53 protein-coding genes and 1 tRNA gene (1 of these 54 cut by a window edge) are annotated in these 56,725 nt (G+C 66.8%); 30 read left to right on the plus strand and 24 right to left on the minus strand.

Translation table 11 applies throughout. The features are described 5' to 3' along the window. Positions 1 to 282: 282 nt before the first annotated feature. The 6 genes from phaP to VL15_RS16800 all read right to left on the minus strand — a co-directional run bounded on the left by phaP (position 283) and on the right by VL15_RS16800 (position 5,359). Positions 283 to 867 carry a TIGR01841 family phasin gene (gene phaP, locus VL15_RS16775; protein WP_048246935.1) on the minus strand — a complete coding sequence of 195 codons (585 nt, stop codon included), beginning with the start codon at positions 865 to 867 and terminating at the stop codon, positions 283 to 285. 501 nt (positions 868 to 1,368) lie between these two features. Continuing rightward, entirely contained in the window at positions 1,369 to 2,133 is a 765-nt protein-coding gene (locus VL15_RS16780) for a ParA family protein (protein WP_048246937.1), read from the minus strand. Positions 2,134 to 2,235: 102 nt separating this feature from the next. Next, positions 2,236 to 2,859, minus strand: a complete 624-nt coding sequence (locus tag VL15_RS16785; RefSeq protein ID WP_048246939.1) for a DNA-3-methyladenine glycosylase — start codon at positions 2,857 to 2,859, stop codon at positions 2,236 to 2,238. After that, positions 2,846 to 3,394 (minus strand): G/U mismatch-specific DNA glycosylase, encoded by a 549-nt coding sequence (gene mug, locus VL15_RS16790; protein ID WP_048246940.1) that lies wholly within the window; start codon positions 3,392 to 3,394, stop codon positions 2,846 to 2,848. The genes VL15_RS16785 and mug overlap by 14 nt, the downstream gene beginning before the upstream one ends. Positions 3,395 to 3,513: 119 nt before the next feature. Beyond that, entirely contained in the window at positions 3,514 to 4,071 is a 558-nt protein-coding gene (locus tag VL15_RS16795; RefSeq protein ID WP_021162583.1) for a single-stranded DNA-binding protein, read from the minus strand. Between the two features lie 100 nt (positions 4,072 to 4,171). Next, complete coding sequence (locus VL15_RS16800; protein WP_048246943.1) at positions 4,172 to 5,359, minus strand: MFS transporter; 1,188 nt, start codon at positions 5,357 to 5,359, stop codon at positions 4,172 to 4,174. A gap of 265 nt (positions 5,360 to 5,624) precedes the next feature. Here VL15_RS16800 and uvrA point away from each other — a divergent pair, with 265 nt between their 5' ends. Both uvrA and VL15_RS16810 read left to right on the plus strand, forming a co-directional pair. Continuing rightward, positions 5,625 to 8,510, plus strand: a complete 2,886-nt coding sequence (uvrA, locus tag VL15_RS16805; protein ID WP_048246945.1) for an excinuclease ABC subunit UvrA — start codon at positions 5,625 to 5,627, stop codon at positions 8,508 to 8,510. A 247-nt stretch (positions 8,511 to 8,757) separates the two neighbouring features. Further along, positions 8,758 to 9,843, plus strand: coding sequence for an AI-2E family transporter (locus VL15_RS16810; protein ID WP_048246947.1), 1,086 nt, complete (start codon positions 8,758 to 8,760; stop codon positions 9,841 to 9,843). 75 nt (positions 9,844 to 9,918) lie between these two features. On the opposite strand, the gene purU is transcribed toward VL15_RS16810, so the two are convergent. The 5 genes from purU to VL15_RS16835 all read right to left on the minus strand — a co-directional run bounded on the left by purU (position 9,919) and on the right by VL15_RS16835 (position 15,041). Next, the gene (gene purU / locus VL15_RS16815; RefSeq protein WP_048246948.1) at positions 9,919 to 10,803 is read right to left on the minus strand and encodes a formyltetrahydrofolate deformylase; all 885 of its coding nucleotides are present in this window, start codon (positions 10,801 to 10,803) and stop codon (positions 9,919 to 9,921) included. Positions 10,804 to 10,877: 74 nt separating this feature from the next. Continuing rightward, positions 10,878 to 11,744, minus strand: a complete 867-nt coding sequence (locus tag VL15_RS16820) for an NUDIX hydrolase (protein ID WP_048246951.1) — start codon at positions 11,742 to 11,744, stop codon at positions 10,878 to 10,880. Between the two features lie 5 nt (positions 11,745 to 11,749). Next, entirely contained in the window at positions 11,750 to 12,364 is a 615-nt protein-coding gene (locus VL15_RS16825; RefSeq protein WP_048246952.1) for a LysE family translocator, read from the minus strand. Positions 12,365 to 12,389: 25 nt separating this feature from the next. Continuing rightward, positions 12,390 to 12,956 carry an adenine phosphoribosyltransferase gene (locus VL15_RS16830; protein ID WP_011353218.1) on the minus strand — a complete coding sequence of 189 codons (567 nt, stop codon included), beginning with the start codon at positions 12,954 to 12,956 and terminating at the stop codon, positions 12,390 to 12,392. Between the two features lie 78 nt (positions 12,957 to 13,034). Continuing rightward, complete coding sequence (locus VL15_RS16835; protein WP_048247155.1) at positions 13,035 to 15,041, minus strand: monovalent cation:proton antiporter family protein; 2,007 nt, start codon at positions 15,039 to 15,041, stop codon at positions 13,035 to 13,037. Between the two features lie 126 nt (positions 15,042 to 15,167). On the opposite strand from VL15_RS16835, the gene kdsD reads away from it, so the two are divergent. The 11 genes from kdsD to VL15_RS16890 all read left to right on the plus strand — a co-directional run bounded on the left by kdsD (position 15,168) and on the right by VL15_RS16890 (position 24,403). Further along, positions 15,168 to 16,151 (plus strand): arabinose 5-phosphate isomerase KdsD, encoded by a 984-nt coding sequence (kdsD, locus tag VL15_RS16840; protein WP_048246954.1) that lies wholly within the window; start codon positions 15,168 to 15,170, stop codon positions 16,149 to 16,151. Further along, positions 16,151 to 16,687, plus strand: coding sequence for a KdsC family phosphatase (locus VL15_RS16845; RefSeq protein WP_048246956.1), 537 nt, complete (start codon positions 16,151 to 16,153; stop codon positions 16,685 to 16,687). Before kdsD ends, VL15_RS16845 begins: the two co-directional genes overlap by 1 nt. 3 nt (positions 16,688 to 16,690) lie before the next feature. After that, positions 16,691 to 17,305, plus strand: coding sequence for an LPS export ABC transporter periplasmic protein LptC (gene lptC / locus VL15_RS16850; protein WP_048246958.1), 615 nt, complete (start codon positions 16,691 to 16,693; stop codon positions 17,303 to 17,305). Between the two features lie 20 nt (positions 17,306 to 17,325). Continuing rightward, positions 17,326 to 17,991 (plus strand): lipopolysaccharide transport periplasmic protein LptA, encoded by a 666-nt coding sequence (gene lptA, locus VL15_RS16855; protein WP_048246959.1) that lies wholly within the window; start codon positions 17,326 to 17,328, stop codon positions 17,989 to 17,991. Next, on the plus strand, positions 17,988 to 18,764 hold the full coding sequence (gene lptB / locus VL15_RS16860; RefSeq protein WP_048246961.1) for an LPS export ABC transporter ATP-binding protein: 777 nt from the start codon (positions 17,988 to 17,990) through the stop codon (positions 18,762 to 18,764). Before lptA ends, lptB begins: the two co-directional genes overlap by 4 nt. Before the next feature lie 160 nt (positions 18,765 to 18,924). Beyond that, positions 18,925 to 20,430 (plus strand): RNA polymerase factor sigma-54, encoded by a 1,506-nt coding sequence (locus VL15_RS16865; RefSeq protein WP_048246963.1) that lies wholly within the window; start codon positions 18,925 to 18,927, stop codon positions 20,428 to 20,430. Positions 20,431 to 20,588: 158 nt separating this feature from the next. After that, positions 20,589 to 20,948 carry a ribosome hibernation-promoting factor, HPF/YfiA family gene (gene hpf, locus VL15_RS16870; protein ID WP_006477786.1) on the plus strand — a complete coding sequence of 120 codons (360 nt, stop codon included), beginning with the start codon at positions 20,589 to 20,591 and terminating at the stop codon, positions 20,946 to 20,948. Between the two features lie 197 nt (positions 20,949 to 21,145). Continuing rightward, complete coding sequence (locus VL15_RS16875; protein WP_048246965.1) at positions 21,146 to 21,658, plus strand: PTS sugar transporter subunit IIA; 513 nt, start codon at positions 21,146 to 21,148, stop codon at positions 21,656 to 21,658. Between the two features lie 129 nt (positions 21,659 to 21,787). After that, positions 21,788 to 22,756 carry an HPr(Ser) kinase/phosphatase gene (hprK, locus tag VL15_RS16880; RefSeq protein ID WP_011353227.1) on the plus strand — a complete coding sequence of 323 codons (969 nt, stop codon included), beginning with the start codon at positions 21,788 to 21,790 and terminating at the stop codon, positions 22,754 to 22,756. A gap of 75 nt (positions 22,757 to 22,831) precedes the next feature. After that, positions 22,832 to 23,740 (plus strand): RNase adapter RapZ, encoded by a 909-nt coding sequence (gene rapZ, locus VL15_RS16885; RefSeq protein ID WP_048246967.1) that lies wholly within the window; start codon positions 22,832 to 22,834, stop codon positions 23,738 to 23,740. A 27-nt stretch (positions 23,741 to 23,767) separates the two neighbouring features. After that, a complete protein-coding gene (locus VL15_RS16890; RefSeq protein ID WP_048246968.1) occupies positions 23,768 to 24,403 on the plus strand; it encodes an LON peptidase substrate-binding domain-containing protein in 636 nt (211 codons plus the stop codon). Between the two features lie 120 nt (positions 24,404 to 24,523). Here VL15_RS16890 and mutY read toward each other — a convergent pair whose 3' ends face one another. Next, positions 24,524 to 25,630: an A/G-specific adenine glycosylase gene (mutY, locus tag VL15_RS16895; protein WP_048246969.1), complete on the minus strand. Its 1,107-nt coding sequence runs from the start codon at positions 25,628 to 25,630 to the stop codon at positions 24,524 to 24,526. 24 nt (positions 25,631 to 25,654) lie between these two features. After that, a complete protein-coding gene (gene mutM / locus VL15_RS16900) occupies positions 25,655 to 26,482 on the minus strand; it encodes a bifunctional DNA-formamidopyrimidine glycosylase/DNA-(apurinic or apyrimidinic site) lyase (protein ID WP_048246970.1) in 828 nt (275 codons plus the stop codon). Between the two features lie 335 nt (positions 26,483 to 26,817). Between mutM and VL15_RS16905 the strand changes: the two genes are divergently transcribed. The 8 genes from VL15_RS16905 to hisC all read left to right on the plus strand — a co-directional run bounded on the left by VL15_RS16905 (position 26,818) and on the right by hisC (position 33,957). Beyond that, positions 26,818 to 28,641 carry a tetratricopeptide repeat protein gene (locus VL15_RS16905; protein WP_048246971.1) on the plus strand — a complete coding sequence of 608 codons (1,824 nt, stop codon included), beginning with the start codon at positions 26,818 to 26,820 and terminating at the stop codon, positions 28,639 to 28,641. Next, positions 28,641 to 29,261: a lipoprotein insertase outer membrane protein LolB gene (gene lolB, locus VL15_RS16910; RefSeq protein ID WP_048246972.1), complete on the plus strand. Its 621-nt coding sequence runs from the start codon at positions 28,641 to 28,643 to the stop codon at positions 29,259 to 29,261. The genes VL15_RS16905 and lolB overlap by 1 nt, the downstream gene beginning before the upstream one ends. Before the next feature lie 23 nt (positions 29,262 to 29,284). Beyond that, a complete protein-coding gene (gene ispE, locus VL15_RS16915) occupies positions 29,285 to 30,166 on the plus strand; it encodes a 4-(cytidine 5'-diphospho)-2-C-methyl-D-erythritol kinase (RefSeq protein ID WP_048246974.1) in 882 nt (293 codons plus the stop codon). Between the two features lie 55 nt (positions 30,167 to 30,221). Continuing rightward, positions 30,222 to 30,298: transfer RNA gene (locus VL15_RS16920), tRNA-Gln, on the plus strand. Positions 30,299 to 30,342: 44 nt separating this feature from the next. Continuing rightward, complete coding sequence (locus VL15_RS16925) at positions 30,343 to 31,299, plus strand: ribose-phosphate pyrophosphokinase (protein ID WP_048246975.1); 957 nt, start codon at positions 30,343 to 30,345, stop codon at positions 31,297 to 31,299. Between the two features lie 161 nt (positions 31,300 to 31,460). Continuing rightward, a complete protein-coding gene (locus VL15_RS16930) occupies positions 31,461 to 32,063 on the plus strand; it encodes a 50S ribosomal protein L25/general stress protein Ctc (RefSeq protein ID WP_048246977.1) in 603 nt (200 codons plus the stop codon). Between the two features lie 108 nt (positions 32,064 to 32,171). Next, positions 32,172 to 32,771, plus strand: a complete 600-nt coding sequence (gene pth / locus VL15_RS16935; protein WP_048246979.1) for an aminoacyl-tRNA hydrolase — start codon at positions 32,172 to 32,174, stop codon at positions 32,769 to 32,771. 118 nt (positions 32,772 to 32,889) lie between these two features. Further along, on the plus strand, positions 32,890 to 33,957 hold the full coding sequence (gene hisC, locus VL15_RS16940; RefSeq protein WP_048246981.1) for a histidinol-phosphate transaminase: 1,068 nt from the start codon (positions 32,890 to 32,892) through the stop codon (positions 33,955 to 33,957). A gap of 82 nt (positions 33,958 to 34,039) precedes the next feature. Here the strand turns inward: hisC and VL15_RS16945 are convergent, their stop codons facing one another. The 3 genes from VL15_RS16945 to rsmD form a co-directional block, all read right to left on the minus strand. Then, positions 34,040 to 34,306 carry a YfhL family 4Fe-4S dicluster ferredoxin gene (locus tag VL15_RS16945; RefSeq protein WP_048246983.1) on the minus strand — a complete coding sequence of 89 codons (267 nt, stop codon included), beginning with the start codon at positions 34,304 to 34,306 and terminating at the stop codon, positions 34,040 to 34,042. A gap of 59 nt (positions 34,307 to 34,365) precedes the next feature. Beyond that, entirely contained in the window at positions 34,366 to 34,863 is a 498-nt protein-coding gene (coaD, locus tag VL15_RS16950; RefSeq protein ID WP_021163047.1) for a pantetheine-phosphate adenylyltransferase, read from the minus strand. 111 nt (positions 34,864 to 34,974) lie between these two features. Continuing rightward, on the minus strand, positions 34,975 to 35,589 hold the full coding sequence (rsmD, locus tag VL15_RS16955) for a 16S rRNA (guanine(966)-N(2))-methyltransferase RsmD (RefSeq protein WP_048246985.1): 615 nt from the start codon (positions 35,587 to 35,589) through the stop codon (positions 34,975 to 34,977). Positions 35,590 to 35,805: 216 nt separating this feature from the next. On the opposite strand from rsmD, the gene ftsY reads away from it, so the two are divergent. Next, positions 35,806 to 36,963, plus strand: coding sequence for a signal recognition particle-docking protein FtsY (ftsY, locus tag VL15_RS16960; RefSeq protein ID WP_048246987.1), 1,158 nt, complete (start codon positions 35,806 to 35,808; stop codon positions 36,961 to 36,963). Positions 36,964 to 37,039: 76 nt separating this feature from the next. Here ftsY and maiA read toward each other — a convergent pair whose 3' ends face one another. After that, positions 37,040 to 37,684, minus strand: coding sequence for a maleylacetoacetate isomerase (gene maiA / locus VL15_RS16965; RefSeq protein WP_048246989.1), 645 nt, complete (start codon positions 37,682 to 37,684; stop codon positions 37,040 to 37,042). Between the two features lie 192 nt (positions 37,685 to 37,876). Between maiA and ybiB the strand changes: the two genes are divergently transcribed. Then, the gene (ybiB, locus tag VL15_RS16970; protein ID WP_048246991.1) at positions 37,877 to 38,851 is read left to right on the plus strand and encodes a DNA-binding protein YbiB; all 975 of its coding nucleotides are present in this window, start codon (positions 37,877 to 37,879) and stop codon (positions 38,849 to 38,851) included. A 380-nt stretch (positions 38,852 to 39,231) separates the two neighbouring features. Next, entirely contained in the window at positions 39,232 to 40,878 is a 1,647-nt protein-coding gene (gene leuA, locus VL15_RS16975) for a 2-isopropylmalate synthase (RefSeq protein WP_048246993.1), read from the plus strand. A gap of 143 nt (positions 40,879 to 41,021) precedes the next feature. On the opposite strand, the gene VL15_RS16980 is transcribed toward leuA, so the two are convergent. Both VL15_RS16980 and VL15_RS16985 read right to left on the minus strand, forming a co-directional pair. Continuing rightward, positions 41,022 to 41,405, minus strand: a complete 384-nt coding sequence (locus VL15_RS16980) for a nuclear transport factor 2 family protein (protein ID WP_048246995.1) — start codon at positions 41,403 to 41,405, stop codon at positions 41,022 to 41,024. Positions 41,406 to 41,450: 45 nt separating this feature from the next. Then, positions 41,451 to 42,020, minus strand: a complete 570-nt coding sequence (locus VL15_RS16985) for an acyloxyacyl hydrolase (RefSeq protein WP_048246997.1) — start codon at positions 42,018 to 42,020, stop codon at positions 41,451 to 41,453. 360 nt (positions 42,021 to 42,380) lie between these two features. Between VL15_RS16985 and rpoH the strand changes: the two genes are divergently transcribed. The 6 genes from rpoH (at position 42,381) to VL15_RS17015 (ending at position 49,897) form a co-directional block, all read left to right on the plus strand. Continuing rightward, on the plus strand, positions 42,381 to 43,316 hold the full coding sequence (gene rpoH / locus VL15_RS16990; RefSeq protein WP_048246998.1) for an RNA polymerase sigma factor RpoH: 936 nt from the start codon (positions 42,381 to 42,383) through the stop codon (positions 43,314 to 43,316). Positions 43,317 to 43,673: 357 nt separating this feature from the next. Beyond that, on the plus strand, positions 43,674 to 43,952 hold the full coding sequence (cydP, locus tag VL15_RS16995) for a cytochrome oxidase putative small subunit CydP (protein ID WP_048246999.1): 279 nt from the start codon (positions 43,674 to 43,676) through the stop codon (positions 43,950 to 43,952). After that, positions 43,942 to 45,522 carry a cytochrome ubiquinol oxidase subunit I gene (locus VL15_RS17000; RefSeq protein ID WP_048247001.1) on the plus strand — a complete coding sequence of 527 codons (1,581 nt, stop codon included), beginning with the start codon at positions 43,942 to 43,944 and terminating at the stop codon, positions 45,520 to 45,522. Before cydP ends, VL15_RS17000 begins: the two co-directional genes overlap by 11 nt. Before the next feature lie 31 nt (positions 45,523 to 45,553). Beyond that, positions 45,554 to 46,690: a cytochrome d ubiquinol oxidase subunit II gene (gene cydB / locus VL15_RS17005; RefSeq protein ID WP_048247003.1), complete on the plus strand. Its 1,137-nt coding sequence runs from the start codon at positions 45,554 to 45,556 to the stop codon at positions 46,688 to 46,690. A gap of 54 nt (positions 46,691 to 46,744) precedes the next feature. Further along, the gene (cydX, locus tag VL15_RS39255) at positions 46,745 to 46,867 is read left to right on the plus strand and encodes a cytochrome bd-I oxidase subunit CydX (RefSeq protein WP_006477761.1); all 123 of its coding nucleotides are present in this window, start codon (positions 46,745 to 46,747) and stop codon (positions 46,865 to 46,867) included. Positions 46,868 to 47,416: 549 nt separating this feature from the next. Continuing rightward, entirely contained in the window at positions 47,417 to 49,897 is a 2,481-nt protein-coding gene (locus VL15_RS17015; protein WP_048247004.1) for a family 20 glycosylhydrolase, read from the plus strand. Between the two features lie 158 nt (positions 49,898 to 50,055). Here VL15_RS17015 and nagE read toward each other — a convergent pair whose 3' ends face one another. The 5 genes from nagE to VL15_RS17040 all read right to left on the minus strand — a co-directional run. Then, on the minus strand, positions 50,056 to 51,819 hold the full coding sequence (nagE, locus tag VL15_RS17020) for an N-acetylglucosamine-specific PTS transporter subunit IIBC (RefSeq protein WP_048247005.1): 1,764 nt from the start codon (positions 51,817 to 51,819) through the stop codon (positions 50,056 to 50,058). Positions 51,820 to 51,908: 89 nt separating this feature from the next. Then, positions 51,909 to 54,491 carry a phosphoenolpyruvate--protein phosphotransferase gene (gene ptsP / locus VL15_RS17025; RefSeq protein ID WP_048247007.1) on the minus strand — a complete coding sequence of 861 codons (2,583 nt, stop codon included), beginning with the start codon at positions 54,489 to 54,491 and terminating at the stop codon, positions 51,909 to 51,911. 15 nt (positions 54,492 to 54,506) lie between these two features. Continuing rightward, a complete protein-coding gene (locus VL15_RS17030) occupies positions 54,507 to 55,514 on the minus strand; it encodes an SIS domain-containing protein (RefSeq protein WP_048247009.1) in 1,008 nt (335 codons plus the stop codon). Next, positions 55,507 to 56,610, minus strand: coding sequence for an N-acetylglucosamine-6-phosphate deacetylase (nagA, locus tag VL15_RS17035; RefSeq protein ID WP_048247011.1), 1,104 nt, complete (start codon positions 56,608 to 56,610; stop codon positions 55,507 to 55,509). The genes VL15_RS17030 and nagA overlap by 8 nt, the downstream gene beginning before the upstream one ends. A 98-nt stretch (positions 56,611 to 56,708) precedes the next feature. Continuing rightward, positions 56,709 to 56,725, minus strand: the 3' end of a protein-coding gene (locus tag VL15_RS17040; RefSeq protein WP_048247013.1) for a GntR family transcriptional regulator. 718 nt of this gene lie beyond the right edge of the window; only the last 17 of its 735 coding nucleotides appear in the window; its start codon lies off the right edge, out of view; the stop codon is at positions 56,709 to 56,711.

A 56,725-nucleotide genomic window follows, 5' to 3' on the forward strand; every position in this document is an offset into this window, starting at 1 on the left:
GCGCGGCCGATACGATCACTACATCCGTCATGTTCAATTCCTGCATCGAAATCAGTTCGTCGTTCTGACGCCGGCAAGGGCCGGCTGCAACTGGCGATCGCACACCGCCGCGCCGCGAGCCACGCGCGGTCGCGCCGGCGGCACACCGGCACGGGCCGCCCGGGCACCGGCGCGTTGCGGCAAACCGGAGGGTCGCCGGACACCGCGTGGCACACACGGCGTCCGGCGCCATCCGGCACCGTTCAATCGTGCCGCGCATTCGCGCGGCACGCCCTCACGTCGTTACGCGGCCGATTCGCGCGCGGCCGCTGCATCCTTGCGTGCGGCGGCAGCCGTCTGCTTGCCGCCACGCGTGGCCGTTTCGCTGACCGCATCGAAGCCGCTCTGCGCGGCTTCGATCGCCTGCCCCGTCGCTGCGCGCACGGAGTCGGCCGCGGCGGTCGCCGCGGACAGCGCCGAATTCAGCGCGGCCACCACGGACTCCGAGCCGGCCGGCGCATGCTTCGACAGCTCGCCGATCACGTCCTTCAGGCGCTTGTCGTTCTGTTCGTATTGCGCCTGCGCGACCTTCGCCCATTCGGATTGCGTCGACACGGCGATGTCGAACAGATGGCGGCCGTACGACACGACCTTGCCTGCCGCTTCCTGCGGCGCGGCCACTTGCTGCGCGAAGCCCACGGCCGGATTGCTGCTGTTGAATGCGTTCTTCAGCTTGTCCTCGTACTCCGCGAGCGCCGTCCGGGCCGCTTGCAGGTTGAGTTCGACGACAGCCTCGAAACCGTGGATCGCCGGACGGGCGATCGCAAACCACGCGGCGATTCCGGATTGATAATCGGCGGTCAGTTTTTCGGGGACAAATACGGACATCGGGCACGCTCCTGTTAGCAATGCGAGAGACGACGTAAAGAAAAATGGAAGCCAGATCGACAACCGCTTCCTTATTGGCAACCCGTCACCCATTTGGATGCGGGAAGTTGAAGGAGGCCATTCTAGATCGATTAATTGTCAATTAAATGGCATTAATACTAGGTGTAAACCCTTATTTTCCCGTCGAGCGGCCGCTGAAGCCCGCGGCGCGTCGACATCGCAGATGGGAACCCCACAGCATCTTGCCCTGGAACGATTTTTACCTTTTTACAGCATAGCGCACCATGACTTTTCGCAACATTTACCCATGCATTATTCCGGCTATTAGAAAACAGGTGCGCATTGAAAATGAAGCGGTCGCTTATGTAATCGTTTTTGCAAATTTATTCTGAAATCGTTTACGGGATTATTAATGACAAAATCAATGATCGGATGAATTGCGGGGCGCAATGAAAAAGCGGCCGTATGAAACGGCCGCGGTCGGCACCAACATAGGGGGGATCAGCCGGCCAGTTCGCGATGCAGCGCGCGGAATTCCTGCGCGAGCTTGTGCCCGGGCTCGAGGTGGATCACCGGCTTGGACTGCTGATGCGACTCGCGGATCTTCACCGACGCGGACAACCTCGACGCCAGCACCGGCAGCCCTTCGTCTACAAGCTCGTCGACCAGCTGTTGCGGCAGGCTCGCGCGCGGCTGGAACTGGTTGATGACGATCCCCTCCACCTCGAGTGCCGCGTTGTGGTCCTGCTGGATTTCCTTCACGTTCTCGAGCAGCGTGTACAGCGCGCGGCGCGAGAAGTCGTCGCAGTCGAACGGGATCAGGCAGCGCTCGACCGCGATCAGCGCCGAGCGCGTATAGAAATTCAGCGCGGGCGGCGTGTCGATGTACACGGCGTCGTAGGTGTCGAGCTCGTTCAGCGCGTCGCGCAGCTTGTAGATCTTGTAGCGCGATTCGAGCTTGCCGTGCAGCGTGTCGAGATCCGGATGCGCCGGCATCACATCGAGCCCTTCGAACGGGGTCGGATGGATGAACGATGCGACGTCGACCGGACGGAAGTTGAAGGTCAGCGCGGTTTCGAAGAAACCGGCGACGCCCGGTTGCGCGTCGGCCGCGGCGTCGCCGAGCAGATAGCGCGTGGAGTTCGCCTGCGCATCGAGGTCGATGACGAGCGTGCGCAACCCTTCGCTCGCGCTGATCGCCGCCAGGTTGCAGACGATCGTCGATTTGCCCACGCCGCCCTTCTGGTTGAATACGACCCGCCGCATGGTGTCCCCTCGATCGAAACGTCGAAAAAACCAGCTTAGCCGGTCAATCATGGCGCCCGCGTGACGCAGGTCGAATTACGCGCGACTTGTGTGCGGCGCGCATCAGGTGCGCGGCAGCGTTCCCGATACATACCGGTTGCCGGGCACGCTCCACCGCCACGGGAAATCCGTGCCGACGCGAATGCCGATGCGCGGCCCGCCCGCCAGATCCGTGGGCGGCGCCATGCCGTCGTCCACGATCGCGAACCCTTCGTGCGCGCCGACCAGGTCGACGCCGTCCTGGGCGCCGCCGATCCCCATTGCCTGGGTCAGCCGGGCCGGCCCGCGGCACAGGTCGCGATCGCGCGTCTGCGGCGGCCGTGCCGTGCGCATGTGAGCGAGCCCCTGCAGCGGTTCCAGCGCACGGATCAGCACGCCCGTTCCCGTGCCATCCGGTCCGCACACGCAGTTGCAGCACCAGTGCATGCCGTACGTGAAATAGACGTACAGGTGCCCCGGCGGCCCGAACATCGTCGCATTGCGCGGCGTCTTGCCGCGATAGGTATGCGCCGCCGGGTCGATCGCACCGGCATAGGCTTCCACTTCGACGATGCGGCCGGCCCGGCCGTCCGCTGCCGCGAGGATCTTGTTGAGCAGTTGCGGGGCGACGTCGGTGGCCATGCGGTCGAAGAACGCGCGCGGCAATACGGTGCCCGGCCACACGCGCGCAGTTTTATTGCCCCGCATCCTGCCCCTCCGGTTGGCGCCCGGAAACGGTCTGCGCCTGCAGATGGAGCTGACGGTACGCGTCGACCAGATCATCGAGGCCGAACGCAAGATTTCTCCCGCTGGGATTGGGCAGCACCCACACGCTCGCGCGCTGCATGCGGGCCGGCTGCAATCCCCACGCGACTTCGCGCTGACCGGAAAGCGCCGAATACGCCGCCTTGCCGAGAAACGCGACGAAGCGCGGCCCATAACGCGCCACCTTCTGCTCGAACGCCGCGGCCGCGGCGATGAATTCCGCGCGCGAAAGCTGATCGGCGCTCGCCGTCGGCCGCTTCACCACCGCCGTCAAGCCGCAGCCGTACTGGAGTATCGCGTGATCCTCCTGCGGCGAAATTTCCATCGGCGTGAAGCCGGCGAGATGGATCACGCGCCAGAAGCGGTTGCTTCTCCCAGCGAAGTGATGCCCTGTCGCGGCCGCGGTCAGGCCGGGATTGATCCCGCAGAACAGCACGTCGAGATGCGGAGCGATGAGGTCGGGAAGTTCGTCAGCCACGTGTCGCCTGGTGTGCAAGGTTCATCGACGTAAACGCAGAAAGGCCCGAAGACCCGGCCAAGCGCCTGGCTTGACTCGGACATTCGGGCCCATCGTGCTGCAGGATGCCGACTTGCCGATCAGAACGGAATATCGTCGTCCATCTCGTCGAAGCCGCCACCTGCCGGTGCGCTCGGACGGCTCTGCGCGCCGCCGCCAGCACCGCCACGCGCCGCGCCGCCGGCACGACCGCCGCCGCCACCGCCGCGTTCCATCTGCTCGCCGCGACCGCCGCCGCCGCCACCACCGTAGCCGCCGCCGTAACCGCCTTCGTCACCACCACCGCCGCCACCGCCCGCACCGCCACGGCCGCCGAGCATCTGCATCTGGTCCGCGACGATTTCGGTCGAGTAACGATCCTGACCGTCCTGACCCTGCCACTTGCGCGTGCGGATGCGGCCTTCGATATAGACCGACGAACCCTTCTTCAGGTATTCGCTGACGATTTCCGCCAGACGGCCGAAGAACGCGACGCGATGCCACTCGGTCATTTCCTTGAAATCGCCGCTTGCCTTGTCCTTGTAGCGGTCGGTCGTCGCGAGACGAATGTTCGCAACCGCGTCGCCGCTCGGCAGGTAACGGACTTCAGGATCGGCGCCGAGATTGCCGACGAGGATGACCTTGTTGACGGATGCCATGTGTTTCTCCAGTAAATTCGATGCCGGGCCGCCCGCGCGTGCGTCGGAGCAGCCCGCCGGACAAGCCGGCGACGCCGCCGGTGCCTGCCCGACAATAGGTTCAGGCCTTGCGCGGCGGCGCTTTCATGCTGGCCGCGATTATAAGCCACGCTGCAACGAGCCCAGAACACGCGTAGAACACCGTGTTCGCACCGCCGTGCTTCAGCAGCCAGCCGCCCGCGATGCCGCCGAGCGCGAGCCCGATCGACTGCGTGGTGTTGTAGACGCCCGTGGCCGCGCCCTTGCGCGAACCCGGCGCGAGCTTCGACACGAGCGACGGCTGCGACGCTTCCAGGATGTTGAACCCCAGGAAGTACACGAACAGGATCGCCGCCACAATCATGATGGTATGCGGCGCGCTGCCCAGCAGCAATTGGCCGATCAGGATAGCCAGAATGCCGCCCAGCAGCACCGGCTTCATCTTGCCCCGTTTCTCCGCGACGATGATCGCCGGGACCATCATCACGAACGCGAGCCCCATCACCGGCAGGTAGACCTTCCAGTGCGCGGCGACCGGCAGCCCGCCGTCGACGAGCAGGCGCGGCACCACGAGGAACAGCGCCGTCTGCGTCGCGTGCAGCACCAGCACGCCGAAGTTCAGGCGCAGCAGCTCGACGTTGTGCAGCACCTCGGCGAACGGCGCGGGCACGTGCACGGGCTTGGCCGCGTCGGGCACGATCCACAGCACGACGCCGATCGCGAGGATCGACAGCACGCCGACGATCGCGAACAGCCCGCTCATCCCGACCCAGTGGAACACGATCGGCGCGCCGACGATCGCAACCGCGAACGACACGCCGATCGACCCGCCGACCATCGCCATCGCCTTCGTGCGGTTCTGCTCGGAGGTCAGGTCGGCGATGAACGCCAGCACCGCGGACGACACGGCACCCATCCCCTGGATCACGCGACCGACGATGATCCACGTGATGTCGTGCGCGGACGCGGCGACGAAGCTGCCGAGCGCGAAGATCACGAGGCCCGTGGCGATCACCGGCTTGCGGCCGAACTTGTCGGACGCCCAGCCGTAGAAGATGTAGAACAGCGACTGCGTGACGCCGTAGGCCCCGAGCGCGATACCGACGAGCAGCACGTTGTCGCCGCCCGGAATGGTTTTCGCGTAGACCGAGAATACCGGCATGATCATGAACAGGCCGAGCATGCGCAGCGCGAAGATCGCCGCGAGCGACGTGGTCGCGCGCAATTCGGGCGCAGTCATGCGGGAAGACGTGGCAGACGGATTGGACATCGGGAATGAATTTCGAATGATCGGAATGTCCGCCCGACACCGGGCGGCGGAAGATCAGGACCAGCGGCCCGGGAGGCCTGACGGGCGACACGTCGGGGCAGGATGCCGGCGGCCTGCGGGCCGCCCTGAACCGCGCGGCGCGACCGCTTTCCCCGGCGCAGGCGCCGCCTTGCTGCCACCTGCTGTAAAGGCTGGGGGCCCCAAACGACGGTCTCGAAAAGCCGTTATAGTAGCAGGTTTGGTTCCCTCCATTTTCGCCAGGTTCATGGAACAGATCCGTATCCGTGGGGCACGTACCCACAACCTGAAAAACGTCAATCTCGACCTGCCGCGCCACAAGCTGATCGTGATTACCGGGTTGTCCGGGTCGGGCAAGTCGTCGCTCGCGTTCGACACCCTTTATGCCGAGGGCCAGCGCCGCTACGTCGAAAGCCTGTCCGCGTATGCCCGCCAGTTCCTGCAGTTGATGGAGAAACCCGACGTCGACCTGATCGAGGGTCTGTCGCCCGCGATCTCGATCGAGCAGAAGGCGACGTCCCACAACCCGCGTTCGACCGTCGGCACGGTCACCGAAATCCACGACTACCTGCGACTTTTGTACGCACGTGTCGGCACGCCGTACTGCCCCGATCACGAGATCCCGCTCGAGGCGCAGAGCGTGTCGCAGATGGTCGACGCGGCGCTCGCGCTGCCCGAGGAAACCAAGCTGATGATCCTCGCGCCCGTCGTCGCGAACCGCAAGGGCGAGCACGCCGAGCTGTTCGAGGACATGCAGGCGCAGGGCTTCGTGCGTTTTCGCGTGCGCTCGGGCGGCGGCACCGCGAACGAAGGCGTCGCGAAGATCTACGAGGTCGAGTCGCTGCCGAAGCTCAAGAAGAACGACAAGCACACGATCGACGTCGTCGTCGATCGTCTGAAGGTCCGCCCGGACATGAAGCAGCGCCTCGCCGAATCGTTCGAGACGGCGCTGCGCCTCGCCGACGGCCGCGCGATCGCGCTCGAGATGGACACCGACCACGAGCACCTGTTCAGCTCGAAGTTCGCGTGCCCGATCTGCTCGTACTCGCTGCAGGAGCTCGAGCCGCGCCTGTTCTCGTTCAACAACCCGATGGGCGCGTGCCCGGAATGCGACGGCCTCGGCCAGATCACGTTCTTCGACCCGAAGCGGGTCGTCGCGCACCCGTCGCTGTCGCTCGCCGCGGGCGCCGTGAAGGGCTGGGACCGCCGCAACCAGTTCTACTTCCAGATGCTGCAGAGCCTCGCGGCGTTCTACGAATTCGACATCGACGCCGCCTTCGAGGATCTCCCGGAAAAAATCCGGAAGGTGCTGCTGTTCGGCTCGGGCAAGCAGACGATCCCGTTCTCGTACATCAACGAGCGCGGCCGCACGACGATCCGCGAGCACGTGTTCGAAGGGATCATCCCGAACCTCGAACGCCGCTACCGCGAGACCGATTCGGTCGCGGTCCGCGAAGAACTGTCGAAATACCAGAACAACCAGCCGTGCCCGTCGTGCGAAGGCACGCGCCTGCGCCGCGAGGCGCGCCACGTGCGGATCGGCACGGGCGACTACGCGCGCGGCATCTATGAAATCAGCGGCTGGCCGCTGCGCGACGCGCTCGGCTACTTCGACGGCCTGACGCTCGAAGGCGCGAAGCGCGAGATCGCCGACAAGGTGATCAAGGAAATCGTCGCGCGCCTGACGTTCCTGAACAACGTCGGCCTCGACTACCTGTCGCTCGAGCGCAGCGCCGAAACGCTGTCGGGCGGCGAAGCGCAGCGCATCCGGCTCGCGTCGCAGATCGGCTCGGGCCTGACGGGCGTGATGTACGTGCTCGACGAGCCGTCGATCGGCCTGCACCAGCGCGACAACGACCGCCTGATCTCGACGCTCAAGCACCTGCGCGACCTCGGCAACTCGGTGATCGTCGTCGAGCACGACGAGGACATGATCCGCACGGCCGACTACGTCGTCGACATGGGCCCCGGCGCGGGCGAACACGGCGGCGTGGTGGTGGCCGAAGGCACGCCGAAGCAGGTGCAGTCGAACCCGCAGTCGCTGACGGGCCAGTACCTGCTCGGCAAGCGCACGATCGAATATCCGGACGAGCGGCTCGCGCCCGATCCCGAGCGGATGCTGCGCATCGTCGACGCGTACGGCAACAACCTGAAGCACGTCGATCTCGAACTGCCGGTCGGCCTGCTGACCTGCATCACCGGCGTATCGGGTTCCGGCAAGTCGACGCTGATCAACGACACGCTGTATCACGCGGTCGCGCGCCACCTGTACGGTTCGTCGGCCGAGCCGGCGCCGCACGAGGCGATCGAGGGCCTCGAGCACTTCGACAAGGTGATCAACGTCGACCAGTCGCCGATCGGCCGCACGCCGCGCTCGAACCCGGCCACGTATACCGGCCTGTTCACGCCGATCCGCGAGCTGTTCTCGGGCGTGCCGACCTCGAAGGAACGCGGCTACGATCCGGGCCGCTTCTCGTTCAACGTGAAGGGCGGCCGCTGCGAATCGTGCCAGGGCGACGGCGTGCTGAAGGTCGAGATGCACTTCCTGCCGGACGTCTACGTGCCGTGCGACGTGTGCCACGGCAAGCGCTACAACCGCGAAACGCTCGAAGTGCAGTACAAGGGCAAGAACATCAGCGAAGTGCTCGACATGACGGTCGAGCATGCGTACGAGTTCTTCAGCGCGGTGCCGGTCATCGCGCGCAAGCTGAAGACGCTGCTCGACGTCGGCCTCGGCTACATCCGCCTCGGCCAGTCGGCCACGACGCTGTCGGGCGGCGAGGCGCAGCGCGTGAAGCTGTCGCTCGAACTCTCCAAGCGCGACACGGGCCGCACGCTGTACATCCTCGACGAGCCGACCACCGGCCTGCACTTCCACGACATCGCGCTGCTGCTCGAGGTGATCCACCGGCTGCGCGACCAGGGCAACACGGTCGTGATCATCGAGCACAACCTCGACGTGATCAAGACGGCCGACTGGGTGATCGACCTCGGCCCCGAAGGCGGCGCCGGCGGTGGCCAGATCATCGCGCAGGGCACGCCCGAGCAGGTCGCGAAGACCAAGGCGAGCTTCACCGGCAAGTACCTCGCGCCGCTGCTCAAGCGTCCGACCCGCAAGGCCGCGGTCGGCTGACGCGCGTTGCCCCCTTCCCGCGCGCGGCCGCCCGGCCGCGCGCGTCCTTGCGCGCCGCGCCGCCCGCCTCCCCTCGTTTTCCCTTCTGCGTTTACACCATGCGCCAAACGGCCCGGTTGCGGACCATAATGGCGGCTATACTTTACGGTCGTAAGGTTCGCCGTACGCACCAATCCGGTGCAATCCCGGGCGAGCACCGCTCTGCCACGCATTCCGCGGCATGACACACGAACGACAGGAATCCACGATGGAGAAGCAACCAGACTCGTCGCGCGATGCGCAGAACCGCGAGCCGCACCTGCGCAGCGTGCGGCTGACGAGCGACTTCAGCCTGCCGAATCTGTCGGCACTCGAAATCGGCAGCTATCTCTTCACGATCCTTGCAATGTGGCTCGTGATCGAGCTCAAGCTGCTCGGCGGGCTGCTGGCCGGCCTGCTCGTCTATCAGCTCATCCACACGATCGCGCCCGTGATCGAACGCCACACCACGAGCATGCGCGCGCGTTGGGTCGCCGTCGTGCTGCTGTCGATCGTGATCGTCGGCGGGCTCACGGGCCTGACGATCGGCATCATCGAACACTTCGAGCGCACGGTGCCGAACCTGCAGAGCCTCCTCGACCAGCTGATGCAGATCGTCGAGCAAACCCGCGCACGCACCCCTGCCTGGATCGCGAACCTGCTGCCCGTCGACGTCGAACAGATGAAGACCAAGGCCGCCGTGCTGATGCACTCGCACATGGACCAGCTCCAGCAGAGCGGCAAGAGCGTCGCGCGCGGCTTCGGCCACGTGCTGTTCGGGATGATCATCGGCGCGATGATCGCGATCGGCGTCGAGCACGGCAAGGTGCGCCGGCCGCTGTCGACCGCGCTCGTCACGCGCGTGTCGCGCTTCTCCGACGCGTTCCGCCGCATCGTGTTCGCGCAGATCAAGATCTCGGCGATCAACGCGGTGTTCACCGGCATCTACCTGCTCGTCGCGCTGCCGCTCTTCCACGAACGGCTGCCGCTGTCGAAAACGCTCGTGCTCGTCACGTTCATCGTCGGCCTGCTGCCCGTGATCGGCAACCTGATCTCGAACACGCTGATCGTCGCCGTGTCGCTGTCGGTCAGCATGGGCACCGCGATCGCGTCGCTCGCGTTCCTCGTGGTCATCCACAAGCTCGAATATTTCCTGAACGCGAAGATCATCGGCGGCCAGATCGAGTCGCGCGCGTGGGAGCTGCTGCTCGCGATGCTGATCATGGAAGCCGCGTTCGGGCTGCCGGGCGTGATCGCCGCGCCGATATTCTATGCGTACCTGAAGCGCGAGCTGTACCTGCTGCGGCTGATCTGAAGCCCGCACATCAGACGATAAAAAACGCCGCGCCCCGTGAAGGGCGCGGCGTTTTCATTTGTGCCGGCTGGCCGATCAGCGGAACACGACCGTCTTCGTCCCGTTCAGCACAACCCGGTGCTCGACGTGCCACTTCACCGCGCGCGCGAGCGTCACGCACTCGACGTCGCGGCCGATCGCGGTCAGCTGGTCGGGCGTCATGCTGTGGTCGACGCGCTCGACTTCCTGCTCGATGATCGGGCCTTCGTCGAGATCGGTCGTCACGTAGTGCGCGGTCGCGCCGATCAGCTTCACACCGCGGTCGAACGCCTGGTAATACGGCTTCGCGCCCTTGAAGCTCGGCAGGAACGAATGGTGGATGTTGATCGCGCGCCCGGCGAGCTGCTGGCACATGTTCGGCGACAGGATCTGCATGTAGCGCGCGAGCACGACGAGATCGGCCTGGTGCTCGTCGATCACTTCCAGCACACGCGCTTCCTGCGCGGCCTTCGCGGCATCGGACGAACCGCCGATCAGCGGGAAGTGATGGAACGGGATGTTGTAACTCGCGGCGAGCTGGTAGAACTCCTTGTGGTTCGACACGATCGCCGGGATCTCGATCGGCAGCTGGCCGGTGCGATAGCGGAACAGCAGGTCGTTCAGGCAATGGCCGATCTTCGACACCATGATCACGACGCGCGGCTTCACGGCCGCGTCGTGCAGCTCCCAGCGCATCGAGAACCGCTCCGCGAGCGGCGCGAATTCCTTGCGAAGCGTGTCGAGCGCCGACGCGGCATCCGCGCCGCCGCCGTCCTGCTCGAAGTGCACGCGCATGAAGAATTCGCTGGTGCGGCTGTCGCCGAACTGCGCCGAATCGAGGATGTTGTTGCTGCGCTCGAACAGGAAGCCCGAGACCGCGTGGACGATGCCGTGCCGGTCGGGGCACGACAGTTTCAAGATAAAGCTGTGATCGGTCGGCATGACCGCTACTCCCTTCGTTTCCGTATTCGTCAAATTGCCCGTTCGCGCCGCCGGACCGCCAGTCGCGGCGCGCGTCACGCGGCCGGCGCGAACAGCGCGTTGATGCCCGCCGCGTCGGCCGCCGCGAGCCAGCGATGGCGCAGCAGCGTATCGAGCGTCGCGAGGCTCGCATCCATCGTCGCGCGGCCTTCGCGCAACCAGCCGATCACCTCGGGCACGCCGGCCAGCAGGTGCTCGGCCACTTCGCCGTCCTGGTTGCGCGGCGCGAAGTCGTGCGGCAGTGGCAGGTCGTACACGAAGATCAGTTCGGACTGCGTGCCTTCCGGCAGCGAGCACAGCACCTGCACCGCGCGGCCCGCGATCGCGCGCAACGCCAGTTCGGCCGGAATACCGGCTTCCTCCCAGCACTCCTTCGCGAGCGTCTCGTGAACGCTCAAGCCCCAGCCGATGCCGCCCGCGACGACGTTGTCGAGCATGCCGGGATCGGTTGCCTTGGTCGCGCTGCGGCGGCCGAGCCACATCTGCGGCACGGTCGCGGCGGACGGCTCGCCCGACGCAACCGCATATTCTACGATGCCGTTCAGATGCACCGCATAGGTCTGCGTGCCGAAAAAGCGCGACGCGGCGCGCTCGATGTACGCGAGCGGCGGATCGTCGAAGCGGTTGCGGATCGCGTAGATCTCGTCGCGCCAGCCGGGAATCGCGCCTTCGGCCGCGAGCGCGCCGATCGCGCTCGCCAGCGCCATGCTGCGCGCGTCGACCGAGTCGTAGCGCGCCGACAGCACGACGCGCTCGCCGGTCAGCTCGAACACGTCGGGCCAGCGGGCCAACTTCGCGACGTCCTGGCGGCGCACCCAGCCAACCGCCTGGCCGGCGATCTCGAAACGCAGGTGCGCGGCCGGATCGAAGCGCCGCGCGGCCGCGATGCACGGAAACGTCATCGCCGTCAGTCCTTCAGCGCGACGCGGATGCCGAGCGCGATGAAGGTCGCGCCGGCCAGCCGGTCAAGCCACACGCCGGCCTTCGGGCGGCGCTTCAGCCAGGCGCCGATCGCACCCGCGCCGACGCCGAACAGCGAAAAGATCGCGGCCGTCTGCAGCATGAACAGCGCGCCGAGCTCGAACATCTGCAGCGTCACGCCCTGCACGCCGTGCGGATCGACGAACTGCGGCAGGAACACGACGAAGAACAGCGTGACCTTCGGGTTCATCAGGTTGCCGATCACGCTCTGCCGGAAGATCGTGCCGAGCGGCTGCGGCGGGCGCTCATGCGCATTCGCGAGGCCCTGGCTGCGCAGCGCCTTGATGCCGATCCACACGAGATACGCGGCGCCCGCGAGCTTCAGGATCTCGAACGCGACCGGCGACGAACGCAGCAACGCCGCGACGCCGAGCGCCGCGAGCGTCGTGTGGAACAGGATCCCGGCGCTGAAGCCGAGCGCGGCGACGAAGCCGGCCGCGCGGCCCTGCGAGATGCCGCGTGCGAGCACCTGCAGGTTGTCCGGACCCGGCGCGAACGTGATCGCGATCGACGTGGCGAGAAACAACATGAAGTTGGGCATCGTGACCTCGCGGGTAAACCGGCGTTCAGTGGCCGGCAAATTCGGTGACGGTATAGACGGGCAGTCCCGCGTTGCGCAGCAGCGCCGAGCCGCCGAGATCGGGCAGGTCGATGATCGCCGCGCCTTCGACGACTTCCGCGCCGAGCCGCTGCAGCAGGTTGCGCCCCGCCATCATCGTGCCGCCCGTCGCGATCAGGTCGTCCATGATGATCACGCGGTCGCCGGGGCGGCACGCATCTTCGTGGATCTCGACCGTCGCGCTGCCGTATTCGAGGTCGTACGACTCCGAACGCGTCTTGTACGGCAGCTTGCCGACCTTGCGGATCGGCACGAAGCCGACGCTCAGTTCGTACGCGACGATCGGCGCGATGATGAAGCCGCGCGCATCGAGGCCCGCGACGTAGTCGAGCTTCGCGTCGACATAACGTTCGACGAACAGGTCGACGAGGATGCGCAGCGCCTTCGGGCTCTGCAGCAGCGTCGTGATGTCGCGGAACATCACGCCCGGCTGCGGCCAGTCGGGCACCGTGCGGATCTGGCTGTGAATGAAGGCGACCGGATCGAGCGGCGCGCCCGACGACGAATGCGGCATGAAACTCTCCGAAAAAAACGGTGCGCGAAGATCGGGCACCGTTTCGAATAAATACGGGTCAGGTTATTGAATCGTGGCTCACGCGGCCGCGGCCGGCGGATCGCGCCGATGGCGCGACAGCCGCTCCTCCGCGAGCGCGAGCGCCTCGGGCAGCCCGCGCAGCACGACGATGTCGCTCGCGCGCAGCTTGGTCTGCGGGTCGGGTTCGACGCCGCGGATGCCGTGCCGGCGGATCGCCGTGACTTCCAGCCCGAGCGCATACAGCCCGAGCTCCTCCAGCGAACGCCCGACCGCGTCCGCGCGCGCATCGACCGGCACCGATTGTAGCCGCACCTGCTCGTGGTCGTCGTCGTCCGCGTCGTCCGCGCCGCGGAAATAGCCGCGCAGCAGGCTGTAGCGCTCGTCGCGCATCTCCTCGACGCGCCGCACGACCTTGCGCATCGGCACGCCGACCAGCACCAGCGTGTGCGACGCGAGCATCAGGCTGCCCTCGACGATCTCCGGAATCACCTCGGTCGCACCGGCCGCGAGCAGTTTCTCGAGATCGGCATCGTCGACGGTACGCACGATCGCGGGCAGCGTCGGCTCGAGCTCGTGCACATGGTGCAGCACGCGCAGCGCGGACGGCGTGTTCGCATAGGTGATCGCGACGGCCGCCGCGCGGTGGATACCGGCCGCGAGCAGCGACTCGCGGCGCGCCGCATCGCCGAACACGACCGATTCGCCGGCGGTCGCGGCCGCGCTCACGCGATCGGGGTCGAGGTCGAGCGCGACATACGAGATACCTTCCTGTTCGAGCATCCGCGCCAGGTTCTGGCCCGCGCGGCCGTAGCCGCAGATGATCACGTGGCCGCGCTGCTTGAGGCTCTGCGTCGCGATCCGCGTCATCTGCAGCGACTGCTGCATCCATTCGGTCGAGGACAGCCGCATCACGATCCGGTCGGCGTTCTGGATCAGGAACGGCGCGGCGAGCATCGACAGCAGCATCGACGCGAGGATCGCCTGCAGCAACGTCGAATCGACGAGATGCCGGTCGAGGATCAGGTTCAGCAGCACGAAGCCGAACTCGCCGGCCTGCGCGAGCCCGATACCCGTGCGCATCGCGACGCCCGGCGTCGCGCCGAACAGCCGCGCGAGCCCCGTGATCATCGTGGCCTTGAACAGCACCTGGCCGACGAAGAAGCCGAGCACGAGCAACGGATGCTCCCAGATCACGCGCGGGTCGAGCAGCATCCCGGTCGTCACGAAGAACAGGCCGAGCAGCACGTCGCGGAACGGCTTGATGTCCTCCTCCACCTGATGCCGGAACGGCGTCTCGGAAATCAGCATCCCCGCGATGAACGCGCCGAGCGCGAGCGACAGGCCGAACTTGTCGGTGATGAACGCGGCGCCGAGCGTGACGAGCAGCAGGTTCAGCACGAACAGCTCCTGCGAGCGGCGCCGCGCGACGACGTTGAGCCAGCGCGTCATGAAGCGCTGCCCGATGACCAGCAGCAGCGTGAGCGCGATCACGATCTTCACGGCCGCAAAGCCGAGCGTCAGCGCGAGATCCTTCGACGATTCGGCGCCGAACGCGGCGATCACGATCAGCAGCGGCACTACTGCGAGATCCTGGAACAGCAGCACGCCGAAGATGTTGCGGCCGTGCTCGGTCTCGATCTCGAGCCGCTCGGCGAGCATTTTCGACACGATCGCCGTCGACGACATCGCGAGCGCGCCGCCGAGCGCGATGCTGCCCTGCCACGTGATGTGTACCCAGCGCTCGAACAGCGCGCCGAGCGCGAGTGCGAGCACCAGCGTCGCGACCACCTGCAGCAGCCCGAGCCCGAACACGAGCCGCTGCATCGACCTCAGCTTCGCAAGGGAGAATTCGAGGCCGATCGAGAACATCAGGAACACGACGCCGAATTCCGCGAGATGCTCGGCACGTTCGAGATCCGCCGCGATCCCGAGCGCATGCGGGCCGACCAGGATGCCGACGGTCAGGTAGCCGAGCATCGGCGGGAGGTTCAGCGAACGGAACACGACGACGCCCACCACTGAAGCCAGCAGCAGCATGAGCGTCATTTCGAGCGGGGAAATCACGGGCAAAGCGTCCTCGTTCGTCGGGGCCACCGCAAAGCGGGCACGGTGGCGTAGCGTGGGATAGGCGACTTCAGACGAGTCCGAAGGCCCGGCGCGGCGAACAAACGCCTTTGCTATACTCCGCGCATGATAGCGAAAATCAATGACAACCGCGCGCTCGCGCTCGCCCGCGACGTGCTCGACATCGAGGCGGACGCCGTGCGCGCGCTGCGCGACCAGCTCGACGGCGACTTCGTCCAGGCCGTCGCGCTGCTGCTCGGCTGCCGCGGCCGCGTGGTGGTTTCCGGAATCGGCAAATCGGGGCATATCGCCCGCAAGATCGCAGCAACGCTGGCGAGCACCGGCACGCCGGCCTTCTTCGTCCATCCCGCCGAGGCCAGCCACGGCGACCTCGGGATGGTCACCTCCGACGACGTCTTCATCGGCATCTCGTACTCCGGCGAATCGGAAGAACTCGTCGCGATCCTGCCGCTCGTCAAGCGGATCGGCGCGAAGCTGATCGCGATCACGGGCCGCGCGGAATCGAGCCTCGGCACGCTCGCCGACGTGAACCTGAACGCCGCGGTGTCGAAGGAAGCGTGCCCGCTGAACCTCGCGCCCACCGCGAGCACGACCGCCGCGCTCGCGCTCGGCGACGCGCTCGCCGTCGCGGTGCTCGACGCGCGCGGCTTCGGTTCGGAAGACTTCGCGCGCTCGCACCCGGGCGGTGCGCTCGGCCGGCGCCTGCTCACCTACGTGCGCGACGTGATGCGCTCGGGCGACGACGTCCCGTCCATCGGGCTCGACGCGACGCTGTCGGATGCGCTGTTCCAGATCACCGCGAAGCGCCTGGGCATGACGGCCGTGGTCGACGCCGACGGCAAGGTCGTCGGCATCTTCACCGACGGCGACCTGCGCCGCGTGCTCGCGCGCGACGGCGACTTCCGCACGCTGCCGATCGCCGACGTGATGACGCACAACCCGCGCACGATCGCGCCGGACCACCTGGCAGTCGAGGCCGTGGAACTGATGGAGCGCCACCGGATCAACCAGATGCTGGTCGTCGATGCCGACGGCGCGCTGATCGGTGCGCTGAACATGCACGACCTGTTTTCGAAGAAGGTGATCTGATGAGCGCAGCGTTGACTGCGGCCGAGCGCGCGAGCCGCGTGAAGCTGATGATTTTCGACGTCGACGGCGTACTGACCGACGGCGGCCTGCTGTTTACCGCCGCCGGCGATGCGATGAAGTCGTTCAACTCGCTCGACGGCCACGGCGTGAAGCTGCTCGGCGAAGCCGGCATCGCGACCGCGATCATCACGGGCCGCCGCTCGGAAATCGTCGCGGCGCGCGCGAAGGAAATGAAGATCGCGCACCTGTTCCAGGGCGTCGAGAACAAACTCACCGTGTTCGCCGACCTGATCGCGTCGCTCGGCCTCACCGCCGACGCATGCGGCTACATGGGCGACGACTGGCCCGACCTGCCCGTGATGCTGCGCTGCGGCTTCGCGACCGCGCCCGCCAACGCGCACCCCGAGGTGATCGCCCGCGCGCACTGGGTGGCCGAGGCCCGTGGCGGCCAGGGCGCCGTGCGCGAAGTCTGCGACGCGATCCTGCGCGCGCAGCGCCGCTACGACGCGCTGCTCGCGGCCGCCTGCGGAGCCTGACGGATGAATACGCATTTCCGCTGGACCCAGCTGCTGCCGCTCGCCGCGGTCGCCGCGCTCGCGGGCATCACCTGGTGGCTGCTGCAGGCCACGCTGCCGCCGCCCGGCGAGGGCATCGTGCAGCCGAAGCGCCACACGCCCGATTATTTCGCGGACAACTTCTCGGTCACCGAGCTCGACCAGTCCGGCACGACCCAGTACCGGCTGACGGCCGTGAACCTGACCCATTACGAAGACACCGAAAACAGCGACCTGATCGATCCGGCCATGCGCGCGTTCCAGCCCGGCAAGCCGGTCGTGACGACCACCGCGAAGCGCGGCACCGTCAACGGCGACGTGTCGATCGTCGACTTGTACGACAACGCGCGCATCCTGCGCGCGGCCGGCGGCGGCGATCCGCAGATGCAGGCCGATTCCCAGCATTTCCGGATCTTCGTCAATGACGATGTGATCCAGACCGAAAAGCCGGTTAAACTTCAGCGCGGCCTGTCGCTCGTCAACGCGACCGACGGCATGAAGTACAACAACGTCACCCGGGTCATCGAGCTTTACGGCAACGTGCGCGGCACGATCGCCGCGGCGGACACGTCCGGCGGCTCGAAAGGTCAACCCAAGTGACGCATCCCTCACGTGACTGCATGAACGAACCGTTCCCTCGACAGAATTCCGGCGGCGCTGCGCGCGCCGTCCGCGCCGCGCTTGCCGCGACGCTCGTGGCGCTCCCGCTGATCGGGCTGGCGCCGCTCGCCCATGCCGAGAAGGCCGACCAGAGCAAGCCGATCAACGTCGAGGCCGACAACCTGACCTACGACGACCTGAAGCAGGTCACGGTCGCGACCGGCAACGTCGTGATCACGAAGGGCACGATCATCATCAAGGGTGATCGCGTCGAAGTGCGCCAGGACCCGGAAGGCTATCAGTACGCCACGTCGTTCGGCAGCAGCAAGAAGCACGCGACGTTCCGCCAGAAGCGCGAAGGCCTCGACGAATACATCGACGGCGACGCCGAGCGCATCGACTACGACGGCAAGCAGGACCTGACCACGCTGACGACCGCCGCGACCGTGCGCCGCCTGCAGGGCACATCGACCATCGCCGATACCGTGCACGGCAGCGTGGTCACGTATGACGGCCAGCGCGACTTCTACACCGCCAAGGGCGGCAAGGACGTCGCCGCGCCGGGCAACCCGAACGGCCGCGTGCGCGCGATGCTGTCGCCGAAGAACGGCGGCCCCGCTCCGCTGAACGGCGCGCCGGCGAAGCTGTCGCCGTCGACCACCATCCAGGGAGCGCCGGGCCAATGAACGCGCTACCGAACCGCCAGCCGGCCGGCACCACGAGCTCGCTCGTCGTCCGCAACCTGAAGAAGCGCTACGGCTCGCGCACGGTCGTCAAGGACGTGTCGCTCGACGTGAAGAGCGGCGAAGTCGTCGGCCTGCTCGGCCCGAACGGCGCCGGCAAGACCACGTCGTTCTACATGATCGTCGGCCTCGTGCCGCTCGACGCGGGCGAGATCTCGCTGAACGGCAGCTCGATCAGCCTGCTGCCGATCCACAAGCGCGCGTCGCTCGGCCTGTCGTACCTGCCGCAGGAAGCGTCCGTGTTCCGCAAGCTGACCGTCGAGGAAAACATCCGCGCGGTGCTCGAGCTGCAGTTCGGCGAAGACGGCAAGCGGCTGTCGAAGGACGCGATCGCGGCGCGCACCGAAGCGCTGCTCGACGAGCTGCAGATCGGCCACCTGCGCGAGAACCCCGCGCTGTCGCTGTCGGGCGGCGAACGACGCCGTGTCGAAATCGCGCGCGCGCTCGCGACCAACCCGAGCTTCATCCTGCTCGACGAACCGTTCGCCGGCGTCGACCCGATCGCGGTGCTCGAGATCCAGAAGATCGTCAAGTTCCTGAAGCAGCGCAACATCGGCGTGCTGATTACCGATCACAACGTCCGCGAAACGCTCGGCATCTGCGACCACGCGTACATCATCAGCGACGGCTCGGTGCTCGCCGCCGGCGCGCCGAGCGATATCATCGAAAACGAAAGCGTACGCCGCGTGTACCTCGGCGAACACTTCCGCATGTAACTCCCTCCTCGTGGCTGGCTGCACCCCGCCCGGCATCGCCGCGCGGGGCCGTGCCCCGCTTCGCGGCCATGCCCGCGACCGGGCGGCGCGCCGCGCGTAATCGCGGATGGCTCAACGCGCCTGGGTCGTGGCACACTGCCGGTATGACTCCCTCCTCGCCATGAAAGCCAGCCTTCAACTCCGCCTGTCGCAACATCTGGCGCTGACGCCCCAGCTACAGCAGTCGATCCGGCTCCTGCAGTTGTCGACGCTCGAATTGCAGCAGGAAGTCGCGATGGCCGTCGCGCAGAACCCGCTCCTCGAGAGCGACGACGAATGGATCGCGAGCCCGCTGCGCGTTGCATCGGACGGATCGCTGATCGCGCAGACGCCCCCCGCGCAGAACACCGAGTCGACCGCGGCGAACGGCACCAGCCAGTCGGGCGATCGTGCTGAGCGCGACGAACCGGCCGGCGCGGACGAATACGAGGGTTACGGGTCCGGCGACGGCAACGACGGCCCGCAATGGAATCTCGACGAATTCGGCCGTTCGAGCGGCGCATCCGACGACGACGACCTCCCGCCGCTGCAGGTGCAGGAAGCCGCGACGTCGCTGCGCGACCACCTGTCAGCGCAGTTGCGCGTCACGCAGGCCGGCCCGCGCGATCGCGCACTCGTGATGTTCCTGATCGAATCGCTCGATGACGACGGCTACCTGACCGCCACGCTCGACGAAGTGCTCGCCGACCTGCCGTCCGAGCTGGAGATCGACTGCGACGAACTGAACGCGGCACTCGCGCTGCTGCACAGCTTCGACCCGGCCGGGGTCGGCGCCCGCTCGGCCTCCGAATGCCTGAAGCTGCAGTTGCTGCGCCTCGATCCGTCCCCGACGCGCACGCTCGCGCTCGAGATCGTGTCGCAGCATCTGGAACTGCTCGCCGCACGCGACTTCACACGGTTGCGCAAGCACCTGAAGGCGAGCGACGACGCGCTGCGCGACGCGCATGCGCTGATCCGCTCGCTGGAGCCGTTCCCCGGCGCCGCGTACGGCAAGGCCGAGGCCGACTACGTCGTGCCCGACATCATGGTGAAGAAGGCCGGCCAGGGATGGCTCGCGGAACTCAATCCGGAGGTCGTGCCGCGCCTGCGGATCAACAACCTCTACGCGAACATCCTGCGCAACAGCCGCGGCGATCCGTCGGCCGGTTCGCTGAAGCAGCAACTCCAGGAAGCACGCTGGCTGATCAAAAACATCCAGCAGCGTTTCGACACGATCCTGCGTGTCGCGCAGGCTATTGTCGAGCGTCAGAAGAATTTCTTTGCGCACGGTGAAATTGCCATGCGCCCCTTGGTTTTGCGGGAAATAGCTGATACGCTGGGCCTACACGAGTCGACTGTCAGCCGTGTGACAACCGGGAAGTACATGCTGACCCCGTTCGGGACGCTTGAATTTAAGTACTTCTTCGGATCTCACGTTTCGACCGACACTGGTGGCGCCGCCTCGTCGACCGCCATCCGAGCCCTCATCAAGCAACTGATAGGAGCTGAAGACCCAAAATCGCCACTTTCGGATAGCCGCATTGCCGAGCTGCTGGCAGAACAGGGTTTCGTGGTCGCGCGCCGCACGGTTGCGAAATATCGCGAAGCCCTCAAGATCCCGGCAGTGAATCTGCGAAAGTCTCTTTAGGCCTGCTGCCTGCCCGGCGGCAGGCGTGTTCCGGCCACCGCGCACACGGGGAACAAGCCGGGCGACCTGTCCGCGATACGCCGCTTCGTGCGGTAAGGGCAAGTCGACCGGAGCGCCGCCTCGATGCGGCCGGGTGGTCACTCGCTTGGAGAAGCACTATGAACCTGAAGATCAGTGGACATCATCTCGAAGTCACGCCTGCAATTCGCGAGTACGTCATCACCAAGCTGGACAGGGTGCTACGGCATAGCGATCAGGTGATCGATGGCACTGTGATCCTCTCGGTCGACAATCACAAGGAAAAGGACAAGCAGCAGCGCGCGGAAATCAACCTGCACCTGAAGGGCAAGGACATCTTCGTCGAAAGCGCGAACGGCAATCTGTACGCGGCGATCGATCTGCTGATCGACAAGCTGGATCGCCAGGTCGTCAAGCACATGGAGCGCCTGCAAACGCACGCGCACGACCCGATCAAGCTTCAGCCGTCGATCGACCAGATCGAACTGCCGCCGCAGTAACCGACACAGCAACACGCACGCCGCCCGGTTCGCCGGGCGTTTTTTTTGCGACTCCGCGCCCGTGGTGCGACCGGTCCGTCCATGCTGCGCCACGCACGCGGCTGTGCTCTATAATGTTCCGGTTATCGCCGGGGGGCGTTGGGTGCGGTAGCTGCGTTGCAGGTTGCCGATGCCAAATGCCTTGATATCGCCTGAACATGGAAAATCAGTCTGCCGCCGCAAGGAGACCCCAGGCCGCCCAATCGCCTGCCAACATGAATCGCCTAGCCAAAATCCTGCCCATAGAGAACGTCGTCATCGACCTCTCAGTCACCAGCAAGAAACGCGTCTTCGAACAAGCCGGGCTGATGTTCGAGAATCAGAACGGCGTCGCCCGCAGCACCGTCACGGACAACTTGTTCGCGCGCGAGCGCCTCGGCTCGACCGGGCTCGGCGAAGGCGTCGCGATTCCGCACGGGCGCATCAAGGGTCTCAAGCACCCGCTCGCCGCGTTCGTGCGGCTCGCCGACGCGATCCCGTTCGAAGCGCCCGACGGCCAGCCGGTTGGCCTCCTGATTTTCCTGCTCGTCCCCGAGCAAGCCACCCAGCAGCACCTCGAAATCCTGTCGGAAATCGCGCAACTGCTGTCCGATCGCGACGCGCGCGAGCGTCTGCACAACGAAACGGACATCGCCGAGTTGCATCGCCTGCTCACTCAGTGGCAACCTTGAGTTGATCCGGGCGGAATATTTTCCCGTACGAGGCGGCACGCGCCGCCGTCCAGGGCCGCCCGGTGCCGGCCCGGCATGGCGACGTCCGTCGCCGCGCGCATGCGCCGGCCCATTGGAGTGACGAAAGTCATGGATACGTCCAGCATCAACGCCCAGAGCATCTTCGACGACAACGCGGCCACGCTGAAACTGAGCTGGCTGACGGGGCATGAAGGCTGGGAACGCGGCTTTTCGGCCGACACGGTCGGCAATGCGACCTCGAGCGCCGACCTCGTCGGCCACCTGAACCTGATCCACCCGAACCGGATCCAGGTGCTCGGCGAAGCCGAAATCGACTACTACCAGCGGCAGACCGACGAAGACCGCTCGCGCCACATGGCCGAGCTGATCGCGCTCGAACCGCCGTTCCTCGTCGTCGCCGGCGGCGCAGCCGCGCCGCCCGAACTCGTGCTGCGCTGCACGCGCTCGTCGACTCCGCTGTTCACGACGCCGATGTCGGCCGCTGCGGTGATCGACAGCCTTCGGCTCTACATGTCGCGCATCCTCGCGCCGCGCGCGACGCTGCACGGCGTGTTCATCGACATCCTCGGGATGGGCGTGCTGCTGACCGGCGATTCGGGCCTCGGCAAGAGCGAACTCGGTCTCGAACTGATCAGTCGCGGCCACGGCCTCGTCGCCGACGACGCGGTCGATTTCGTCCGTCTTGGCCCCGATTTCGTCGAAGGGCGTTGCCCGCCGCTGCTGCAGAACCTGCTCGAGGTGCGCGGCCTCGGCCTGCTCGACATCAAGACGATCTTCGGCGAGACCGCCGTGCGGCGGAAAATGAAGCTGAAGCTGATCGTCCAGCTCGTGCGCCGCCCCGACGGCGAATTCCAGCGCCTGCCGCTCGAAAGCCAGACCGTCGACGTGCTCGGCCTGCCGATCAGCAAGGTCACGATCCAGGTTGCGGCCGGCCGCAACCTCGCGGTGCTCGTCGAGGCAGCCGTCCGGAACACGATCCTGCAGTTGCGCGGAATCGACACGTTGCGCGATTTCATGGATCGGCAACGACTCGCGATGCAAGATCCCGACAGTCAGTTCCCCGGCAAGCTGGTGTAACCCGCACGCGCCGGCCGCGCAACGCCGACGCGTCGAGCCGGTGCTATGATGAAACGTCAGGATTCTCTGCTTCCCATGCGCATTGTCCTTATCACCGGCATCTCCGGCTCAGGCAAGTCCGTCGCGCTGAACGCGCTCGAAGACGCAGGCTATTACTGCGTCGACAACCTGCCGCCGCACGTGCTCCCCGAACTCGCCCGCTACCTCGCCGAGGATGGCCAGCGCCGGCTCGCGGTCGCGATCGACGCGCGCTCGAGCGCATCGCTCGACGAAATGCCCGGCCTGATCCGCGATCTATCGCGCGAGCATGACGTGCGCGTACTGTTCCTCAACGCGAGTACCCAGGCACTGATCCAGCGCTTCTCCGAAACGCGCCGCCGCCATCCGCTGTCCGGCTCGCCGTCGCACGACGCGAACGTCGGCCTGCTGTCGTCGCTGGAGGAAGCGATCGAGCGCGAACGCGATCTCGTCGCGCCGCTCGCAGAATTCGGCCACCAGATCGATACCAGCACACTGCGCGCGAACGTGCTGCGCACGTGGGTCAAGCGCTTCATCGAGCAGAAGGACAACGACCTGATGCTGATGTTCGAGTCGTTCGGCTTCAAGCGCGGCGTACCGCTCGACGCCGACCTGATGTTCGACGTGCGCGCGCTGCCGAATCCGTACTACGACCACGAGTTGCGCCCGCTCACCGGGCTCGACCAGCCGGTCATCGCCTTTCTCGACGCACTGCCGATCGTCCACCAGATGATCGACGACATCCATGCGTTCCTGATGAAATGGCTGCCGCACTTCCGCGATGACAACCGCAGCTACCTGACCGTCGCCATCGGCTGTACGGGCGGCCAGCATCGCTCGGTGTTCATCGCGGAAACGCTCGCCGCGCGCGTCGCGCACGAGGCGAACGTGATCGTGCGGCATCGTGACGCGCCAGTGGATGTCGACGCGTCGTCGCGGCTCGTCTCCGAGGTCCACCGACCCTAGCGACGCCCGCTCCTTCGTCAGCGCGCCATGTCCTCTCTATCGACCACCCTGATCGACCTGCCGTTGTTTCCGCTGCATACGGTGCTGTTTCCGGGAGGCCTGCTCCCGCTCAAGGTGTTCGAGGCACGCTATCTCGACATGTCTCGCGCGTGCCTGCGCGACGATGCACCGTTCGGCGTGTGCCTGCTGAAGAGCGGGCCCGAAGTCGCGCAGGACGGCGCCGTGTCGGTGCCCGAAACCATCGGCTGCATGGCGCGCATCACCGAATGCGACACGGGTGAATTCGGGATGCTGTATCTGCAGGCGGTCGGCACGCAGCGTTTCGAGCTGCTGTCGTATCGCGTCGAAGGCAACGGGCTGCTGGTCGGCATCGCGGAGCCGCTGCCCGACGACATCCCGCTCGAAGGCGAGCAAACGCTCGCACAGTTCGGTTCGTGCGCCGAGGTGCTCGAGCGCATCATCGACGCGCTGAAGAAGTCCGAACCGGGCAAGATGCCGTTCGGCGAACCGTTCCGTCTCGACGATCCGAGCTGGGTGTCGAACCGCCTGGCCGAACTGCTGCCGCTCGACCTGCGCGCGCGGCAAAAGCTGATGGAGTTTCCGGACGTCGGCGCCCGCATCGACGCCGTGCACCACGTGCTCGACCGGCACGGTTGGCTGTGAATACCCCCAGCCAGGCCCTGCGCCGACAGAGTCACGCCCGAAGAGAACTTCCTTCAGGGCGGAACACCTGGGCCGGCCCGGCGCTCTCTTGAGCGCGCGAGCCACGCCCTCCTCCTTTCGTTACAGCAGCGGCCCGCTCAGCGCATCGAGCAGCTTGCGCACCGGCGCCGGCACACCGTACGCGTCGAGCCGGCTCAGCGGCACCCATGTGGTGTCCGCGTCCCGCCCGTGCGGCAGCACACCACCGCCATCCGCCATGTCGCTCAACCGCGGTTCGATCTCGAGCCGGAAATGCGTGAACGTGTGCGTGAGCGGCGCGAGCGGCACCGGACCGCCACCGCCGAAGCCACGCGCGAGTTCCGCGAGCGCGGCGTCGCCGTCGGCTTGCGGCAGGCTCCACAGGCCGCCCCAGATGCCGGCCGGCGGCCGCCGCTCCAGCAGCACGGCGTCGCCGTCGCGCAGCACGAGCATCCAGGTCTTGCGCGTCGGCACGGCCTTCTTCGGCCGCGCGGCCGGCAGTTCGCGCTGGCGGCCCGTCGATTGCGCGACGCAGTCGCCCGCGAACGGACAACGCGCGCAATCGGGCTTGCCGCGCACGCACAGCGTCGCGCCGAGATCCATCAAACCCTGCGTATAGGCGCTCACGTCGGCCGCGTTCGCGGCGTCGGGCAGCAGCGATTCGGCGAGCGCCCACATGTCGTTCTCGACGCGCTTCTCGCCCGGAAAACCCTCGACGCCGAACACCCGCGCGAGTACGCGCTTCACGTTGCCGTCGAGGATCGTCGCGCGCGCGGCGTAGGCGAACGACGCGATCGCCGCGGCCGTCGAGCGGCCGATGCCCGGCAGTTCGGCCAGCGCGTCGGGTGTCGACGGAAACGCGCCGCCGTGCTCGGCGACGACGACCTGCGCGCAACGGTGCAGGTTGCGTGCGCGCGAGTAGTAGCCGAGCCCCGCCCACAATGCCATCACGTCGTCGATCGGCGCCGCCGCGAGCGCGGCGACGTCAGGGTAGCGTTCGAGAAAGCGCGTGTAATACGGGACGACGGTCGACACCTGCGTCTGCTGCAGCATGATTTCCGACAGCCAGATGCGGTACGGATCGCGGGTGTTCTGCCAAGGTAGGTCGTGGCGGCCGTGCTCGCGCTGCCACGCGACCAGGCGCGTGGCGAACGTGCGATGCAGCGGCGTGACAGGGAACGGAGCGGGAGCGGTGCGGGGCGGCTTCAAGTTTTCTAATCGTGGGAAAAGGTTTTAACGCTGGCAGGTCGGGCAAAAATAAGTCGACCGCTGGCCCTGCACGATCTGGCGGATCGGCGTGCCGCATACGCGGCAGGGCTGGCCCGCACGGTCGTAGACGAAGCAGTCGAGCTGGAAATAGCCGCTTTCGCCGTTGCTGCCGACAAAATCGCGCAGGGTGCTGCCGCCGCGCTCGATCGCGTCGGCGAGCGTCGCGCGCACGGCGTCGGCCAGCCGCTCGTAGCGCGGCAGCGAGACCTTGCCGGCGGCCGTCGTCGGCCGGATGCCGGCGCGAAACAGGCTCTCGGATGCATAGATGTTGCCGACGCCGACGACCATGTCGCCCGCGAGCAGCGCCTGCTTGACCGACACCGTGCGGCCGCGCGTGCGCGCATGCAGCAGCGCACCGGTGAACGCCGGCGAGAACGGCTCGACGCCGAGGCTCGCGAGGAGCGGATGCGCATGCACGTCGCCCGCTTCGCGCGGGTGCCACAGCACGGCGCCGAAGCGACGCGGATCGCGGAACCGCAGCACGAATTCGTCGAAGATCCAGTCGATGTGGTCGTGCTTCGCGGCGACGGGCACGCCGGCCGCGGGCAACACGCGCAGCGTGCCCGTCATGCCGAGATGGACGATGAACCAGCCCGCGTCGACCTCGAACAGCAGGTACTTGCCGCGGCGCTCGACGGCGAGCACCTCGCGCGCGCGCAACTGCTCGGCGAGCCCCGCCGGCACGGGCCAGCGCAGCATCGCGGTACGGACGTCGACACGCTCGACGCGGCGGCCCGCGACAAAGGGCTCGATGCCCCGGCGCGTGACTTCGACTTCTGGCAACTCTGGCATGTTTTGCGGGTCTGAGACTAGGGTCTGTTTAGATATGGAACGTGCATGCGTTGCCACGAGAACGGCCGCTCGCGAGGCGCGCAACGCGGCGAGCGGCCGTTTTCGTGGCAACCCCAAATTAAAAAGAATTCATGTCACGGGAATGCCCGAAATCGCCCGCATGGCGGCGTCGCTCGTCGCTTGTTTGGCTCAGCCAAACGGCGCTCCTCACCTCTTGCCCTACGAGCGATTTCGGGCATTCGCATGTGCGTTCCATATGTAAACGGACCCTATCACGATCGTGCGTGTATTGTAGCGAGCGCGTTACAATCGGTTGAAACATCGAACGGATTTCCATGACCCTGCCCTCGAAGCTGCTTCAGAAGCGCCCCGCCGCCGTGCGCGGCGCGCGCGCCTTCCCGGTCCGCCGTGCACTCGGCGCCGCGTTGTTTGCCGCCTGGACCCTCACCGCCTTCCCGGCTCACGCGCAGGATCCGGGATCGGACGACGCGGAGCCGCAGGGCGCGTTCGAGCATGTAATGCCGGACGAGCAGAAAAATCTCCCCGGCGTCCCGCTGACGAGCCAGATCGTCTACCAGGTGCTCGCCGCCGAGGTCGCACTCCAGCGCAACCAGCCCGCGCCGGCCTACCAGACCTACCTCGCGCTCGCCCGCGACACGCGCGATCCGCGCATGGCGCAGCGCGCGACCGAGATCGCGCTCGGCGCGCAGAGCCCGGCCGACGCGCTGTCCGCCGCGAACCTGTGGCGCCAGTACGCGCCAGATTCGAACCGGGCGTCGCAAGTCGACGCCGCGCTGCTGGTGCTCGCCGGCAAGCCGGCCGACGCGCAGCCGATGCTCGCGCGCGAGCTGGCCCGGGCGACCGGCGAGACGCGCGGTCCGGCAATCCTCGCACTGCAGGCGCTGCTCGTGCGCGGCTCCGACCGCGTCGGCGGCCTCGCGGTGCTGAAGGACATGCTGAAGAGCGACATGAACCGTCCCGAGGCGCAGCTCGCGATCGCGCGGCAACAGCTCGCGGTCGACGATAAAGACGGCGCCGCGCAGTCGCTGAAACAGGCGCTGCAGCTCCGCCCCGACTATCTGCCGGCAGCGCTGATGCTGTCGCAGATGGGGCCGGCGGAACGCGCGGCGGGCATCGCGTCGTTCGAGAAATATGTTCAGCAGAATCCGAAGTCGCGCGACGCGCGGCTGGCGCTGTCGCAGCTCTATCTCGCCGACGATCGCCTCGAGGACGCGCAGAAGCAGTTCGAGACGATGCGCAAGCTCGACTCGAAGGATCCGACGCCGCTGATGGCGCTCGCGCTGATCAAGATCCAGCAGAAGAAACTCGACGAAGCGACCGCCTACCTGAAGCAGTACGTGCAGCTCGGCGACAAGCAGCCGAACCTCGACGTCGGCCAGGGCTACATCTACCTCGCGCAGATCGCGATCGACCAGGACAACGACGCGCAGGCGTCGCAATGGCTCGACAAGGTCGACCAGACGAGCCAGCACTACCTGCCCGCGCAGATCACGCGCGCGCAGTTGCTGCAGAAACAGGGCAAGACCGACGAGGCGCGCAAGGTGCTCGACGACCTGCCCATCTCGGATCCGCGCGACGCAGCCGTGGTCGCGCGCACCGACGCGTCGATCCTGTTCACCGCGAAGCGCTATCCGGAAGCCGAGGCACGGCTCGGGCAGGCGGTCCAGGACTTCCCCGACGATCCCGACCTGCGCTACGACTACGCGATGGCGGCCGAAAAGACCGGCCACTACGCAACGATGGAAAAGCAGCTGCGCGAGCTGATCCGCACGCAACCCGACAATCCGCAGGCGTACAACGCGCTCGGCTATTCGCTCGCCGACCGCAACCAGCGCCTGCCCGAGGCCAGCAAACTGATCGACAAGGCGATGGCACTCGCGCCGAACGACGCGTACATCATGGACAGCCTCGGCTGGGTGAAGTACCGGATGGGCGACGCGGCCGGCGCGGCGACGGTCCTGCGGCGCGCGTACGACCTGCAGCCGAACGCCGAGATCGGCGCGCATCTCGGCGAAGTGCTGTGGAAGAGCGGCGCGCAGGACGACGCGCGTTCCGCGTGGCGTGCCGCGCAGAAACTCGAGCCCGACAACGACACGCTCGTGCAGACGCTGAAACGCCTCCAGATCAACGGCCTTTGATGCAGATGTTCCCGATGCTTTCCCTGTCTTCCCGCGCACAGCGCACGCTGGCCGCGGCCGGCGCGGCGCTCGTGCTCGCCGGCTGCGCGAGCACGCCGCCGTCGGCCAGTGCGCCGACAGGCGCGGCGCTGCAGACCGCCGCGACGCATGCTTACCATGGCCGCTTCGCGGTGCAGTACGACGACCGTCTCGGCAAGCAGCAGAACGTGTACGGCAACTTCGACTGGCAGGAACACGGCGACGACGTGTCGCTCGAACTGCGCAGCCCGCTCGGCCAGACGCTCGCGGTCGTGAAGTCGACGCCGAGCGCGGCGTCGCTCGAGTTGCCGAACCGTCCGACTCAATATGCGACCGACGTCGGCGACCTGATGCAGAAAACGCTCGGCTTCGATCTGCCGCTCGCGGGCCTGCGCTACTGGCTGCTGCCGACGCCAGCCCCCGTGACGCCCGCGGAGACGGTGCGCGATCCGGCCGACGGCACGCGCGTGAAGCAGATCCGCCAGGACGGCTGGACCATCGATTACCTTGCCTACGCGGATGCCCCGGCCACCGGCGTCAAACGCGTCAACCTCGTGCGCGCGACACCGCCGCTCGACATCAAGCTCGTGCTCGACCAGTGAGCACGCCTAGCCCCGACAACCGCATGACCGATTCGACCCGCTCGCTGCGCAACTGCCTTGCGCCCGCGAAACTCAACCTGTTCCTGCACATCACCGGCCGCCGCCCGAACGGCTATCACGATCTGCAGAGCGTGTTCCAACTGCTGAACTGGGGCGATACGCTGCACTTCACGCTGCGCGACGACGGCCGCGTTTCGCGCGTCACCGACGTGCCCGGCGTGCCCGAGGAAAGCGATCTCGTCGTGCGCGCGGCCAACCTGCTGAAGGCGCACACGGGCACCGCGTCCGGCGTCGATATCGAGATCGACAAGTGCCTGCCGATGGGTGCCGGCCTCGGCGGCGGCAGCTCCGACGCGGCGACGACGCTGCTCGCGCTGAACCGCCTGTGGCAACTCGACCTGCCGCGCGCGGAGCTCCAGTCGCTCGCGGTAAAACTCGGCGCGGACGTTCCGTTTTTTATTTTTGGAAAAAATGCGTTCGCAGAGGGTATCGGAGAAGAATTAGCTGAGGTAGAATTGCCGACTCGCTGGTTCTTGGTTGTGACGCCACGTGTTCATGTCCCGACCGCTGAAATATTTTCAGATGAGTTGTTGACAAGAGATTCGAAGCCAGTCACAATTGCTGACTTTCTTGCACAGCAAAACAGCGATGCGGGATGGCCAGACAGCTTCGGCCGGAACGACATGCAGCAAGTTGTGACAAGTAAGTACGCGGAAGTTGCGCAGGTGGTCAAATGGTTGTATGATTTGACCCCCGCGAGGATGACCGGCTCCGGAGCAAGCGTGTTTGCAGCGTTTCGCAGCAAGCATGAGGCAGAAGCGGCGAAAGCCAAGCTGCCCACCGGTTGGAACGGTGCAGTTGCCGAGAGCCTGAACGAGCATCCGCTCTTCGCTTTCGCGTCATGAAGTTTTACTTGGCCGGACGGCCTACACAAGTCCGGTTGAGTTATCAGTTAAGTGTAGGGGAGTCGCCAAGTTGGTCAAGGCACCGGATTTTGATTCCGGCATGCGAGGGTTCGAGTCCTTCCTCCCCTGCCAAAAATTTTCCCGCATTTCCCGCCTAAGCCTGAAGCAGGTGCACGATGAGCAGCCATGACGGCCTGATGGTTTTTACTGGCAACGCGAATCCCGCGCTCGCCCAGGAAGTCGTCAACATTCTTGGAATCCCCCTCGGCAAAGCAATGGTCAGCCGTTTCTCCGACGGCGAGATCCAGGTCGAGATCCAGGAAAACGTGCGTGGCAAGGACGTCTTCGTCCTGCAATCCACGTGCGCGCCGACGAACGACAACCTGATGGAACTGATGATCATGGTCGATGCGCTCAAGCGCGCATCCGCCGGCCGGATCACTGCTGCCATCCCCTACTTCGGCTACGCCCGCCAGGACCGCCGCCCGCGCTCGGCGCGCGTCGCGATCTCGGCGAAGGTCGTCGCGAACATGCTGGAAATCGCCGGCGTCGAGCGGATCATCACGATGGATCTGCACGCCGACCAGATTCAAGGCTTCTTCGACATCCCGGTCGACAACATCTACGCAACGCCGATCCTGCTGGGTGACCTGCGCAAGCAGAACTACTCGGATCTGCTCGTCGTGTCGCCGGACGTCGGCGGCGTGGTGCGTGCCCGGGCACTCGCGAAGCAGCTCAACTGCGATCTCGCGATCATCGACAAGCGTCGTCCGAAGGCGAACATCGCCGAAGTGATGAACATCATCGGTGAAGTCGAAGGCCGCACTTGCGTCATCATGGACGACATGGTCGATACGGCCGGCACGCTCTGCAAGGCAGCGCAAGTGCTGAAGGACCGCGGCGCGAAGCAGGTGTTCGCTTACGCGACGCACCCCGTGCTGTCGGGCGGCGCCGCCGATCGTATCGCGGCATCGGCACTCGACGAGCTGGTCGTCACCGATACGATCCCGCTGTCGGCCGAATCGCTGGCGTGCTCGAAGGTCCGCTCGCTGACGAGCGCGAGCCTGCTGGCCGAGACGTTCTCGCGGATCCGTCGCGGCGACTCGGTGATGTCGCTGTTCGCGGAATCCTGATCGCGACTCGACGCAACCAAGCATTCGCAAAAAGCGAAGCGGCAACGCTTCGCTTTTTGCACAATCGGACGGGATAGACGAAACCCCGGCCGTTTCATCGGGGGCCGCCGTTTGACGGCCCCGTTTTACTGCCTGGTCGCGGGCAGCTATTGGAGAATCACATGAAAGTCGTCGCTTTCGAGCGCCAAGAGCAAGGTACGGGTGCGAGCCGCCGCCTGCGCAACGCCGGTAAGACCACGGGTATCGTTTACGGTGGCGAAGCAGCCCCGCAAAAGATCGAACTCGATCACAACGCCCTGTGGCATGCCCTGAAGAAGGAAGCCTTCCACTCGTCGATCCTCGACCTCGAAGTGGCCGGCCAGTCGCAACAGGTTCTGCTGCGCGACGTGCAATATCACCCGTTCAAGCAACTGGTGCTGCACGTGGACTTCCAACGCGTTGACGCATCGAAGAAGCTGCACACGAAGGTGCCGCTGCACTTCATCAACGCTGAAGTCAGCCCGGCCGTGAAGCTGTCGAGCGCGATCGTTTCGCACGTCGCGACGGAAATCGAAATCGAGTGCCTGCCGGCTGCCCTGCCGGAGTTCCTCGAAGTCGACCTGTCGAAGATCGAAGCCGGTCAATCGCTGCACGCGAAGGACATCACGCTGCCGAACGGCGTCGCGCTGGTCGCACACATCGACGCGGAAAACCCGGTTGTCGCATCGGCGACGGTCCCGGCTGGTGCCGTGTCGGACGCAGCAGGCGATACGCCGGCTGCCTAAGCGCCCAATCGATCCGTTTCACGAAACGGTCGACGCAACCCGCCGCGGCTTGCCCGGCGGGTTTTTCTTTTTCTGCGCCCAGGCGGCAGCTGCCGCCTTCGAAACGTCATGATCAAACTGATCGTCGGCCTCGGCAATCCCGGGGCGGAATACACCGCGACGCGCCACAACGCCGGCTTCTGGCTGATCGACCAGCTCGCCCGCGAAGCAGGCACGACGCTGCGCGACGAACGCCGCTTCCACGGCTTCTATGCGAAAGCGCGCCTGCACGGCGAGGAAGTCCACCTGCTCGAACCGCAGACCTACATGAACCGCTCCGGCCAGTCGGTCGTCGCGCTCGCGCAATTCTTCAAGATCCTGCCCGACCAGATCCTCGTCGCGCACGACGAGCTCGACCTGCCGCCCGGCACCGTGAAGCTGAAGCTCGGCGGTGGCAGCGGCGGCCACAACGGCCTCAAGGACATCTCCGCGCACCTGTCGTCGCAGCAATACTGGCGGCTGCGGATCGGCATCGGCCATCCGCGCGACCTGATTCCGGAAAGCGCGCGCGCCGGCGCGAAGCCCGACGTCGCGAACTTCGTGCTGAAACCGCCGCGCCGCGAGGAACAGGATGTGATCGACGCATCGATCGAACGCGCGCTCGCCGTGATGCCGATGGTCGTCAAGGGCGAACTCGACCGCGCAACGATGCAACTGCATCGCAACTGAACGCGCATCGCACCGGCACGGTGCATCGAGGCGTCCGGCCGCGCCGGGCGGCCCCGCCCTTCCCACCGTGACGCCCACATGCGGTAATCTCGTCGTTTTGCCCGACAGGAGCCAAGCGGTGAGCCGTTACTGGAGCGACGTCGTTCAGCAACTCGTGCCTTACGTGCCGGGCGAGCAGCCCGCGCTCGCGCACCCCGTCAAGCTGAACACCAACGAGAATCCCTATCCGCCGTCGCCACGCGTGGTCGCGGCGATCGCACGCGAACTCGGCGACACCGGCGACACGCTGCGCCGCTATCCGGACCCGGTCGCGCGCGCGCTGCGCGAGACGGTCGCGGCCCATCACCGCATCAAGCCCGAGCAGGTGTTCGTCGGCAACGGTTCCGACGAGGTGCTCGCGCACGCGTTCCAGGCGCTACTCAAGCACGACCGGCCGCTGCGCTTTCCCGACATCACGTACAGCTTCTATCCGACCTATGCGCGCCTGTACGGCGTCGCAACGACGGTCGTGCCGCTCGCGGACGACTTCTCGATTCGCGTCGACGACTACCTCGACGACGCCGGCGGCGTGCTGTTTCCGAACCCGAATGCGCCGACCGGGCGCGCGCTGCCGCTCGCGGACGTCGAGCGGATCGCGGCCGCGAATCCGTCGTCGGTCGTCGTGATCGACGAGGCGTACGTCGATTTCGGCGCGCAGTCCGCGATCACGCTGATCGACCGCTATCCGAACCTGCTCGTCGTGCACACGACGTCGAAGGCGCGCTCGCTCGCGGGCATGCGCGTCGGCTTCGCGTTCGGCGATGCGGCGCTGATCGACGCGCTGAATCGCGTGAAGGACAGCTTCAACTCCTATCCGCTCGACCGGCTCGCGCAGGCCGCCGCGCAGGCCGCATACGAGGACACCGACTATTTCGACGCGACCTGCCGGCGCGTGATCGACAGCCGCACGCGGCTCGCGCACGCACTCGATGCGCTCGGCTTCGACGTCGTGCCGTCGGCCGCGAATTTCGTGTTCGCGCGCCATCCCGCGCACGATGCGGGCGCGATTGCGGCGAAGCTGAAGGAACGGGAAATTTTCGTGCGGCACTTCCGGCTGCCGCGGGTCGACCAGCATCTGCGCATCACCGTCGGCACCGACGCCGAATGCGATGCGCTCGTCGCGGCATTGCGCGAGCTGCTGGCCTGAAACGGAAGAACCGGCGCCGGGCGGCGCCGCTCGGGAAGCGAGACGCGCTCGCCGTCTGGCCAAAGCGCGCGTCACGACATGGTCACGACGCGTCGTCGCCCTTCCCGGCGATCAACACGTGATACTTCTCCATCAATTGCGCGTGCGATTCGTCGTGCTGCGGATCGCGCGGAATGCATTCGACCGGACATACCTGCTGGCACTGCGGTTCGTCGAAATGGCCGACGCACTCGGTGCACTTGTTCGGGTCGATCACATAGATGTCCGGGCCCATCGAAATCGCGCCGTTCGGGCACTCGGGCTCGCACACGTCGCAATTGATGCACTCGTCGGTAATCATCAAAGCCATACTGATCTCACTTCTTCAGGCCGGCGGCCGGCTTCGCAACGAAACCGGCCGGCGCCGCGTCACGCGGCAGGGCCTCCCATCGCGGTGACTTTCTCGGTCAGCCATTTCTCGACGGACGGGAACACGAACTTGCTGACATCGCCGCCCAACTGCGCGATTTCGCGCACGATCGTGCCCGAGATGAACTGGTACTGATCGGACGGCGTCATGAACATCGTCTCGACGTCGGGCAGCAGATAGCGGTTCATCCCGGCCATCTGGAACTCATATTCAAAATCGGACACGGCGCGCAGGCCACGCACGATCACGCGTGCGTTGTTGGTGCGGACAAAATCCTTCAGGAGACCGGTGAAGCTCATCACCTTCACGTTCGGATAATGACCGAGCACCTCGTTCGCAATCGTCAGACGTTCTTCCAGCGAGAAGAACGGTTTTTTCGCGCGGCTATCGGCGACCCCAACCACCAGCGTATCAAAAATGCTCGACGCACGCCGCACGAGGTCTTCGTGCCCGCGGGTCAGCGGATCGAACGTACCGGGATACACGGCGACTACCATGTCGCTCCTCCTGTCATCACGCAAACGGGATGGCAGCCGTGCGATGCGCACGCCACTGCCGAGATGGGCATGCGTCGCCTTTGCGGCGCGCCGCCTCGTATCGAACGCGCATTATTCATCATTTTCGCGCCGCAGCAAATGATAGTGAACCGCACCCGCCTTGCCGTGCTTCAAGACCTGCCAGCCCGCCAGCGCGTCGTGCGTGGCCGGATCGAGTTCCGCGCCCGTCTCGACGTACAGCGCGCCGCCCGCCGAAACGAGCGGCGCCGCCAGCGCGAGCGCGCGCTCGAGCACGGCCGGCTCGCCGAACGGTGGATCGAGAAACACGACGTCGAACGCGCCCGGCGAGAGCCCGGCCGCGAGCCGCAGCGCGTCGGCCTCGGCAACCTCGACCGCGCGGGCGCCAAGCTTGTCCTTGATCGCACGCAGCTGCTGCGCGGCGCGCGGATGGCGCTCGACCATCACGACGCTTGCCGCACCGCGCGACGCGGCCTCGAAGCCGAGCGCGCCGGTGCCCGCGAACAGGTCGAGGCAGCGCCACCCTTCGAGATCCTGGCCGAGCCAGTTGAACAGCGTTTCGCGCACGCGATCGGGCGTCGGCCGCAGGCCGTCGAGATCGAGCACCGCGAGCGGCGTGCGTTTCCAGTCACCGCCGATGATGCGGATCGTGTGCGGCTTGCCGCGGCCGGGAGGGGCCGTCGGGCGGCCAGAAGAGGAACGGGACATACGGAATAGTGACAACGGAGGGACCGGGCGCGCGCAGGGGCGCACCGCCAAACAGGCGCACGTTACCACAGCGGCGACGCGCACTGACGCGAGCGCCACGCCGCACTGATAAAATGCACGGTTTCGGCCACCGTGCGCCGCGTCCGCGCGAACGCAGAACGGCCCCTCCGGCACCCCGCCCCTGGCGGCGGCCCGCCCTCTTCCCGACGTCAGACCATGTTCAGCTTCTTCAAACGATTCAAGAAAACGCAGGAGCCCGATCCGGCGGAATCGCAATCGGCCGACGCGTCGCAAGCGGACGCGTTGTCCGATGCGCCCGCGGTCGAGGCCCCGCCCCCCGCGGCCGACGTGCCGCAAGCGCCCGCGCAACCGGCCGCACCGGCCGTCGTGATGACGGTCACGCCGACCAACGACGGCCGCGACGAAGTCGTCGAGACGGTCGAAATCGTCCCGCCGCCGACGCAGGATGCCTCCGCGAAGAAGTCGTGGCTTGCGCGCCTGAAAACGGGGCTCGCCAAGACGGGCACGAGCATCACCGGCGTATTCGTCAACACGAAGATCGACGAGGAGCTGTACGAAGAGCTCGAAACCGCGCTGCTGATGTCCGACGCGGGCGTCGACGCGACCGAGTACCTGCTCGACGCGCTGCGCGAAAAGGTGCGCACGGGCCGGCTGACCGACCCGCAGCAGGTGAAGAGCGCGCTGCACGACCTGCTCGTCGAGTTGCTGAAGCCGCTCGAGAAATCGCTGATGCTCGGCCGCGCGCAACCGCTCGTGATGATGATCACCGGCGTGAACGGCGCGGGCAAGACGACCAGCATCGGCAAGCTCGCGAAGCACCTGCAGAGCTTCGACCAGTCGGTGCTGCTGGCCGCCGGCGACACGTTCCGTGCAGCCGCGCGCGAACAGCTGGCGGTCTGGGGCGAGCGCAACAACGTGACGGTCGTGCAGCAGGAAAGCGGCGATCCGGCCGCGGTGATCTTCGACGCGGTCAGCGCCGCGCGTGCGCGCAAGATCGACGTGATGATGGCCGACACGGCCGGCCGCCTGCCGACGCAGCTCCACCTGATGGAAGAGCTGAAGAAGGTGAAGCGCGTGATCTCGAAGGCGCACGACGGCTCGCCGCACGAGGTACTGCTGGTGATCGACGCGAATACCGGCCAGAACGCGCTCACGCAGGTGAAGGCATTCGACGACGCGCTCGGCCTCACGGGCCTCATCGTCACGAAGCTCGACGGCACCGCGAAGGGCGGGATTCTCGCCGCGATCGCACGGCAACGCCCGGTGCCCGTCTACTTCATCGGCGTCGGCGAGAAGGTCGAGGACCTGCAGCCGTTCAGTGCCGAGGAATTCGCGGACGCGCTGCTCGGCTGAACGCCGCCGGCACGCATCGCACGGGGCGCCTTCGGGCGCCCATTTTTCATGCGCACCCGCAAACCGGGCGCCACGTTCATTCGGCGTCGGGCTGCGCGCCGGGCTCGGCGGACTTGAAGGCGTCCAGCGTCGCCGCATGATCGGCGATCCGCTGGATCGTCGGATAACGCGTTGTGTCGATCGAGAAGCGGTTCGCGTTGAACACCTGCGGCACGACGCACACGTCGGCGAGCGTCGGCGTGTCGCCGAAACAAAGCTTGCCGGTACGCGAATCGTTCGCCAGACGCGTCTCGAGCGTTTCGAAGCCCGCCTCGATCCAGTGCCGGTACCACGCATTCTTCGCTTCTTCGGGCACCTGCAGCGTGTGCTTCAGATACTTCAGCACGCGCAGGTTGTTGAGCGGATGGATCTCGCACGCGACCTGCAGCGCGACCGCGCGCACATACGCGCGATCGACCGGCTGCTTCGGCAGCAGCGCGGGCTCGGGATGGGTTTCCTCGAGATATTCGATGATCGCGAGCGACTGCTGCAGCGTCGCGTCGCCGTCGGTCAGCGTCGGTACGACCGCATCCGGATTCAGCGCGCGGTACTCGTCCTTCAGTTGCTCGCCGCCGTTGCGCAGCATGTGCACGGGGACATAGTCGAACGGCAACTGCTTCAGGTTCAGGGCGATCCGCACGCGGTACGACGCGGAACTGCGGAAATAGCTGTAGAGCTTCATGGGATGTCTCGCTTGGTCGTATTCGGCCGGCAACGGCACAGGCGCGGCGCAGCCGGCGCGCACTGCCGGGAATCAGAGTGTAGCGCGACGCGATGCGCGGCCGCGCTGACGCCGGCCGCGCCCGTGCGATACTCGGGGCATTCCTCACCGCTCACCGTGCGGCCCGATGCCGGCCGCCCGCCCCACGCCCCGATGACCGCTTCCCACGATCCCGCCGCCGTTCCGTTCCCCTGCGCCCGCTTCATCAAGGAGATCGGCCGCGGCCCGCACGGCGCGCGCGCGCTGTCGGCCGAGGACACGTTCGAGCTCTATCGCGCGATGCTCGACGCACGCGTGTCGGACCTCGAACTCGGTGCGATCCTGATCGCCTATCGGCTGAAGGGCGAATCCGCCGACGAACTGGCCGCGATGCTCGCCGCCGCGCAGGCGTCGTTCGAGCCCGTGCACGTGCAGGACGCCGCGTTCCGCCCCGTGTCGATCCCGAGTTACAACGGCGCGCGCAAGCAACCGAACCTCGTGCCGCTGCTCGCGCTGCTGCTCGCGCGCGAAGGCGTGCCGGTGCTCGTGCACGGCGTCGAGCGCGATCCGGGCCGCGTGACGAGCGCCGAGATCTTCTCGGCGCTGTCGCTTCCGCCGTCGACGTCGCACGACGCGATCGAGGACACGCTCGCCGAGCGCCGCGTCGCGTTCGCGCCGATCGAAGCGCTGGCGCCGCGCATCGCGCATCTGCTGTCGATGCGCAGCGTGCTCGGCGTGCGCAACTCGACGCACACGCTCGTGAAGATCCTGCAGCCGTTCGCGCCGGCCGGCCTGCGGCTCGTCAACTACACGCATCCGCCGTACCGCGACAGCCTCGCGCAATTGTTCCGCGACCATCCGGACGCCGCGCTCGGCGGCGCGCTGCTCGCGCGCGGCACCGAGGGCGAGGCCGTCGCCGACACGCGACGCCAGGTGCAGGTCGACTGGCTGCACGACGGCGTGTGCGACACGCTGATCGAAGCCGAACGTTCGTCGGCCGATGCGCCGCCCGTCGCGCTGCCCGAATCCCGCGATGCGGCGACGACGGCCGCGTGGACCGACGCCGTGTTGCGCGGCGAGATGCCGGTGCCCGACACGGTCGCGCGACAGGTCACAACGATCGTGCAGATCGCCCGCATCGCACGCTGACGGCACGGCGTCGACCCGCCCCCGCACCCCGGCCATTTGACACGCGCCCGCAATCTGGCATAGAGTTGCCGTCATGCGTTCCTTTCCGAACACCCTCCGAATTACCTCCGGCCGCCTAGCGCGGCCGCTATCGCTACGACTAGCCTAAGGCTGTCGTAGCGCCGTGTGCTGTCCGCACGGTCCCTCCCAGCAGTTCCTCGCCGTACCCCTCTCGCAGTTTTTACAACCCGAAGTCGTCAGCATTCGTCCGTCTATCCGTCGGTCGATTCGCGAAGATCATCCGCATCCGCAGCGCCATCGTGCGCCGCGGTGCGAGGCAGCGCCAACCGTCGCCCATGCCGCCCGTCTTCGCTCGCGACTTGAGACCCGAGGTCCCGAAGATGCAGCGCAATCCGCAAGACAAATACCGCCCGTTCGAACCCGTCCGCCTCAATGGCCGCCGCTGGCCGGCCCGTACCATCGAACGCGCGCCCGTCTGGATGAGCACCGACCTGCGCGACGGTAACCAATCGCTGATCGAGCCGATGAGCATCGAGCAGAAGCTCGAGTTCTTCGAGATGCTGGTCGCGATCGGTTTCAAGGAGATCGAAGTCGGTTTTCCGTCGGCGTCGCAAACCGACTTCGATTTCGTCCGCAAGCTGATCGACGACAAGCGGATTCCGGACGACGTGACGATCGAGGTGCTCGTGCAGTCGCGCGAGGACCTGATCGCACGCACGTTCGACGCGCTCGAAGGCGTGCCGCGTGCGATCGTGCACCTGTACAACGCGGTCTGCCCGTCGTTCCGCCGCATCGTGTTCGGAATGTCGAAGCACGACGTGAAGGCGCTCGCGGTCGACGGCACGCGCATCATCAAGGCGCACGCCGCCGCGCGCCCCGACACGTACTGGACCTTCCAGTACTCGCCGGAAACCTTCAGCATGACCGAGCTGACGTTTGCGCGCGAGATCTGCGACGCCGTCGCGCAGACCTGGCGGCCGACCCGCGACCACAAGATGATCGTGAACCTGCCGGCCACCGTCGAAGCCGCGAGCCCGAACGTGTTCGCCGACCAGATCGAATGGATGGACCGCAACCTCGCGTATCGCGACAGCATCGTGCTGTCCGTGCATCCGCACAACGATCGCGGCACCGCGGTCGCGGCGGCCGAACTCGCGCTGCTCGCGGGCGCCGACCGCATCGAAGGCTGCCTGTTCGGCAACGGCGAGCGCACGGGCAACGTCGATCTCGTCACGCTCGCGCTGAACCTCTACACGCAGGGCATCGACCCGGGCCTCGATTTCTCCGACATCGACGCGGTGCGCCGCGTCGTCGAACGCTGCAACCAGATTCCCGTGCATCCGCGCCATCCGTACGCGGGCGACCTCGTGTTCACCGCGTTCTCCGGCTCGCACCAGGACGCGATCCGCAAGGGCTTCGCGCAGCAGCGCCCCGACGCGGTCTGGGAAGTGCCGTACCTGCCGATCGACCCGGCCGACCTCGGCCGCAGCTATGACGCGGTGATTCGCGTGAACAGCCAGTCCGGCAAGGGCGGCGCGACGTTCCTGCTCGAACGCGGGATGGGCTTCACGCCGACGCGCCGCGTGCAGATCGAATTCAGCCACGCGGTGCAGTCGCTCGCCGACGCGTCCGGTGAGGAAGTGACGGGCGACGCGATCTGCGCGCTGTTCGCCCGCGAATTCTTCGAGACCGACGGCCCGGCCGCACGCCACGGCGGCAACGCGCGCTGGCGGAACCGCGAGATCGCGGCGGCGCCGGCGGCCGACGCGACGCCCGAAGGCGCCGTGCGACGTTTAGCCGCGGCATTCGCGACGGCCGCCGGCGCCTCGATCGACGTCGCGTCGTGCGAACACGCGCGCACGACGGACGGACGGTTCGCGGTGTCGGTCGGCTGCCGGGTCGGCGATGCGCCACAGCGGCACGGCGTCGGCCTGCACGCGGATGCGGCAAGCGCAGCGCTCGACGCGGTCGTCAGCGCGATCAACCGCTCGGCATGGCATGGCACGGACCGCCGCGCGGCGGCCTGACCGTCGGGCTTCGATTCAGGGTTCCAACGTCAGCGAGCGGGGCGTGACCGCCCGTGCGCCGCGCGATCCGCGCCGCACGAGGCAACAAAAAGCGGCCCAGAAGGCCGCTTCGGTCGGGACATGAAAAAGAGCGCCACGCGCGCTCATGTCTCGGTCGCGCACCGCGTCGCCTGCCAGGCGAGCAGGCTCCAGCGGCCCTGCTCGTGGGTGTGGACGGACGTATAGGCAATCGGGAAGACCAGGCCGCCGTTGTTCGTTTCCATCTCGATCAACGCGCGTCCGGTGACGACGCAGGTTTCGTCGCCAACGGGCAGCACGTCCTGCGACTGGATTTCGATCTGACGATAGCGGCGGCGGCCTGCGACGATGGCGTCGATGAACTGCTGCTTGGTTTCACGTTTGCCGTTGGTGTGAACGAAGAACACCTTGTCCGACAACAGCGCGTCGAGCGCCTCGCCGTCCCCGTCCACCATCGCCCGGAACCGATCGCGCTCGAGCGCGCGGATCGCATCGACCACCTTCGCCATCGCCTGACTCCTCGGCAACGCGCACGCCGTGCGCGGGCATGCGGATCAGAAGTTGTACTGCACGTAGAACTGGTGGAAATTTATACCAGGATTCGGCTCTTTGATACCCGCGTTAGACACATGTTGAAAACGGTAACCGACCTGATATTGTTGCCGTTCTCCGAACTGCGCGCCGACGCCGACGACATCCACGAACTGGAACGAGGTCCCCAGCGAAAGATGGGTGGAAATCGTCGGAGAAGTCAGGAACCGGATGCCGGCGCCGGCCTCGACGAACGGGCGCACCTGACCCGCACTCTTGATGAAGCGGAACATCGGCGTCGCGCCGATCTCGCCGAGGCCGCTGTGGACATTGCCGCCCGTGTGCCAGTAGCCGACGTGGCCTTCCATCACGAACGTGAAGTGCCAGCCGCCGATTTCCCACCCGTTCCAGCCCGGATCCCACACCATGCCGAGATCGGCCTTGTCGATCCCGTGACGATCCGAAAACCCGCCGCCCGCCTGGATCCCCCATCGATCCGCGAATGCCGCACCCGATCCGCCCAGAAGTGACGCCGCCAGCATCGCGTGCAGCGCAAGCCGGCTGCGGGGCCGGCGATTCTTCTTATTGTTCATCTGACACTCCAACTTTTTGGGTTGAATGGAGCCGGCCGCAACGGCATGGCCCGAGCGAACTGAATGGTATGGTAAAGGACTTTTCCGATCGGCATCACGAAGCGAAATGGCTTCCTTCCAAAACGACAAAAATCGAAATCGTCTACCGATTCCTATCCGAAACAACGGTTTACGGAACTTCGATCCGCCTCTTTGGTCGCAGATTAGACTATCGACTCGACTACTTCGATAGAAAACCGGGAACTCCGATGCCCACGCCCGCTCTAAGGAATTAGCACTCGGATTACGGGAGTGCTAAGATTGGCTCCGGTCTTTCATCCGAGACCCGGGGTTTGTCCCTGATTCCAAAGGAGTTTTTTAGTGAGCAACGCCCTGACCCTTCCGAACACCCTGAGCCCGACGCCGGCCAAGGCCGCATCGGCAGGCTCGCTGGCGCTCGCCGCTCAATCGATGTTGCCGGGCCAGCTTGGCAACATCGATTCGTACATCCAGGCCGTCAATCGCATTCCGCTGCTGACGCCGGAAGAAGAACGCCAGTACGCGACCGAATTCCGCGACGACAACAATCTCGGCTCGGCGCGCCGCCTCGTGCTGTCGCACCTGCGGCTCGTCGTGTCGATCGCGCGCAACTATCTCGGCTACGGCCTGCCGCATGGCGACCTGATCCAGGAAGGCAACATCGGCCTGATGAAGGCCGTGAAGCGCTTCGATCCGGCCCAGAACGTGCGTCTCGTGTCGTACGCGATCCACTGGATCAAGGCCGAGATCCACGAGTACATCCTGCGCAACTGGCGCATGGTGAAGGTCGCGACGACGAAGGCGCAGCGCAAGCTGTTCTTCAACCTGCGCAGCCACAAGAAGAGCATGCAGGCGATGACGCCCGAGGAAATCGACGGCCTCGCGCAGGAGCTCAACGTCAAGCGCGAAGACGTGTCCGAGATGGAAACGCGCCTGTCGGGTGGCGACATCGCACTCGAAGGGCAGGTGGAAGACGGCGAGGAGTCGTATGCGCCGATCGCCTACCTGGCCGACTCGCATAACGAGCCGACCGCCGTGCTCGCCGCGCGTCAGCGCGACACGTTGCAGACGGACGGCATCGCGCAGGCGCTCGACGCGCTGGACGCGCGCAGCCGCCGCATCATCGAGGCGCGCTGGCTGCACGTCGACGACGACGGCTCGGGCGGCTCGACGCTGCACGATCTCGCCGCCGAGTTCGGCGTGTCGGCGGAACGTATCCGCCAGATCGAAGCGAGTGCGATGAAAAAGATGCGCACCGCGCTCGCCGAATACGCATAAATCCCCGACGATTTAGAGCGCCTCATCGAAAACCGCTGCCCGACCGGCAGCGGTTTTTTTTCGCGCGTCTTTTGCACGTGCTTTTCACGCGCTTCGCCGTTCGCTTCTCCGCCGATTAATTGACCTGATTCATCAGGTATTAGGCTGTTTGCGGACCCCTTCCGCATAACCTTGATCTGCCTCAAGTTTCGGCCCGCGTTTCGCGACGGTCTGCCGCAGCGCAGCACTCGGCATCGGAAAGCAGTCCTTTTAAAATTGGCATGTCCGGCGCAAAAGGATTAAAACAGCTTCACGGCCGTCATAAATCCGACGTAAAGTCGCCCCAAAACCGACCTAAATCGATTCAGGATATTCGCCTTGATCTCGATCAATAAAGAGCCTGCGCCGCCTCCCCCGCGGCCGGCCGGCACGATCGGCTGGCGCGCGCGCATTGCCGCGTGGGCACGCGGCCCGACCCTCGCCCGCGACATCACCCTGGTGCTGATCGTCAAGCTGATCCTCCTGATGTCGCTCAAATACGCATTCTTCAATCATCCGCAGGCCGAGCACATGTCGCTTCCGCCTGCCGCCGTCGCCGAGAAGCTGCTTTCGGTGCCGGCGCCTGCACCCACCGAGGGAGACCACCATGATAAGTAGTGAAGTCGTCGATCTGTCACGTCTGCAGTTCGGCATCACGGCGCTCTACCACTTTCTGTTCGTGCCGTTGACGCTCGGCCTGTCCTGGCTGCTCGTCATCATGGAAGCCGTCTACGTGATGACCGGCAAGCAGGTCTACAAGGACATGACCCAGTTCTGGGGCAAGCTGTTCGGGATCAACTTCGCGATGGGCGTGACGACCGGCATCACGCTCGAATTCCAGTTCGGCACGAACTGGTCTTACTACTCGCACTACGTCGGCGACATCTTCGGCGTGCCGCTCGCGGTCGAAGGCCTGATGGCGTTCTTCCTCGAATCGACGTTCGTCGGCCTGTTCTTCTTCGGCTGGAACCGCCTGTCGAAGGTCAAGCACCTGATGGTCACGTTCCTCGTCGCGCTGGGCTCGAACCTGTCCGCGCTGTGGATCCTCGTCGCGAACGGCTGGATGAACAACCCGGTCGGCGCCGAGTTCAACTACCAGACGATGCGCATGGAGATGACGAGCCTGTTCGACGTGCTGTTCAACCCGGTCGCGCAGGTGAAGTTCGTGCACACGGTGTCGGCGGGCTATGTATCGGCCGCGATGTTCGTGCTCGGCGTGTCGTCGTGGTACCTGCTGAAGAAGCGCGACATCGACTTCGCGCTGCGCTCGTTCGCGGTCGCGGCCGGCTTCGGCCTCGCGGCGACGCTCTGCGTGATCGTGCTCGGCGACGAATCGGGCTATACGACCGGCGAAGTGCAGAAGATGAAGCTCGCCGCGATCGAATCCGAATGGGACACGGCGCCCGCGCCCGCCTCGTTCACGCTGATCGGCATTCCGAACCAGGAGGAACAGCGCACCGACTACGCGATCAAGATCCCGTACGCGCTCGGCCTGATCGCGACGCGCTCGATCGACGAACCCGTCATCGGCCTCAAGGACCTGATGCAGCGTAGCGAGGAGCACATCCAGAGCGGGATGATCGCGTACGGCGCGCTGCAGAAGATCAAGGAAGGCGACACCAGCGCCGCGACGCACGCGCTGTTCGACCAGCACAAGCAGTATCTCGGCTACGGGCTGATGCTCAAGCAGTTCACGCCGAACGTGGTCGACGCGACGCCCGAGCAGATCAAGGCCGCCGCGAAGAAGACGATCCCGCCGGTCGCGCCCGTGTTCTTCTCGTTCCGGATCATGGTGGCCCTCGGCCTCCTGTTCGTCGCAACGTTCATTGCCGCGTTCTGGTTCTGCGCGCGCCGCGAACTGCTGCAGGACAACCGCCGGTGGTTCCTGCGCTATGCGGTGTGGGCGATCCCGCTGCCGTGGATCGCGATCGAATTCGGCTGGATCGTCGCCGAGCTCGGCCGCCAGCCGTGGACGATCGCGGGCGTGCTGCCGACGCACCTGTCGGCATCGAGCCTGACGCCGACCGACCTGTACCTGAGTCTCGCGGGCTTCATCCTGTTCTATACCGCGCTGTTCGTCATCGAGATCAAGCTGATGTTCAAGTACGCGCGCCTCGGCCCGTCGTCGCTGCATACCGGCCGCTATCACCACGAACTCGCGGCCGCCAGCGAGCGCGCCCCGGCCTGAGCACGCACCCGAAACGGAACAAGGAATCGCTATGGACTATGCAACTCTCAAGCTGATCTGGTGGCTGCTCGTCGGCGTGCTGCTGATCGGCTTCGCCGTCACCGACGGCTTCGACATGGGGGCGACCGCGCTGCTGCCGTTCCTCGGCAAGACCGACGACGAGCGCCGCATCATCGTCAACACCGTCGGCGCGACGTGGGAAGGCAACCAGGTGTGGCTGATCACGGCCGGCGGCGCGATGTTCGCCGCCTGGCCGCTCGTCTACGCAGCGTCGTTCTCCGGCTTCTACTTCGCGATGCTGCTCGTGCTGTTCGCGCTGTTCTTCCGGCCGGTGGGCTTCGACTACCGCAGCAAGCGGCCTGACCCGCGCTGGCGCGCGGGCTGGGACTGGGGCCTGTTCGTCGGCGGCTTCGTGCCAGCGCTCGTGTTCGGCGTCGCGTTCGGCAACCTGCTGCAGGGCGTGCCGTTCAAGTTCGACAGCGACCTGCGCGTGACCTACTACGGCAGCTTCTGGGCGCTGCTGAACCCGTTCGCGCTGCTGTGCGGGCTCGTCAGCCTCACGATGCTCGTCGCGCACGGCGCCGCGTTCATCAAGATGAAGACCGACGGCGTGATCGCACGCCGTGCATCGATCGCGCTGCGCGTGTCGGCGTTCCTCGCGGTCGTGCTGTTCGTGCTGGCCGGCGTGCTGATCGCCTCAACTATCGGCGGCTTCCACATCACGCGCGCCGCGGCGACCGACACGGTCGCGAACCCGCTGCTCAAGGACGTCGCCGCCGGCTCGGGCCTGTGGCTCGCGAACTACAGCCAGTATCCGTGGATGATCGCGGCGCCCGTCGTCGGGATCGCGGGCGGCCTGCTGGCGCTGCTGCTCGCCGGCTCGAAGCAGGAGAAGACGGCGTTCCTCTGTACCGGGCTGATGATCACCGGCGTGATCCTGACCGCGGGCTTCTCGATGTTCCCGTTCATCATGCCGTCGTCGCTCGATCCGCGCAGCAGTCTGACCGTGTGGGATTCGACGTCGAGCCATATGACGCTGCAGGTGATGCTGTTCGCGGTGATCGTATTCCTGCCGATCATCCTGCTCTATACGAGCTGGGTGTATCGCGTGATGCGCGGCAAGGTCACCCGCCAGACGCTCGAAGAGAACAAGCACTCGATGTATTGAACCGGGCCGGGGCGCGCAGGCGCCCCCGTCCACCGTTTCGCAAGGAGTCGGATCATGTGGTATTTCAGCTGGATTCTCGGTATCGGCGTCGCGCTGTCGTTCGGCATCGTCAATGCGATGTGGCTCGAAGCGCGGCAGAAGACGCAGGAAGCGCCCGTGCGGGCGCGCCGCGACTGACGTGTGACGCGTGCGGCGGATCGCACCGCCGCTGTCCGGACAGAACCTCGCTTCGCGCGAGGTTTTTTTTCGTACCGGCCGCGCTGACAGGCCCGGCACGCCGATGCCAATTTAGCGCCAGATTGATACCACTTGAATACCAATAAAAGGTTTCATAAGATCTTTGGACACGGCCGCTGACAGGCCGAATCCATCTGGTGGGGGAGACATGCGAATCCCGTATGTGGCGCACGCGTGCGCGCCGTGTCGTCATCCGTGGGCGGCCGCGCCCGCCGTCGTGCGCGGCCGGTCGAGCGCAGCCGGTTGCGGCTGCCACGCCGCCGCGGCGGTTGCCGCGCGCCGCCGATGAGCACGCGTACGCCACCCCGCCGGTCCGATCGGCACGCCTGCCCGCCCCCCGTTCCGTAACGCACGCCCCCGCGTGCCGAATGCGCGCGGTGCGGCCGCATCGCCCCGCGTGCTGTATCTCCCGCTGCTCCATTGAAAGACCCGAACGCAGCGACGTCGCTCCACGACGCCGCCACGCCCCCTTTTTTCTCAGGAGTTCGAATGAAGCGCACCTTGCCATCCCTGTTTGCCGGCCTGCTGATCGCGGCGCTGTCGCCGGTCGCGATCGGCGCCCAGCCGGCGTCGACTGCCGGCACCGCACCATCGGCAGCACAACCGGCCGCGCAACCAGCCAATCTCGCGGCGCTGCTGTCGAACGGCCTCGCGTTGCGCGTCGCCGTCGACAACAACCACGCGGCCGCGGCTGGCGTGCCGTGCGCCGATCTCGGCGCCGACGGCGCCGCCTGCGCGACGGGCCGCCTGATCCTGCAGAACCGCGGCCACCAGGCGATCGCCGACGGCGGCTGGAAGCTTTATCTGCACAGCATCCGCCGCCTGCTGCGGATCGACCGTCCGGGCTTCGCGCTGCGGCGGCTCACGGGCGACCTGTACGAACTGACACCGCAACCTGGCTCGGTGCGGCTTGCGCCCGGCGAGCGCATCGAGCTGCCGTTCGTCGCCGAATACTGGCTGCTGCGCTACAGCGACGTGATCCCGCGCCCGTACGTGGTCGTCGACGGCGCGCCGCCGGCCGTGCTCCGCTACAACGACACCGACGACGAGCTTCGCTACGTCGAATCGCTGCCGGCCGACGCGCAGAACAACTCAACCGGCAACGCGCCGCCCGTGGCTGCACGGCCCGACGCGAGCCGTGCGCTGCCGAGCGTGAAGCGCGAGCAGCCGCTGCCCGGCACGCTCGACCTGCGCGGCGTCGAACTCGCGCTGCCCAACCTGCCGGACGCGCAGGTCGCGGCGCTGCGCGATCGCGCGACGACACTCGGGCTCGACGGCGCGCGCGTGCCGGTGTGGGGCACGGTCGCGCCGCGCCGGCTGCCGGCCGACATCGCGACACCCGGCGGCTACCGGCTCGCGATCGGGCCGCGCGGCGTGTTCATCGAGGGCTACGATCGCGCGGGCCTCTACTACGGCGTGCAGACGCTCTTCTCGCTCGCGCCGGCCGGCGGCGGCCCGATTCCGGCGATGCTCGTCGAGGATGCGCCGCGCTTCACGCATCGCGGGATGCACGTCGACCTCGCGCGCAACTTCAAGCACCCGGCGACGCTGCGCCGCCTGATCGACCAGATGAGCGCGTACAAGCTCAACCGCCTGCACCTGCATCTGTCCGACGACGAGGGCTGGCGCGTCGAGATTCCCGGCCTGCCCGAGCTGACCGAGATCGGGGGACGCCGCTGCCACGACCCGAGCGAAACGCGTTGCCTGCTGCCGCAACTCGGCTCCGGCCCGGACAACCGCTCCGGCGGCGGCTACCTGACGCGCGACGACTACGTGGCGCTCGTGCGTTACGCAGCCGCGCATTTCGTCGAGATCATCCCCGAGATCGACATGCCCGCGCATGCGCGCGCGGCCGTCGTGACGATGGAGGCGCGCTACCGCCGCCTGCATGCTGCCGGCCGCGAGCAGGAAGCGAATGCATACCGGCTGCTCGATCCGCAGGACACGTCGAACCTGACGACGGTGCAGTTCTACGACCGGCGCAGCGACCTGAACCCGTGCGTGCCGGGCGCGCTCAATTTCGCGTCGAAGGTGATCCGCGAGATCGCGGCGATGCATGCGGATGCGCAGGCGCCGCTGCACATCTGGCATTACGGCGGCGACGAAGCGAAGAACATCCTGCTCGGCGCGGGCTTCCAGCCGCTGAACGGCACCGATCCGAACAAGGGGCGTATCGATCTTGCCGCGCAGGACAAGCCGTGGGCGCGTTCGCCCGCGTGCACGGCGCTGCTCCAGCGCGGCGAGATCAAGTCGATCGACGAGCTGCCGACGCGGTTTGCGCAACAGGTGAGCGCGGCGGTCAACGCGAACGGGATCGACACGATGGCCGCCTGGCAGGACGGCATCAAGCATGCGAACGGGCCGCAGGACTTCAGCACGCGTCACGTGATGGTGTCGTTGTGGGACACGATCTTCTGGGGCGCATCGGATAGCGCGCGTGACCTGAGCGGCAAGGGCTACCTGACGGTGCTCGCACTGCCCGACTACCTGTACTTCGACTTCCCGTACACGCTCAACCCGCGCGAGCGCGGCTACTACTGGGGCTCGCACGCGACGGACGAGTACAAGGTGTTCTCGCTCGCGCCGGAGAACCTGCCGCAGAACGCCGAGGTGATGGGCGACCGTGACGGCAACACGTTCGAGGTCACGGGCACGGGCCCCGCACCGCGCATCGAAGGCATGCAGGGGCAGGCGTGGGGCGAGGTGATGCGCAACGACACCTTCCTCGAATACATGGCCTATCCGCGGCTGCTCGCGCTCGCCGAGCGCGCGTGGCACCGGGCCGACTGGGAGCTGCCGTACGCGGCCGGCGTACGCTACAAGCGCGGCGATACGCATCACGTCGACCTGGCCGCGCTGCAGCGCGACTGGGCCGGTTTCGCGACGCTGCTCACGCAACGCGAATTGCCGAAGCTCGACCGGGCCGGCATCGGCTACCGGAAGCCGACCTTCACGCTGACGAACCCGTGAGCTGCTGAGCGGTTGAACGGTTGAGCGATACGCGATGCGGGCGAACGCATCGCGCAATCGCCCCGCCAAAGAAAAACGGCTTGCGACGCATCGCAAGCCGTTCTCATTTTTGCCGGCCGGCCCGAACCCGCGTCGCGGATCAGGCCGGCTTCATCGCATCAGGCCGGTTGTGCGGCCGCCCCGCCGCTCGCCGGCGGCAAGCGCGCGCCGAGCTGCTCGGCATAGCGTTGCGCCGCGTTGCCGCAGACGATGTGGAACGTGTCGAGCGACACCCACGCGACGTCGAGCGCGCCGAGACGATCGCGATCGACCGCCGACGGATCGCGCACGACAACGCGCAGGCGCGTGGTCGCGATCGCATCGAGCGACGCGACGTTGGTCGCCCCGCCGAACACCGCGAGCCAGCGGGCCGGCTCCGGATCGAGCGGGCCGGCGGCCGCGCCCGTGACGGGCTGCGCCGCGGCGGCGGTCGCCGTCGCTGCCGCGCCGGTCGCGCCGCTGCCGATCGCCGCACGCATCTCGTCGGCAATGATGTCGGCCTCGGGCCCGATGATCACCTGGACGCTGTTGCCGCCGCGCTTGAGCACGCCGCGCGCGCCGATTGACTTCAGTTCCGGCTCCGAGACCTTCTCCGGATCGACGACGGTCAGGCGCAGACGCGTCGTGCATGCGTCGACGACCGACAGGTTGCTCGCGCCACCGAGTGCCGCGATGTAGCGCTGCGCACGCGGCGCAACCGCGGCGGCACCCGCAGCCGGTGCGACGAAGCCGCCCGATGCGTACGATTCGACTGCCGCATCGGCCGATGCCGGCTCACGGCCCGGCGTTGCCATGTTGAACTTGCGGATGAAGAAGCGGAACAGCCCGTAGTACGCGGCGCCGTACGCGATGCCGAGCGGGATCGCGATCCAGCCCTTCGACGACAGCCCGTAGTTCAGCACGTAGTCGATCGCGCCGGCCGAGAACGTGAAGCCGAGCTTCACGCCGAGGATCTGGCAGATCGCGAGCGACAGCCCCGTCAGCACCGCGTGGATCACGTACAGCACCGGCGCGAGGAACATGAAGCTGAATTCGATCGGTTCGGTCACGCCGGTCAGGAACGACGTGAGCGCCATCGAGAACAGCAGGCCGCCGACCATCGCGCGGCGCTCCTTCGGCGCCTCGTGCAGCATCGCGAGACACGCCGCCGGCAGGCCGAACATCATGATCGGGAAGAAGCCGGCCATGAAGGTGCCCGCGGTCGGGTCGCCCGCGAAGAAGCGGTGCAGGTCGCCGTGCACGATGTCGCCGCCGGCGGGCGGCGTGAAGTTGCCGAACACGAACCACGCGAGCGAGTTGATGATGTGGTGCAGGCCCGTGACGAGCAGCAGGCGGTTCAGGAAGCCGAACACGAACGCACCGATCGCGCCCGCCGTCGTCAGCCACTGGCCGGCCGCGTCGATCGCATGCTGGACCGGCTGCCAGACGTACCCGAACGCGATGCCGAGTATCACGCAGACCAGCCCCGTGATGATCGGCACGAACCGTTTGCCGCCGAAGAACGCAAGGTAGTCCGGCAGCTTGATGTCCTTGTAGCGGTTGTACAGCAAGCCCGCGACCACACCCGCGATGATCCCGGACAGCACGCCCATGTTCAGCTTGGGATCGATGTCCTTCATGATCGCGGTTTCGATCAGGTAGCCGATCGCGCCCGCGAGCGCAGCAACGCCGTTGTTGTCCTTCGCGAAGCCGACCGCCACGCCGATCGCGAACAGCAACGGCAGATTGTCGAAGATCGCACCGCCGGCGTCGGCGATCATCTTGATGTTGAACACGTCGGGCTGGCCGAGTCGCAGCAGAATGCCGGCAACCGGCAGTACCGCGATCGGTAGCATCAGCGCCCGTCCCAGGCCCTGTATTTTCAGAAACGGATTCCCGTTCATTCAGTCCTCCAATCCTTGTCTCGTCGTTAATCGTCGTTGACCTAATTACGCTCTTGTACCGAAACGGGCCACGCGCCCGCCGTCGACGTTCAGTCGAGCGGCCAGACCTCGCGGCTTGCTGCCCTTACCGCCTGTGCCGAATCGAGCGCGAGCAGATCCTGCGCGCGCTGACGGCACAACTGGTAATCGAGACGGCGCACCCGCGCCTTGATGCCCGGCACCGACACGGGGTCGACCGACAGTTCGGTCACACCGAGGCCCACCAGAATCGGCACCGCGAGCGGATCGCCGCCGAGCGCGCCGCACACGCCGACCCACTTGCCGTGCTTCCCGGCGCCGCGCACCGCGATGTCGATCAGGCGCAGCACGGCCGGATGCAGGCCGTCGGACTGCGCGGCCAGATCGGCCTGGCAGCGGTCCATCGCGAGCGTGTACTGCGTCAGGTCGTTGGTGCCGATCGACAGGAAATCCGCGTGTTGCGCGAGCTGGTCGGCCAGCAGCGCGGCCGACGGCACTTCGATCATCACGCCGACCTCGATCGGCTCGGTGCGGCCCTGCGCACGCGCGAATTCGTCGATGCGCTTTCTCAGCCGCACGAGTTCGCCCGCGTCGGTGACCATCGGCAGCAGGATGCGCACCGCGCCGAACGGCTTCACCGCGAGCAGGCCCTGCAGCTGATCGTCGAGCAGATCGGGGCGCACCTGCGCGAGGCGAATGCCGCGCAGGCCGAGCGCCGGGTTCGGTTCGGGCGGCAGCGTCAGGTAGTCGACTTCCTTGTCGGCGCCGACGTCGAGCGTGCGGATGATCGCCGCGCGGCCCTGCAGCGCGTCGACGATCGACTGGTAGCTCTGCTGGTGTTCGACGACCGTCGGCGCGGCCTGGCGATGGATGAACATTAATTCGGTGCGCAGCAGCCCGACCGCGTCCGCGCCGTTGTCGACCGCGGTGTTCGCGTCGTCGAGCGTCGCGATGTTCGCGGCGACCTCGATCGCGCGGCCGTCGACCGTCTCGGCGCCAACACCTGCCAGTTGCCGGTTCGCTTCGCGCACGCCGTCCAGGCGCTGGCGCTCGTGGCGCGCGCGTTCGACGTCGAGTGCGGTCGGCGCGTGTTCGAGACGGCCCGCGCTCGCATCGACGACGACCTGCGTGCCGTCCGGAATCGCGTACAGCGCGTCGCCGACCGCAACCAGCGCGGGGATGCCGAGTTGCCGCGCGATGATCGCCGCGTGCGACGTCGCGCCGCCGCGCGCCATCACGAGCGCGGTCACGCGCTGGCGATCGAGCGACGACAGGTCCGACGGCGTGAATTCCTCGGCCGCGAGCACGGCCTCGTCGGGCAGCGCACGCGCCGCGCCGTTCGTGTGGCCGAGCGCGCGCAGCACGCGCTTCTCGATGTCGCGCAGGTCGGCCGCGCGCTCGGCGAGCAATGCGTCGTCGAGCTTCGACAGCGTGTCGATCTGCGTGCGGATCGTCGCGCGCCACGCGAAGCCCGCGCTCTTGCCGAGGCTGATCAGGTCGCGCGCCGCGTCGATCAGCGTCGGGTCCTCGAGCAGCACGCGATGCACCGCGAAGATGCCCGCTTCGCCGACCGCGCCGCGCGCCGACGCGTTGCGCACCGTTTCGTCGAGTTCGCCGTCGACGGCCTTCAGCGCCTGGTCGAGCTGGCGGCTTTCCGCGGCCGGCGTGCCCGATGCCTGCTCGGGCGGCACGATTTCCGCATCGTCGAGACGCACCAGCGTGCCGACCGCGATGCCGGGCGCCGCACACACGCCCGCGAGCGTGTTCGGATCAATCGGAGCGCCGACGTTGCGCGCAACCATCTGCGGCGCGGGCGACCTCAGCCGCGCCGGTTTTTCCTCGACTTCGCCGTGCGCTTCGCGCAGCAGTTCGTGCTCGACCGCATCGACGGCCTGCTGCGCATGCGCGCCGCGGCCGATGAGTTCGACCGTCGCGCCTTCGCCGGCGCCGAGGCCGAGCAGGCCGACGACGCTCGCGATCGACGCGTTGCGGCCGTCGAACCGCACGTCGACGGTCGCGTCGAACCCGCGCACGGCTTCGCGTGCACGCGCGGCCGGCCGCGCATGCAGGCCGCCCGGCTGCGCCAGCACGATCTCGCGGCGCACTTCGTGGTGCGCCGCCGCGCCGGCCTGCGCCGCCTGCGCGGCCGCTTCGCCCTTGCCGCGCAACGCGAGCAACGGCGTCTCGCCGGCCGTCGCGAAACCGCTTGCGCGGTCGACGACCTCGAACGCGTCGGAGTTCGCGATCGCGATCACCGACACGAGCGAATGCGCGCTGCGTGCGACCGTGTCCTGGTCGAACTCGATCAGCAGATCGCCCGCTTCGACGCGCGCGCCGGCTTCGACGTGCGCGGCGAAGCCCTGCCCGTTCAGCTCGACGGTGTCGATGCCGATGTGCAGCAGCACCTCCGCGCCTTGCGGCGTCGTGATCGTCACCGCGTGACCCGTGCGCGCGAGATGCGACACGATGCCCGCGCACGGCGCGACGAGCTTGCCCGCGAGCGGATCGATGCCGATGCCGTCGCCGAACATCCCGCCGGAGAACACCGGATCGGGCACGTCGGCCAGCGCGACGATCGGCCCCGTCAGCGGGGCAAGCAGGACGATCTGATCGTGGGTGGGGCTCTTCAACTGGGACTCCTCGGCGCGTCTCATCGGCTGTCTCGGCTATCAGTGCGTTTCGGTGACTTTGTTCAGGTGGCGCGGCGTGTCGGGATTGCGGCCGCGCGCGACGGCGAGATCCGCCGCCATCACGTAGAACGAAAGAATGGCGGCGATCGGGTCGAGCGCCGAATGGGCGGACTGCGCGAGCGGCAGCGTCGCGCCGGGCGTGCCGGCGGGCGCCGCGAGCAGCACGGCGGCGCCGCGTGCACGCATGTCTTCAGCGAGCTGCAGGAGGCCGGCCTGCTCGGGCCCCGGCGGCGCGAACACGAGCAGCGGATAGTCGCGGTCGATCAGCTCCATCGGGCCGTGACGGACTTCGGCGCTCGAGAACGCCTCGGCCTGGATGCCGGACGTTTCCTTCAGTTTCAGCGCGGCTTCCTGCGCGATGGCCAGACCGAGGCCGCGGCCGATGACGATCATCCGCTCGATGCCCTCGAGCGCGGCGACGGCCGGCGACCAGTCGAGCCGGCCGGCCTGCGCGAGCACGTCGGGCAGGCCGCGCAGCGCGCTCACCAGCGCGGCGTCGCGCTGCCAGTAGGCAACGATCTGCGCGGACAGCGACAGCATCGCGATATAGCTCTTCGTCGCGGCGACCGACAGTTCGGGGCCGGCGAGCAGCGGCAACTGGTGCTCGCACGCGTCGGCGAGCGGCGACGGCAGCACGTTCACGGCGGCGACGGTGCGCGCGCCGGCTTCGCGCAGCGCGGCCATCGTGTTGACGAGATCGGGGCTCTTGCCCGACTGGGAGAATGCAATCGCGAGCTGGTCCTGCACCTTCAGCGGCGCCTGCTGCAGCGTCGCGACCGACATCGGCAGCGAGGCGACCGGCACGCCGAGGCGGCTCATCGTCAGGCTCGCGAAATAGCTCGCGGCGTGATCCGAGCTGCCGCGCGCGACCGTCAGCGCAACGGCCGGCGGGTGATCGAGCAATTGGCCGGCGAGCGCTTCGACGCGCGTGGTGTCGGCGATCTGCGCGGCGACGACCTGGGCGGACTCGCGCGCTTCCTTAAGCATATTCGACAATCGATTCTCCTTCGACGTAGGTCGCGGTGAGGTTCAGGTCGCGATCGAACACCGCGAGGTCGGCCCATGCGCCGCGCTCGAGGCGGCCGCGATCGGCGACGCCGAGGTAGTCGGCCGCATAACGCGACATCCGGTTCGACACGTCGGCGATCGGCAGGCCGAGCGACACGAGGTTGCGCAGCGCCTGGTCCATCGTCAGCGTGCTGCCGGCGAGCGTGCCGTCGGCCAGCCGCACGCCGCCGAGGCACTTCGTCACGTGCTGGCTGCCGAGCCGGTATTCGCCGTCGGGCATGCCCGTTGCGGACGTGCTGTCGGTCACGACGTACAGGCGCGGGATCGCGCGCAGCGCGGCACGAATCGCGCCCGGGTGCACGTGCAGCAGGTCGGGAATGATTTCCGCGTATTCGGCATGCGCCAGCGCCGCGCCGACCAGGCCCGGGTTGCGGTGATGTAGCGGCGACATCGCGTTGAACAGGTGCGTGAAGCCGCATGCGCCGTGCTTGAGCGCGGCGACGGCGTCGTCGTAGGTCGCGAGCGAGTGGCCGAGCTGCACGCGCACGCCGCGCGCGGCCATCTCGCCGATGATCTCGATGTGGCCGGCGATTTCCGGTGCGAGCGTGACGACCCGGATCGGCGCGATCGACAGGTACTTCAGCACTTCGTCGAGCACGGCCGACACGGCCGCGTCGGGCTGCGCGCCGAGCTTGCCGGGGTTGATGTACGGCCCTTCGAGGTGCACGCCGAGCACGCGCGCGCCGCCCGGCGTGCGGGTGCGCGCAACGGTGCCGAGGTTGCCGACGACCTTCATCAGTTCGTCGCGCGGCGCGGTCATCGTCGTCGCGAGCAGGCTCGTCGTGCCGAATTGCGCGTGCGTGCGGGCGATCGTCTCGATCGCGTCGCCGCCTTCCATCACGTCGGCGCCGCCGCCGCCGTGCACGTGCAGGTCGATGAAACCCGGCAGGATGTACGGCGCGTCGTTCTTCGCGGGATCGACGGGCTTGCCGTCGAGCGTGGTGATGCGGCCGTTCTCGCTATCGAGCGAACCGTGAATCCAGCCGTCGGGGGTGAGGATGTTTCCAGTCAGCATGACGTTCTCTTGATGATCTGGTGACGCGGGCATCCGCGTCGTGATTTGCAAATCCGTGTCGTTGCTTCGCGCCTGTCGCGCGCGGGCAGTCTCGCGCGTCAGCGTTTCAGTTCGG

The organism is Burkholderia cepacia, from assembly GCF_001039005.1.
Lineage (GTDB): Bacteria > Pseudomonadota > Gammaproteobacteria > Burkholderiales > Burkholderiaceae > Burkholderia > Burkholderia theae.

Excerpts from the sequence above, each read along its gene's own strand:
- ptsP (WP_048247007.1), bottom strand. The coding sequence starts at position 54,491 with ATGAGACGCGCCGAGGAGTCCCAGTTGAAGAGCCCCACCCACGATCAG.
- VL15_RS16830 (WP_011353218.1), bottom strand. The coding sequence starts at position 12,956 with ATGCCGCATTCGTCGTCGGGCGCGCCGCTCGATCCGGTCGCCTTCATT.
- hpf (WP_006477786.1), top strand. The coding sequence starts at position 20,589 with ATGAACCTGAAGATCAGTGGACATCATCTCGAAGTCACGCCTGCAATT.
- mutM (WP_048246970.1), bottom strand. The coding sequence starts at position 26,482 with ATGCCAGAGTTGCCAGAAGTCGAAGTCACGCGCCGGGGCATCGAGCCC.
- nagE (WP_048247005.1), bottom strand. The coding sequence starts at position 51,819 with ATGAACGGGAATCCGTTTCTGAAAATACAGGGCCTGGGACGGGCGCTG.
- VL15_RS16945 (WP_048246983.1), bottom strand. The coding sequence starts at position 34,306 with ATGGCTTTGATGATTACCGACGAGTGCATCAATTGCGACGTGTGCGAG.
- VL15_RS16875 (WP_048246965.1), top strand. The coding sequence starts at position 21,146 with ATGGAAAATCAGTCTGCCGCCGCAAGGAGACCCCAGGCCGCCCAATCG.
- VL15_RS17015 (WP_048247004.1), top strand. The coding sequence starts at position 47,417 with ATGAAGCGCACCTTGCCATCCCTGTTTGCCGGCCTGCTGATCGCGGCG.
- lptC (WP_048246958.1), top strand. The coding sequence starts at position 16,691 with ATGAATACGCATTTCCGCTGGACCCAGCTGCTGCCGCTCGCCGCGGTC.
- coaD (WP_021163047.1), bottom strand. The coding sequence starts at position 34,863 with ATGGTAGTCGCCGTGTATCCCGGTACGTTCGATCCGCTGACCCGCGGG.
- cydB (WP_048247003.1), top strand. The coding sequence starts at position 45,554 with ATGGACTATGCAACTCTCAAGCTGATCTGGTGGCTGCTCGTCGGCGTG.
- pth (WP_048246979.1), top strand. The coding sequence starts at position 32,172 with ATGATCAAACTGATCGTCGGCCTCGGCAATCCCGGGGCGGAATACACC.
- leuA (WP_048246993.1), top strand. The coding sequence starts at position 39,232 with ATGCAGCGCAATCCGCAAGACAAATACCGCCCGTTCGAACCCGTCCGC.
- lptB (WP_048246961.1), top strand. The coding sequence starts at position 17,988 with ATGAACGCGCTACCGAACCGCCAGCCGGCCGGCACCACGAGCTCGCTC.
- nagA (WP_048247011.1), bottom strand. The coding sequence starts at position 56,610 with ATGCTGACTGGAAACATCCTCACCCCCGACGGCTGGATTCACGGTTCG.
- rapZ (WP_048246967.1), top strand. The coding sequence starts at position 22,832 with ATGCGCATTGTCCTTATCACCGGCATCTCCGGCTCAGGCAAGTCCGTC.
- lolB (WP_048246972.1), top strand. The coding sequence starts at position 28,641 with ATGCAGATGTTCCCGATGCTTTCCCTGTCTTCCCGCGCACAGCGCACG.
- VL15_RS16980 (WP_048246995.1), bottom strand. The coding sequence starts at position 41,405 with ATGGCGAAGGTGGTCGATGCGATCCGCGCGCTCGAGCGCGATCGGTTC.
- VL15_RS16800 (WP_048246943.1), bottom strand. The coding sequence starts at position 5,359 with ATGTCCAATCCGTCTGCCACGTCTTCCCGCATGACTGCGCCCGAATTG.
- lptA (WP_048246959.1), top strand. The coding sequence starts at position 17,326 with ATGAACGAACCGTTCCCTCGACAGAATTCCGGCGGCGCTGCGCGCGCC.
- rsmD (WP_048246985.1), bottom strand. The coding sequence starts at position 35,589 with ATGTCCCGTTCCTCTTCTGGCCGCCCGACGGCCCCTCCCGGCCGCGGC.
- purU (WP_048246948.1), bottom strand. The coding sequence starts at position 10,803 with ATGCCGACCGATCACAGCTTTATCTTGAAACTGTCGTGCCCCGACCGG.
- ybiB (WP_048246991.1), top strand. The coding sequence starts at position 37,877 with ATGACCGCTTCCCACGATCCCGCCGCCGTTCCGTTCCCCTGCGCCCGC.
- maiA (WP_048246989.1), bottom strand. The coding sequence starts at position 37,684 with ATGAAGCTCTACAGCTATTTCCGCAGTTCCGCGTCGTACCGCGTGCGG.
- VL15_RS16865 (WP_048246963.1), top strand. The coding sequence starts at position 18,925 with ATGAAAGCCAGCCTTCAACTCCGCCTGTCGCAACATCTGGCGCTGACG.
- VL15_RS16795 (WP_021162583.1), bottom strand. The coding sequence starts at position 4,071 with ATGGCATCCGTCAACAAGGTCATCCTCGTCGGCAATCTCGGCGCCGAT.
- VL15_RS16825 (WP_048246952.1), bottom strand. The coding sequence starts at position 12,364 with ATGCCCAACTTCATGTTGTTTCTCGCCACGTCGATCGCGATCACGTTC.
- phaP (WP_048246935.1), bottom strand. The coding sequence starts at position 867 with ATGTCCGTATTTGTCCCCGAAAAACTGACCGCCGATTATCAATCCGGA.
- VL15_RS16820 (WP_048246951.1), bottom strand. The coding sequence starts at position 11,744 with ATGACGTTTCCGTGCATCGCGGCCGCGCGGCGCTTCGATCCGGCCGCG.
- VL15_RS16905 (WP_048246971.1), top strand. The coding sequence starts at position 26,818 with ATGACCCTGCCCTCGAAGCTGCTTCAGAAGCGCCCCGCCGCCGTGCGC.
- VL15_RS16925 (WP_048246975.1), top strand. The coding sequence starts at position 30,343 with ATGAGCAGCCATGACGGCCTGATGGTTTTTACTGGCAACGCGAATCCC.
- VL15_RS16780 (WP_048246937.1), bottom strand. The coding sequence starts at position 2,133 with ATGCGGCGGGTCGTATTCAACCAGAAGGGCGGCGTGGGCAAATCGACG.
- VL15_RS17030 (WP_048247009.1), bottom strand. The coding sequence starts at position 55,514 with ATGCTTAAGGAAGCGCGCGAGTCCGCCCAGGTCGTCGCCGCGCAGATC.
- VL15_RS16845 (WP_048246956.1), top strand. The coding sequence starts at position 16,151 with ATGAGCGCAGCGTTGACTGCGGCCGAGCGCGCGAGCCGCGTGAAGCTG.
- VL15_RS16785 (WP_048246939.1), bottom strand. The coding sequence starts at position 2,859 with ATGCGGGGCAATAAAACTGCGCGCGTGTGGCCGGGCACCGTATTGCCG.
- VL15_RS16985 (WP_048246997.1), bottom strand. The coding sequence starts at position 42,020 with ATGAACAATAAGAAGAATCGCCGGCCCCGCAGCCGGCTTGCGCTGCAC.
- VL15_RS17000 (WP_048247001.1), top strand. The coding sequence starts at position 43,942 with ATGATAAGTAGTGAAGTCGTCGATCTGTCACGTCTGCAGTTCGGCATC.
- ftsY (WP_048246987.1), top strand. The coding sequence starts at position 35,806 with ATGTTCAGCTTCTTCAAACGATTCAAGAAAACGCAGGAGCCCGATCCG.
- VL15_RS16890 (WP_048246968.1), top strand. The coding sequence starts at position 23,768 with ATGTCCTCTCTATCGACCACCCTGATCGACCTGCCGTTGTTTCCGCTG.
- kdsD (WP_048246954.1), top strand. The coding sequence starts at position 15,168 with ATGATAGCGAAAATCAATGACAACCGCGCGCTCGCGCTCGCCCGCGAC.
- ispE (WP_048246974.1), top strand. The coding sequence starts at position 29,285 with ATGACCGATTCGACCCGCTCGCTGCGCAACTGCCTTGCGCCCGCGAAA.
- hprK (WP_011353227.1), top strand. The coding sequence starts at position 21,788 with ATGGATACGTCCAGCATCAACGCCCAGAGCATCTTCGACGACAACGCG.
- VL15_RS16810 (WP_048246947.1), top strand. The coding sequence starts at position 8,758 with ATGGAGAAGCAACCAGACTCGTCGCGCGATGCGCAGAACCGCGAGCCG.
- cydX (WP_006477761.1), top strand. The coding sequence starts at position 46,745 with ATGTGGTATTTCAGCTGGATTCTCGGTATCGGCGTCGCGCTGTCGTTC.
- VL15_RS16930 (WP_048246977.1), top strand. The coding sequence starts at position 31,461 with ATGAAAGTCGTCGCTTTCGAGCGCCAAGAGCAAGGTACGGGTGCGAGC.
- uvrA (WP_048246945.1), top strand. The coding sequence starts at position 5,625 with ATGGAACAGATCCGTATCCGTGGGGCACGTACCCACAACCTGAAAAAC.